The sequence below is a fragment of the Nonlabens sp. SY33080 genome (assembly GCF_011784885.1).
In the GTDB taxonomy this organism is placed as follows: domain Bacteria; phylum Bacteroidota; class Bacteroidia; order Flavobacteriales; family Flavobacteriaceae; genus Nonlabens; species Nonlabens tegetincola.
Genome location: NZ_CP050461.1, coordinates 1,557,130 through 1,614,800, shown reverse-complemented (window position 1 = coordinate 1,614,800; position 57,671 = coordinate 1,557,130). Strand labels below are relative to the sequence as shown.

The 57,671-nt window shown below is 39.3% G+C and carries 33 protein-coding genes and 5 tRNA genes (2 of these 38 only partly in view); 36 read left to right on the top strand and 2 right to left on the bottom strand.

The window, feature by feature from the left end:
* Positions 1–793: the 5' portion of a type I methionyl aminopeptidase gene (gene map / locus HCN53_RS07345; protein WP_105018111.1), read on the bottom strand. The gene continues 17 nt to the left of window position 1, outside the view; 793 of the gene's 810 nt are visible here — the first part of the coding sequence; it begins with the start codon at positions 791–793; the stop codon falls past the left edge of the window.
* A gap of 93 nt (positions 794–886) precedes the next feature.
* On the opposite strand from map, the gene HCN53_RS07340 reads away from it, so the two are divergent.
* The 36 genes from HCN53_RS07340 (at position 887) to HCN53_RS07165 (ending at position 56,802) form a co-directional block, all read left to right on the top strand.
* Positions 887–1,672, top strand: a complete 786-nt coding sequence (locus HCN53_RS07340; protein WP_167342542.1) for an SDR family oxidoreductase — start codon at positions 887–889, stop codon at positions 1,670–1,672.
* Between the two features lie 87 nt (positions 1,673–1,759).
* On the top strand, positions 1,760–2,842 hold the full coding sequence (locus HCN53_RS07335) for an amidohydrolase family protein (RefSeq protein ID WP_042279725.1): 1,083 nt from the start codon (positions 1,760–1,762) through the stop codon (positions 2,840–2,842).
* Positions 2,843–2,906: 64 nt separating this feature from the next.
* Positions 2,907–3,923, top strand: a complete 1,017-nt coding sequence (locus HCN53_RS07330) for a PLP-dependent cysteine synthase family protein (RefSeq protein ID WP_167342541.1) — start codon at positions 2,907–2,909, stop codon at positions 3,921–3,923.
* Between the two features lie 83 nt (positions 3,924–4,006).
* Positions 4,007–5,275 (top strand): DUF2851 family protein, encoded by a 1,269-nt coding sequence (locus tag HCN53_RS07325; protein WP_167342540.1) that lies wholly within the window; start codon positions 4,007–4,009, stop codon positions 5,273–5,275.
* 15 nt (positions 5,276–5,290) lie between these two features.
* Positions 5,291–5,518, top strand: a complete 228-nt coding sequence (locus HCN53_RS13090; protein WP_042279727.1) for a PspC family transcriptional regulator — start codon at positions 5,291–5,293, stop codon at positions 5,516–5,518.
* A gap of 4 nt (positions 5,519–5,522) precedes the next feature.
* The gene (locus tag HCN53_RS07315) at positions 5,523–6,524 is read left to right on the top strand and encodes a potassium channel family protein (RefSeq protein WP_167342539.1); all 1,002 of its coding nucleotides are present in this window, start codon (positions 5,523–5,525) and stop codon (positions 6,522–6,524) included.
* 75 nt (positions 6,525–6,599) lie between these two features.
* On the top strand, positions 6,600–8,684 hold the full coding sequence (locus HCN53_RS07310) for an amino acid carrier protein (RefSeq protein ID WP_060523896.1): 2,085 nt from the start codon (positions 6,600–6,602) through the stop codon (positions 8,682–8,684).
* A 9-nt stretch (positions 8,685–8,693) separates the two neighbouring features.
* Positions 8,694–9,551: a helix-hairpin-helix domain-containing protein gene (locus tag HCN53_RS07305; RefSeq protein WP_167342537.1), complete on the top strand. Its 858-nt coding sequence runs from the start codon at positions 8,694–8,696 to the stop codon at positions 9,549–9,551.
* Between the two features lie 26 nt (positions 9,552–9,577).
* Positions 9,578–10,747 (top strand): acyl-CoA dehydrogenase family protein, encoded by a 1,170-nt coding sequence (locus tag HCN53_RS07300; RefSeq protein ID WP_167342536.1) that lies wholly within the window; start codon positions 9,578–9,580, stop codon positions 10,745–10,747.
* An 88-nt stretch (positions 10,748–10,835) separates the two neighbouring features.
* Positions 10,836–11,030 carry a 30S ribosomal protein S21 gene (gene rpsU, locus HCN53_RS07295; protein ID WP_042279738.1) on the top strand — a complete coding sequence of 65 codons (195 nt, stop codon included), beginning with the start codon at positions 10,836–10,838 and terminating at the stop codon, positions 11,028–11,030.
* Positions 11,031–11,098: 68 nt separating this feature from the next.
* Positions 11,099–11,980: a tyrosine-type recombinase/integrase gene (locus tag HCN53_RS07290; RefSeq protein ID WP_167342534.1), complete on the top strand. Its 882-nt coding sequence runs from the start codon at positions 11,099–11,101 to the stop codon at positions 11,978–11,980.
* A gap of 21 nt (positions 11,981–12,001) precedes the next feature.
* Positions 12,002–12,301 (top strand): ribosome hibernation-promoting factor, HPF/YfiA family, encoded by a 300-nt coding sequence (gene hpf / locus HCN53_RS07285; protein ID WP_042279744.1) that lies wholly within the window; start codon positions 12,002–12,004, stop codon positions 12,299–12,301.
* A gap of 97 nt (positions 12,302–12,398) precedes the next feature.
* Positions 12,399–12,472 (top strand) — tRNA-Thr (locus HCN53_RS07280).
* A gap of 30 nt (positions 12,473–12,502) precedes the next feature.
* Positions 12,503–12,583 (top strand) — tRNA-Tyr (locus tag HCN53_RS07275).
* Positions 12,584–12,625: 42 nt separating this feature from the next.
* Positions 12,626–12,698 (top strand) — tRNA-Gly (locus HCN53_RS07270).
* A 93-nt stretch (positions 12,699–12,791) separates the two neighbouring features.
* A tRNA-Thr gene (locus tag HCN53_RS07265) sits at positions 12,792–12,863 on the top strand.
* 107 nt (positions 12,864–12,970) lie between these two features.
* Entirely contained in the window at positions 12,971–14,158 is a 1,188-nt protein-coding gene (gene tuf, locus HCN53_RS07260) for an elongation factor Tu (protein ID WP_042279745.1), read from the top strand.
* A gap of 82 nt (positions 14,159–14,240) precedes the next feature.
* Positions 14,241–14,313, top strand: a tRNA-Trp gene (locus HCN53_RS07255).
* Positions 14,314–14,349: 36 nt separating this feature from the next.
* Positions 14,350–14,547 (top strand): preprotein translocase subunit SecE, encoded by a 198-nt coding sequence (gene secE / locus HCN53_RS07250; RefSeq protein ID WP_042279746.1) that lies wholly within the window; start codon positions 14,350–14,352, stop codon positions 14,545–14,547.
* A 12-nt stretch (positions 14,548–14,559) separates the two neighbouring features.
* The gene (gene nusG / locus HCN53_RS07245; RefSeq protein ID WP_042279747.1) at positions 14,560–15,114 is read left to right on the top strand and encodes a transcription termination/antitermination protein NusG; all 555 of its coding nucleotides are present in this window, start codon (positions 14,560–14,562) and stop codon (positions 15,112–15,114) included.
* A gap of 67 nt (positions 15,115–15,181) precedes the next feature.
* A complete protein-coding gene (gene rplK / locus HCN53_RS07240) occupies positions 15,182–15,622 on the top strand; it encodes a 50S ribosomal protein L11 (protein WP_042279749.1) in 441 nt (146 codons plus the stop codon).
* An 11-nt stretch (positions 15,623–15,633) separates the two neighbouring features.
* Positions 15,634–16,332 (top strand): 50S ribosomal protein L1, encoded by a 699-nt coding sequence (rplA, locus tag HCN53_RS07235; protein ID WP_042279751.1) that lies wholly within the window; start codon positions 15,634–15,636, stop codon positions 16,330–16,332.
* Between the two features lie 12 nt (positions 16,333–16,344).
* A complete protein-coding gene (gene rplJ, locus HCN53_RS07230) occupies positions 16,345–16,860 on the top strand; it encodes a 50S ribosomal protein L10 (protein ID WP_042279754.1) in 516 nt (171 codons plus the stop codon).
* Positions 16,861–16,908: 48 nt separating this feature from the next.
* Positions 16,909–17,286: a 50S ribosomal protein L7/L12 gene (gene rplL, locus HCN53_RS07225; protein WP_042279757.1), complete on the top strand. Its 378-nt coding sequence runs from the start codon at positions 16,909–16,911 to the stop codon at positions 17,284–17,286.
* A 125-nt stretch (positions 17,287–17,411) separates the two neighbouring features.
* Entirely contained in the window at positions 17,412–21,221 is a 3,810-nt protein-coding gene (gene rpoB / locus HCN53_RS07220; protein WP_167342532.1) for a DNA-directed RNA polymerase subunit beta, read from the top strand.
* Between the two features lie 90 nt (positions 21,222–21,311).
* Entirely contained in the window at positions 21,312–25,619 is a 4,308-nt protein-coding gene (gene rpoC / locus HCN53_RS07215) for a DNA-directed RNA polymerase subunit beta' (RefSeq protein ID WP_042279759.1), read from the top strand.
* 5 nt (positions 25,620–25,624) lie between these two features.
* A complete protein-coding gene (locus HCN53_RS07210) occupies positions 25,625–25,936 on the top strand; it encodes a DUF3467 domain-containing protein (RefSeq protein ID WP_042279760.1) in 312 nt (103 codons plus the stop codon).
* Positions 25,937–26,417: 481 nt separating this feature from the next.
* The gene (locus HCN53_RS07205; RefSeq protein ID WP_167342530.1) at positions 26,418–37,433 is read left to right on the top strand and encodes an SdrD B-like domain-containing protein; all 11,016 of its coding nucleotides are present in this window, start codon (positions 26,418–26,420) and stop codon (positions 37,431–37,433) included.
* A gap of 5 nt (positions 37,434–37,438) precedes the next feature.
* On the top strand, positions 37,439–37,663 hold the full coding sequence (locus HCN53_RS07200; RefSeq protein ID WP_167343268.1) for a hypothetical protein: 225 nt from the start codon (positions 37,439–37,441) through the stop codon (positions 37,661–37,663).
* On the top strand, positions 37,642–38,418 hold the full coding sequence (locus HCN53_RS07195; protein ID WP_317168816.1) for an SdrD B-like domain-containing protein: 777 nt from the start codon (positions 37,642–37,644) through the stop codon (positions 38,416–38,418). The genes HCN53_RS07200 and HCN53_RS07195 overlap by 22 nt, the downstream gene beginning before the upstream one ends.
* Before the next feature lie 26 nt (positions 38,419–38,444).
* Positions 38,445–44,873, top strand: coding sequence for an SdrD B-like domain-containing protein (locus tag HCN53_RS07190; RefSeq protein ID WP_317168815.1), 6,429 nt, complete (start codon positions 38,445–38,447; stop codon positions 44,871–44,873).
* Positions 44,874–45,018: 145 nt separating this feature from the next.
* Complete coding sequence (locus HCN53_RS07185) at positions 45,019–45,600, top strand: SdrD B-like domain-containing protein (protein WP_167342526.1); 582 nt, start codon at positions 45,019–45,021, stop codon at positions 45,598–45,600.
* Complete coding sequence (locus HCN53_RS07180; RefSeq protein WP_167342524.1) at positions 45,489–47,786, top strand: beta strand repeat-containing protein; 2,298 nt, start codon at positions 45,489–45,491, stop codon at positions 47,784–47,786. Before HCN53_RS07185 ends, HCN53_RS07180 begins: the two co-directional genes overlap by 112 nt.
* Positions 47,787–47,931: 145 nt before the next feature.
* Complete coding sequence (locus tag HCN53_RS07175) at positions 47,932–53,799, top strand: SdrD B-like domain-containing protein (RefSeq protein ID WP_167342522.1); 5,868 nt, start codon at positions 47,932–47,934, stop codon at positions 53,797–53,799.
* A 54-nt stretch (positions 53,800–53,853) separates the two neighbouring features.
* Positions 53,854–54,789 carry a type IX secretion system membrane protein PorP/SprF gene (locus tag HCN53_RS07170; RefSeq protein ID WP_042280475.1) on the top strand — a complete coding sequence of 312 codons (936 nt, stop codon included), beginning with the start codon at positions 53,854–53,856 and terminating at the stop codon, positions 54,787–54,789.
* A gap of 12 nt (positions 54,790–54,801) precedes the next feature.
* The gene (locus HCN53_RS07165) at positions 54,802–56,802 is read left to right on the top strand and encodes an OmpA family protein (RefSeq protein ID WP_167342521.1); all 2,001 of its coding nucleotides are present in this window, start codon (positions 54,802–54,804) and stop codon (positions 56,800–56,802) included.
* A 69-nt stretch (positions 56,803–56,871) separates the two neighbouring features.
* Here HCN53_RS07165 and HCN53_RS07160 read toward each other — a convergent pair whose 3' ends face one another.
* Positions 56,872–57,671 carry the final stretch of a peptide chain release factor 3 gene (locus HCN53_RS07160; RefSeq protein ID WP_105019639.1) on the bottom strand. The gene runs 802 nt beyond the window's last position, so only the last 800 of its 1,602 coding nucleotides appear in the window; the start codon falls outside the window, past its right edge — the gene reads right to left on this strand; the stop codon is at positions 56,872–56,874.

Below are 57,671 nucleotides of genomic sequence, written 5' to 3'. Positions count from 1 at the left end.
AAGGATCTTCCTCGTTTGATGTAATGCCTAAAACCTCGTATATATAGTCAAAAGTACTCAGTAACCTAGGTTCTCCATTAACAATAGCTACGTCGTGCTCAAAATGCGCACTTGGTTTTTTATCCCGTGTAGTTATCGTCCATCCATCACTATGGTGCTTGATGTTTTTGGTTCCCAAATTAATCATAGGTTCGATAGCTACTGTCATTCCTTCTACAAATTTCTTGCCTCTACCTCTTTTACCATAGTTAGGCATTTGAGGATCCTCATGCATCACTTTACCTATTCCATGACCGACTAATTCTCGTACAACACCGTATCCGAAGCTTTCGCAATAATTCTGTATGGCATATCCCACGTCACCTACACGGTTTCCAGTTTTAAATTGCTCTATTCCTAGATAGAGCGAATTCTTAGTACGGTCTAATAAATCTTGAGTTTCTTGTGGGATTTCTCCAACGGCAAAGGTGTAAGCATGATCACCATAAAAACCTTCAACGATAGCACCACAATCCACAGATAGGATGTCACCTTCTTTAATTTCAACATTTTTAGGAATCCCATGAACAACTTCTTCATTTGGAGAAATAAGTAAGGTACTAGGACAATCGTACAATCCTTTAAAACCTGGAATTGCACCATGATCTCTAATAAACTGTTCAGCAAGTTCATCGAGTCTTAATGTGGTTACACCTGGTTTAATTTCACTAGCTACCATTCCTAGAGTTTTACTTACCATTAAGGCTGCTTTACGCATTATCTCTAGTTCTTCCTTTGTTTTTGTTACGATCATTAGATTGAAATATACTGCAAAAATACTCCTATTTAAGAGATTTGCATAGAACTACATAAGGGGTTTGCTGGTTAATTTCTGTAAATTCGCTACATGAAAATAGATCTTAAAGATAAAACCGCCCTAGTATGCGGTAGTAGTACTGGAATAGGAGAATCTACAGCAAGGTTAATGGCTGCAGCAGGTGCTAGAGTTGTCCTTCTCGCTCGCAATCCTAATAAACTTCAAAAAGTATTGTCTACTTTGGATACCACGCATAGAGATGATCACACCTATCTTGTTGCCGATTTTTCAAATTATAAGGAAGTGGATGAGATAGTTTCCGCTTTCGCGAAAGCGAACCCAATTCACATTTTAGTCAATAATACAGGCGGACCTGCACCTGGCTATTTAATAGATGCCGAGGTCAAGGCGCTTGAAGATGGATTCACACAGCATATAAAGTGTAATCAAGTATTAGTTAAAGCATGTGCTCCTGGGATGAAGGAAGCAGGCTACGGGCGAATCATAAATATCATATCAACAAGTGTAAAAGCGCCCATTGAATTTCTAGGAGTGTCTAATGTAATAAGAGGAGCCGTTGCAAATTGGGCAAAAACATTGAGTAATGAGTTAGGACCATATGGTATCACAGTGAATAATGTACTACCAGGTTTTACCGCTACCGAAAGATTAGACAAGATTATCGCAGGTAAAGCAAATAGAGCTGGTCATAGCGAGGAACAAGCTGCAGAAATTATGAAAAATTACGTTCCTGCTAGACGTTTTGCACAACCGGAAGAAGTAGCCAATGCTGTGTTGTTCCTATCTAGTAATCTAGCAGGATATATCAACGGTATAAATCTGCCAGTCGATGGTGGGCGAACTAAGAGTTTGTAGCAAAAGAAAGATTTTAAGAAGAATAGTTTTGTTAATATTCTAAATAAGCAATCTGTTTTACTAATTTTATAAACCATCTACAATATTATGTCCAAAAAACTACGTATAAACGGTCACTCACATTTACTTCCTTATCCAGAGGAGATACCTGATTTCATGCGTGAAAAAGGAATCTTTTGGGTAGATAAGGATCGTAAAAAAATGCTTCAAAAAGATTGGGAGAGACCCGTTACGGATTCTAGCTTTTTCTTGAAAGAGAAACTAGAGTGGATGGACAAATACAAGATTGATCATGCGGTTATTTTAAATTTAAGTCAATTGTATGGAAATGGTTTGAGGTTGGAGGAAATGAAACAAGCCTTACGATTTCAAAACGACTTTAACGCAAGAGTGCAACACGATCACCCTAATAAATTCACCTGTGGATTTGTAGTGCATCCAGGTTTTATACGTGGTGCTTTGTGGGAGATAGAACGATGTGTAAAAGTTCTAGGCATGAGATTACTGTGCTTACCTACTCATTATATGGATACTATAGGTCAATGGCGTTGTATTTTTGATGAGGAGAATGAACCTATCTTTGAACTTGCAAGTGAGCTCAATCTAGCTGTAGAAATTCATCCGTATGATGGAGAGAAGTTTATCAAACTTCAAAATACAGCATGGCGTTTTCATCTTATCTGGATGCTTGCACAATGCGCCGATGCCTATCATTTTTTAACTCTTAATGGATATGCCCAAAAGTACCCAGGTATGAGAGTTTGTTTTGCACATGGTGGTCAGCTAGCCCAAATGAACTTAGGTCGCAGGATTCAAGGTTTTGATGGTCGACCAGATTTATTTGAGGGTAAAACACATCCTCGTAAAAGTGTAGGACATCCTAATATATTCTTTGACACACTAGTCCACGATACTGGTTCTCTAGAACTTTTAGTAAAAAATCAAGGCGCTCAACAAATTCTTGTAGGTCTGGATGATCCATATCCATTAGGAGAAATGGATAGTGAAAAACAAAGTAGTTATCCTGGGAAAATTCTTGATTTGGCCATTGATCGCAAGATTATAACACAATCTGATTATGAAGGCATGTGGGATGAGCATGTGGTAAGATGGTTGTTTGGAAAAGATGAAAACGCAAAAAAAGAATTCTACCAGCGTATACTCTCTTAAAGCTTTTTAAAAAGCTGGATTACGTTATTTAAAACGGTATTTTTGCAACCTCTTAATGCAATTTATGAAATACGCAGAAAATATTTTAGGGACGATAGGTGACACTCCATTGGTTAAAATGAACAAGCTAGTTGAGGATATTCCAGCATTAGTCCTAGCTAAATACGAAACTTTTAATCCAGGAAACAGCGTTAAAGATCGTATGGGACTTAAAATGATAGAAGATGCCGAGGCTGATGGAAGACTGAAACCAGGTGGAACTATCATTGAAGGAACCAGTGGAAACACAGGTATGGGACTAGCACTCGCTGCAATCATAAAAGGTTACAAATTAGTTTGTGTATTAAGTGATAAGCAATCAAAAGAAAAAATGGATATTTTGAGAGCTGTAGGTGCTCAAGTCCATGTGTGCCCAACTGATGTGGCTCCTGATGATCCTAGATCTTATTATTCTACCAGTAAGAGATTAAGCGAGGAAACTCCTAACTCTTGGTATGTTAATCAATATGATAATCCTTCTAATTGTAAAGCGCATTATGAGTCTACTGGGCCAGAAATTTGGGAACAAACAGAAGGTAAGGTAACTCATTTCGTCGTTGGAGTAGGAACTGGTGGTACCATTTCGGGAGTAGGAACTTATTTAAAATTACAAAATCCAAATGTCAAAGTTTGGGGAATTGATACCTACGGATCAGTTTTCAAAAAATATCATGAAACAGGAATATTTGATGAAAACGAGATACATCCTTATGTAACAGAAGGTATAGGTGAAGATATTTTACCACTAAACGTAAGATTTGAAGTGATCGACGGTTTTACTAAAGTAACTGATCGAGATGCAGCGGTTTATACTAGAAGACTTGCTGCAGAAGAAGGAATGTTTTTAGGAAATAGTGCAGGTGCGGCCATTAAAGGTTTACGCCAAATTCATGAGCAAGTTGGATTCACTAAGGATGATGTGGTAGTTATTCTATTCCATGATCACGGAAGCCGTTACGTAGGTAAGTTTTTTAACGATGACTGGATGCAGGAAAAAGGATGGTTAAATGAAGATGGTAGTTATTTGCCAGATGAAAAATAATTTACTTCACCTATAGGTAGTGTGAGGTACAGTTGAAGGTTATAATTTTTGTTCTAAGTTTACAAAGATTATGACCTTTTTTTATGCAAGAAGATTTTATTCATTACCTATGGAAGTTTAAAAAGTTATCAGGTATTCCTTTAACTACTACAGATGGGGTTGATCTTGTTATTCAATCCCTAGGGTCCCATAATTTTGAAAGTGGTCCAGATTTCTTTAATGCTAGACTTAAAATAGGAAATCAACAATGGGCAGGTAATGTAGAAATGCATGTAAAAGCTAGTGATTGGTTTCTTCACGGTCACGACGATGATCCTGCTTATGATAACGTGATTTTACACGTGGTGTGGCAGCACGATGCTGAAATTTCAACTCGAGATGGAATTAAAATACCTGTTCTGGAAGTTTCAAGATTTGTTCCAGAAAATCTAGTGATGTCCTACCGCAAGCTTTTTGCACATAAAAACAATCAGTTTATAAACTGTGAGCAGGATTTACCGCACGTAAATGAATTTAAACTCAACTTATGGCTGGAAAAATTATTTATAAATAGATTGCAACAAAAATCTGCTAGGATTAAACACTATTTGAAACAATCCAATAACGACTGGGAAGCAGCTTTTTTTCAGTTATTGGCTCGCAGTTTTGGTACAAAAACAAATGCTGATGCTTTTGAACAGTTGGCACAAAGCATCGATCAGGCTACTGTGCGCAAATTGGCTCGTGATTCTTTTCAGTTAGAAAGTGCACTATTAGGTCAGTCAGGATTATTGGATGAGAAAAAGGAAGATAGGTATTACGAATTGTGTGTTAAAGAGTACGCTTTCGCGAAAGCGAAATATCAAATACAGCCATCCCTCACACCTATGAAGTTTTTTAGATTGAGACCAGCAAATTTTCCTACGGTGAGAATTTCACAGTTGGCCATGTTATACCATAGAAAACCTATGTTATTTGCTGAGGTTTTGCTTGCTGTAACTAAAGAGGATGTGTATAATTTATTTAAAGTAAAAGCATCTAAATACTGGGATGATCATCATGTTTTTGATAAGAAGACTAATGACCAGCCTAAAAGATTAACTAAGGCTTTTATAGATTTAATCATTATCAATTGTATCGTGCCTATAAAATTTTATTATGGTCAACAAATGGGTAAGGAAAATACCGAGGAATTACTGGCTCTTATGGACTCTGTTAAAGCAGAAAGTAACGCTGTTATAAATGGATTTAAAAAGTTGATTAATGTAAAATCGGCATTAACTTCACAATCATTGTTGCAATTAAAACCTAACTATTGCGATAGAAATAAGTGTTTGCAATGTGATGTAGGTGTTTCACTAGTCAGGAATTAATAGTATTTTTACTTTATGGGAATGGTAGCTAGTTTAAGAACTTATCTAGAAAAATACGGCTTTTATGTTTCTACACGGTTAGCAGATCGTTTAGGGATGAGAGCGCGCAGTGTAAGAATTACTTTTATATACTTTACGTTTGCTACGCTCGGTGCTGGATTTGCGGTATATTTAATTATTGCTTTTTGGTTAAAAATAAAAGACTTAGTATACGTAAAGCGAAGTTCTGTCTTTGATCTTTAAGCTAATGAGTAGGAAGATAAAAATTGCACTTACTTTACTTCTTAGTATTCTTTGTGCTGGTGTGATTGGATTCATGGTAACCATGGATCTAGACGTGATCGATGCTCTATATATGACGGTGATTACGATTACTACTGTAGGCTATCGAGAAATTGGAAATCCATCGCCGCAAGCTAAGTTATTCATCATAGCGCTTATCTTAGTAAGTGTAGTTGCAGTGGGATATGCAGTAAGTGTTTTTACAGAGTATTTAATTTCACGAAGTTCAGTACGAGATATTATTTTTAAAAGACAACTTAAACAAATTAAGAACATGGAGAATCATGTTATTGTTTGCGGTTATGGTCGCAACGGGCGTCAAGCGGTTGAGAAGTTACAAGATTATAATCGTGATTTTATAGTTCTTGAAAAAAATCAAGAAGTTATAGATGAAGCTAGCTTGGATAGTAAATACTTTTTAAGAGGTAATGCTAACGAGGATGAAACCTTGCTTAACGCTGGAATCGAACGTGCCAGTGTTTTAATATCAGCTCTTCCTGATGATGCAGATAATCTCTTTGTAGTTTTAAGTGCTAGGCAGTTGAATAGTAAGTTGATGATTATATCAAGAGCAAGTGAAGAGACTACTGTGCGTAAACTTAAACTCGCAGGAGCCAATAACGTTATCCTACCTGACTTAATAGGCGGGCAGCATATGGCTTCATTAATTGTAAGTCCAGACTTAATAGAGTTTTGGGATAATTTGAGTTATGGTGGTAATGATGGAGTTAATCTAGAACAAGTTTCATTTGAGCAAATGTTTGATCACCAAAAGTCTTGCAATATTCTAGATTTAAACCTAAGAAAAGAAACTGGTTGTACAATTATTGGGTATAAAAATCCTAATGGAGATTATATTGTAAATCCTGATCCCTCGATAGAATTAGTTCCTGGATCAAAAATAATAGTAGTTGGAAATACCAATCAAATACAACATTTACAAAAGGTATATCGCATAGGAGACTAAGGGTTTATCACTTTTAAATTTTTAATTAGCAATATTTTTTAAGATATTGCTGCCTTGTTTAATCAAATTTAATATATGAGGAGTATTTACATACTGGTTGCTGCCTTTCTTATAACCACGTTAGGTAACGCACAAGAGCTTATTTTAAAGGCTCAAACTACTAACCCGACATCAGAGATAAATGATGGTTCTATTACCGTTACTGTGTCAGGTGGTAAAGCACCATATACTTACAAATGGTCCAATCAATCCACTCCATTAAAATCAAATACCGCAACTTCACTTACTGAAGGGATTAATTATACAGTTGAGGTAACAGATGCCGATGGAAATAACGTGGCAGGAGTATACGAAGTTAAAGCAGAAAGTATAGTAGAGCATTTGAATGGTGCTGCCGTGCCTGCTGTAGGAGCTTTGGGGAATGTACTGTTCTGGGATTTATTTTCGGCAATTGGAATTTACGATCCAGTTGTTTATGCAGAATCAAAAAAGATTTCTATACCTAACTGGGAAGCTGGAGATACAAATAAGTATACGCTTAAACAATGGTTGAAAAACGACGGTGAAAAAGTAAAAAAAGGTGATGAGGTTGCTATTGTAGCAGTAGAAAATGGTCAAGATGTGGTTGTTTCCTCACCAGCTAGTGGTGAATTTAACCACTTACAAAGTCGTGGTAAAGACCTTAATCCTGGGGACGTTATTTATAATGGAGAAAACAGTGGCGATGTTATAGAAACAGGAGCTCATTTGTTTGCACAAGTTAAGTATGATGAAAAGGTTCCTTTACTTCATCCTAATGGTGATGTTCAACAAAAGCCTATTCCGTTTATTGTAATTTGGTTAGTGCTAGGGGCTTTATTCTTTACATTGAGAATGGGATTCATCAATTTTAGAGGATTTAAGCATTCCATAGATCTTGCAAAAGGAAAGTACGATGACCCAACAGCACCAGGTCAGGTTACTCACTTCCAGGCTTTGGCAACAGCAGTTTCAGGAACTGTAGGGTTAGGAAATATAGCGAGTGTAGCTGTAGCAATTTCTATAGGTGGAGCAGGAGCTACATTTTGGATGATAGTAGCAGGACTACTAGGTATGTCTTCAAAATTTGTGGAATGTACTCTTGGTGTAAAATATAGAGATATTTCAAGTACAGGAGCTGTTTATGGTGGTCCTATGAACTACTTGAGATATGGTCTTGAAAAACAAAATAAAAAAGGATTAGGTAAAGTATTGGCAGTTTTATTTGCAGTACTTGCAATTGGGGCTTCCTTTGGTGGTGGTAATATGTTCCAGTCTAATCAAGCTTTTGAAGGTCTAGCAACTCAATTTACTTTCCTAGAAGGACATGGATTTATATTTGGTATAATAACAGCAGTGTTAGTAGGTGTGGTAATAATTGGTGGTATTCAAAGTATCGCAAAGGTTACAGGTAAAATTGTTCCATTCATGGCTAGTGTTTATATAATAGCAGCGTTAGCGGTTATAATTATTAATATAGAGAATGTAGGACCTGCATTTTCTGCAATTATTGATGGTGCTTTTAGTCCTTCGGCATTAAAAGGTGGTGTTATAGGGGTGTTGATTATTGGATTTCAACGTGCTGCTTTTTCAAACGAAGCTGGAGTAGGGTCTGCCGCAATTGCTCACAGTGCTGCAAAAACGCATCATCCACCTTCTGAAGGTTTTGTTGCATTATTAGAGCCTTTCATCGATACTGTAGTGGTTTGTACACTTACGGCTTTAGTATTAATTTTTACAGGAATGCACGAGGTAGAAGGACTTACAGGAGCTCAACTTACTTCTGATGCCTTTGGTAGTGTTATATCTTGGTTCCCATATGTTTTAGCAGGAGCAATTTTCCTTTTTGCATTTAGTACAATGATAAGTTGGTCTTATTATGGAATGCGTGCTTGGACCTATCTTTTTGGGAAAGGTCGTATGGTAGAGATTGCTTATAAAATGATTTTCTTAATCTTTGTAGTTATAGGTTCTTCTGTATCGTTGGGTGCTGTTCTAGACTTTTCAGATATGATGATACTTGCTATGTCGTTCCCTAATATTATTGGATTGTATCTAATGTCAGGTGAAGTTAAACGTGATCTTAATGAATACTGGCGTAAGCTTAAATCAGGAGAATTAGGCTTGAAAAAAGATGCATAATACAGTTTTATGAATCAATTTAAATCCCTCTTTGCTTTTACTAAAAATCAGCTCAGAGGGATTTTTGTATTAAGCATCTTATTAATAATTGCGATAGGATTTTACGGATATACAAAATCAACTGAATCGTCTAACCAATTAAGCGTGTCTAGAATTGAAGGTTATCAAGGTCAGATAGATTCCTTAATAGCCTTACAAAAAAGAAAACGTGATACCATCTATCCATTCAATCCTAATTACATTACAGATTTTAAAGGCTATAAATTAGGGTTGACTGTTGAGGAAATAGATAGATTATTACGCTTTCGCGAAAGCGGAAAATGGATCAACTCTACTAGGCAATTTAAAGAGGTGACTGGTGTAAGTGATAAATGGTTGGATAGTATAAGCCCCTTTTTTAAATTCCCTAAATGGGTGACAGAAAATAAAAACCAAACTAGGACTTACACCAATAAACGAACCCATGTTCGCAAAAACATAAATCAAGCTACTAATAATGATTTGAGGTCGGTGTATGGCGTAGGGCCTGCTACAGCAAAGAAAATAATTAATGAAAGAGATAGATTAGGTGGCTTTGTTGATATGTTGCAAGTACAATCAGTTTATGGTTTGCCTGATTCTACTTTTATAAGGATCAAAGAAAAATTCTATTTGACAAACAACGCTTCTCATATTAAAATAGCATTGAATACCGCCACAAGAGAAGAATTGTTAAGCATTCCATATTTTAACGACTACTTGGTTGATGCTTTAATAGAGCAACGCACATTACGAGATGGATTTAAGAGCTGGGATAAAGTACTGTTAACTTCCCGTTTCCCTGAAGAGAAATTGGCCCTAATTCAGTTATATTTGACGCTCGACTAACTAGAAATATTATACGATAATTTTATATGTACTCAAAATACTTTACCGAAGAACACAACGCATTCAGACAGAGTTTTAGAGATTTTCTTCAAAAAGAAGCCGTTCCTCATATTGAACGATGGGAGGAAACCGGTCAAATTGATAGAGAGATTTTCCAAAAAATGGGAGAGATGGGCTACTTTGGTCTTTATTATCCTGAAAAATATGGTGGTCTTGACCTTGACTTTTTCTATACTGTTATTTTTTTAGAAGAAATGCAACGTATTAACTCCGGTGGGTTTGCGGCTGCGATGTGGGTACAAGCATTTCTAGGTGCACAGCATTTGCTTAAGGAAGGTGATGAAAGAATTAAGGAAGAATATCTTGTTCCTACTTTAACAGGTGAAAAAATAGGGTGTTTGGGTATAACAGAGCCGTTTGGAGGAAGTGATGTAGCTGGTATGAGAACTACCGCTGTAAAGGAAGGAGATCATTATATAATTAATGGATCAAAAACTTTCATAACAAATGGAGTCTATTCAGACTATCTGGTTGTTGCTGCAAAAACTGATCCTAATGCAAAAGGAAGAGGTATTAGCATATTTGTAATGGATCGTGAGACGCCTGGTATAAGCGCAACTAAACTAAATAAATTGGGATGGAGAGCAAGTGATACTGGTGAGATAGGTTTTGATAACGTGCGTGTACCAGTTGAAAACCTGATGGGTGAAGAAGGTAAAGGATTTGCGTACATAATGCAGCACTTTGCTCTTGAGAGATTAATAATGGGTATCAATGCTCATGCTAGAGCAGAATACGCGCTGGAATACACTGCTCAATATATGAGAGATAGACAGGCGTTTGGAAATTCATTGGACAAATTCCAGGCATTACGCCATAAAATGTCTGATATGCTAAGTGAGGTTGAAATGGCAAAATGTTTCAATTATAACATTGCCGAGGAGCTAGATAAAGGGCTTTATCCTGTTAAAGAGGCAAGTATGTCAAAGTTAGTGTCTACTAAAATAGCAGATGAGGTAATCTATCAATGCTTACAATATTTAGGTGGCTATGGATATATAGAAGAATATCCTCTTGCACGTATGTGGAGAGATAGTCGCTTAGGACCTATTGGTGGTGGTACGAGTGAAATTATGCGTGAGATAATAGCAAAAATGGAACTTGACGGTAAAGACTACAAACCTGCTGCTAAATAATTTATTTGCCAGGAAATACATCTTTTATTACTAGAATTAAAAAATAAATGTATTTTTGCACTCGCTAAAGAAAGGAGGTGATGCCACTATGTTAATAATACCAGTTAAAGAAGGAGAAAATATCGATAGAGCTCTAAAACGTTTCAAAAGAAAATTTGATCGTACAGGGAAGATGCGTGAACTAAGAAGAAGACAACAGTTTACAAAGCCGTCTGTAGCAAAAAGAGCACAAAAGATTAAAGCTGAATACATCCAGCACTTAAGAGATCAAGAGAATATCTAAGAACTCTTTAGTTTAAAATTTAACCGCTAGAAAGAAATGTTTAAATTTACTTTCTAGCGGTTTTTTTTATGTTTATTGAAAATTTCATAGAATACTTATCAGTTGAAAAGGGATACTCAGCCCATACTTTAAAGGCATATGATAGAGATTTGTGCCAGTTTAAACGGTTTTGTGAATTTGAAGGTGTAAATTTAAATGAGGTTAATTATCAGGTGATAAGATCTTATATCGCATTCTTGTTAGAAGAGGGACTGCTAGCTCAATCTGTAAATAGAAAAATAACTGCGCTTAAAACATACTTTCAATTCTTAAAGAGAATTGACGTAATCAAGGAAAACCCACTATTGCATCATAAAAGTATAAAGACTTCTAAAAGATTGACCTTGCCATTTTCCAAAGAAGAAGTGTTGAAGGTGCTTAATGAAAAAATCGATATAGAAGATTTTGAAAATTGTAGGAATAGATTAATTATTGAGTTACTTTATTTAACAGGAATTCGCCGAGAAGAGTTAATTAGTCTTAAAATCAGCTCATTTGAGCAATCTGCTAGAACAATACGCGTTGTAGGAAAAAGAAATAAGCAACGCATCCTGCCGGTAACCGATCGTTTGTATTGGTTGTTGGACAATTATTTAAGGTTGCGGGTGTTTATGGATAAACGAGATGTGGACACATTATTGATTACAGTTAAAGGTGATAAAATATACCCGTCTCTTGTTTATAGAATTATAAAATCGTATTTTAGTAAGGTGTCTAGTAAGATAAAAGTAAGTCCTCATGTATTGAGGCACACTTTTGCAACTCATTTACTAGATGAAGGAGCAGATTTAAATGCGGTTAAAGAGCTTTTAGGTCATTCTAGTTTGTCGTCAACACAAATTTATACACATACTAGTATGGCTACTTTAAAAGGAGTTTATAAAAATGCTCATCCGCGCTCAAAGAAATAGTAACCTCAAAAACGTAAGATTATGAAAGTAAACGTGCAATCAGTAAATTTTGATGCGGACATCAAGTTAATTGAGTTCATTCAAAAAAGGTTAGATAAATTAGAGCAGTATTATAATAAAATTATAAGCGCCGATGTTTATTTGAAAGTTCAAAAGACTAGTAATAAGGAAAATAAGATTACTGAGGTAAGGTTATTCGTGCCAGGAGACGATATGGTTGCTACAAAAACATGTAAAACTTTTGAGCAATGTATTGACGAATGTGCTGCTGCATTGGAGCGTCAGCTCAAGCGCCGCAAGGAAAAATTAATTTCTCATTAATTTTTTTTAATTTTTTTTTTGTGAATTAAAAAATAGGTTTACATTTGCAGTCCGTTAAAACAACGGGCTGTTTTTGTGAAGACAAAAAGAGTTTAAAGCCGATATAGCTCAGCTGGCTAGAGCAGCTGATTTGTAATCAGCAGGTCGTGGGTTCGAGTCCCTCTATCGGCTCAAGTTTTTTGAAATAAATGTGTAAGCATTGGGGAGATACTCAAGCGGTCAACGAGGACGGACTGTAACTCCGTTGGGCAACCTTCGCAGGTTCGAATCCTGCTCTCCCCACAAACACATTATTATGAAATTATGTTAAAGTAATTTCTTTAAGCGGGAGTAGCTCAGTTGGTAGAGCGTCAGCCTTCCAAGCTGAATGTCGCCGGTTCGAACCCGGTCTCCCGCTCAATTATTGCACCTTGGTGTGATGTAGCATTAACGAGATGTGATGCTTAAAATATGCCTTTGGCTATTACGCTTTCGCGAAAGCATAATAAAAGCCGGTGTAGCTCAGGGGTAGAGCGTTTCCTTGGTAAGGAAGAGGTCACGAGTTCAAATCTCGTCATTGGCTCAATTAAGATGAAAAAGGTCTCAATTAGGGGCCATTTGTGGTATAAGCCATTTTGTAAATTAAATGGTTTTTAAATTGAAACACTAATATAAACTAAGACTATAATTATGGCTAAAGAAACGTACGATCGTTCCAAACCGCACCTTAATGTAGGTACAATTGGTCACGTAGACCACGGTAAGACTACTCTTACTGCTGCTATCACAAAGGTGCTTGCTGATGCTGGTTATTCTGAAGCAAGAAGCTTTGACCAGATCGATAATGCTCCTGAAGAAAAAGAGCGTGGTATTACAATTAACTCTTCGCACGTAGAGTACCAAACTCAAAACCGTCACTATGCACACGTTGACTGTCCAGGTCACGCCGACTATGTAAAGAACATGGTAACTGGTGCTGCTCAAATGGATGGTGCTATTTTAGTGGTTGCTGCGACTGATGGTCCTATGCCACAGACTCGTGAGCACATCCTATTAGGTCGTCAGGTAGGTATTCCTCGTATTGTTGTTTTCCTTAACAAGGTTGACATGGTTGATGATGAGGAATTATTAGAGCTTGTTGAGATGGAAGTACGTGAGTTACTAAGTTTCTATGAGTATGATGGTGATAATGGACCAGTAGTTATGGGGTCTGCTTTGGGTGCACTTAACGGTGAGCAAAAGTGGGTTGATACTGTTCTTGAATTAATGAACCAAGTTGATGCATGGATCGAAGAGCCAGTACGTGATATGGATAAGCCATTCTTGATGCCTATCGAGGATGTATTCTCTATTACTGGACGTGGTACTGTTGCTACTGGTCGTATCGAGACTGGTGTAGCAAATACTGGAGATCCTGTTGAGATTATCGGTATGGGAGCTGAGAAATTGACTTCTACTATTACTGGTATTGAAATGTTCCGTCAGATCCTTGATAGAGGTGAGGCTGGTGATAATGCAGGTATCTTATTACGTGGTATTGATAAAAATCAAATCTCTCGTGGTATGGTAATTACTGCTCCTGGTTCAGTAACTCCACACAAACACTTTAAGGCTGAGGTTTATATCCTTAAGAAAGAAGAAGGTGGACGTCACACTCCATTCCATAATAACTACCGTCCACAGTTCTACGTTCGTACAACTGATGTAACTGGTAATATCAAATTACCAAGCGGTGTTGAAATGGTTATGCCTGGAGATAACTTAACTATTGAGGTTGAACTTATTCAGCCAATTGCACTTAACGTAGGTTTACGTTTTGCTATCCGTGAAGGTGGTAGAACAGTTGGTGCTGGTCAGGTAACTGAGATCCTTGATTAATTTCAAGTATTAATATTATAAGTATCCTTTCTTGAATAAAGAAAGGATACTTTTCACTTGTTAAAGGGCGACCTTTAACTATGCAGGTTTAGCTCAGTTGGTAGAGCACTGGTCTCCAAAACCAGGTGTCGGGAGTTCGAGCCTCTCAACCTGCGCACAAAAGCTGAAAGGCTTATTAAAATAGCATACTTATGGGATTAGTATCTTATGTAAAAAATTCGTTCAATGAGTTATCAGAAAATGTTTCTTGGCCTACTTGGGCTGAGGCACAAAAATCTATGGTAACTGTAGCTGTGTTTTCAGTGGTTTTTGCTTTAGTTGTGGCAGGTATTGATTATGTCTTTAATGGTGTAATCGATAGATATTTTGAATGGGTCATTAACGGATAATCATACATAGAGATGAGTGAAGAAAAGGATGTAATGAAATGGTATGTGGTAAGATCGGTTAGTGGTCAAGAAAATAAAATTAAAGACTACATCGAATCCGAGATAGCTCATCATGGGTTGTCAGATTATTTAAAGCAGATTCTGGTTCCTACTGAAAAGGTAGTTCAAATTAGGAACGGTAAAAAAATTAACAAAGAACGTGTCTTTTTTCCTGGGTATATAATGATACAAGCTAGGTTAGAAGGTGAAGTTCCACATATTATTAAATCTGTTAATGGTGTGATTGGGTTTCTTGGAGAGGTTAAAGGTGGAGATCCTGTACCATTAAGAAAGTCAGAAGTTAATAGAATGCTTGGTAAAGTTGATGAGCTTGCAGAGCAAACCGATAATGTGTCTATTCCTTACAAAGTTGGGGAAACTGTCAAAGTTGTTGATGGTCCTTTTAATGGGTTTAATGGGAATATAGAAAAAGTTAATGAAGAGAAGCGTAAGCTAGAAGTAATGGTTAAGATTTTCGGGAGAAAAACACCATTGGAATTAAGCTATATGCAAGTCGAAAAAATATAAATGTTACCTATTCAGATAACTAGTTAGGCTTCCACTTACGGTTATCAAAATTTGAAACAATTTAAAAATGGCAAAAGAAGTATCTAAGATTGTAAAGTTGCAGGTTAGAGGTGGTGCTGCAAATCCATCTCCTCCTGTAGGACCTGCTCTTGGTGCGGCTGGAGTGAACATTATGGAGTTCTGTAAGCAGTTTAACGCTAGAACTCAGGATAAGGCAGGTAAAGTGTTGCCTGTTGCTATAACTGTTTATAGTGACAAGTCCTTTGATTTTGTAATTAAAACTCCACCAGCAGCAGTACAAATTTTAGAAGCAGCAAAGTTAAAAGGTGGTAGTGGTGAACCTAATCGTAAAAAGGTAGGTACTATTACTTGGGATCAAGTTAGAGCAATAGCTGAAGACAAGATGCCAGACTTAAATGCTTTTACAATCGAAAGCGCAATGAGAATGGTCGCAGGAACTGCGAGATCAATGGGTGTTAATGTTAAAGGTGGTGAGGCACCTGCTTAAATTTAGTTACTATGGCAAAATTGACGAAAAATCAAAAGGCAGCAAACGCTAAATTCGATAAGGCACAGTCTTACTCACTAGCAGACGCTTCAAAAATCGTTAAAGACACTAGTTCGGCAAAATTTGATGAGTCAGTTGACTTAGCTGTTCGTCTTAACGTAGATCCTAGAAAAGCGAATCAAATGGTTCGTGGTGTCGTAACCTTACCTCATGGTACAGGTAAAGATGTGAAAGTACTTGCTCTTGTTACTCCAGATAAGGAAGAAGAGGCAAAAGGTGCTGGAGCAGACTTTGTTGGTCTAGATGAGTATCTTGATAAAATCAAGGGTGGTTGGACTGATGTTGACGTAATTATCACTATGCCTAGTGTTATGGGTAAGTTAGGACCTTTAGGTCGTGTATTAGGACCACGCGGTCTTATGCCTAACCCTAAAACTGGTACAGTTACTATGGATGTGGCTAAGGCTGTGTCTGACGTTAAATCCGGTAAAATCGATTTCAAGGTTGAAAAGAACGGGATTGTTCACGCTGCAATAGGAAAAGTATCTTTTGATGCTGAAAAAATTGCAGGTAACGCAAGAGAGTTAATTAATACATTAGTTAAGTTAAAACCGACAGCAGCTAAAGGAGTTTATATCAAAAGTATCCACTTGTCTAGTACAATGGGTCCTGGTGTAAATGTAGATGCTAAACGTTTTGCAGACGATTAAAAGATCTAGATCATGACAAGAGAACAAAAAGCAACTGTTATACAGGACTTGACTGCAACGTTAGGAGAAAACTCTACTATTTACCTTGCAGATATATCTGGACTTAATGCTTCTGATACATCTAATTTAAGAAGAGCATGTTTTAAAGCTAACGTAAGTATTGCGGTAGTTAAAAATACACTACTTGCAAAAGCAATGGAAGCTTCTGATAAGGATTTTGGTGAATTGCCAGAACTTCTTAAAGGTAACACTTCTATAATGTTGTCTGAAGTAGCTAATGCTCCAGCTAAAGTTATTAAGAACTTTCGTAAGAAATCGGATAAGCCTTTATTAAAAGGTGCTTATATCGAGGAAGCAATTTACGTAGGTGATGATAAGTTAGATTCATTAAGTGAAATCAAGTCTAAAGAAGAAATGATTGGAGAAATCATTGGTCTTCTACAAAGCCCTGCTAAGAATGTTGTCTCTGCTCTTCAATCGGGTGGTGGTAAACTTGCAGGAATCCTTAAAACACTATCAGAAAGATAGTAAACAATTAGTACGCAATTATTTTATATAAATTTTAAAACGATAGAAATGGCAGATTTAAAAGAATTCGCAGAACAGTTAGTTAACTTAACTGTTAAAGAAGTAAATGAATTAGCAGACATACTTAAAGACGAGTATGGTATTGAGCCTGCTGCTGCAGCTGTAGCTGTTGCAGGTGGTGCTGCTGCAGGTGGTGGAGACGCTGCTGAAGAGCAAACTGAATTTGACGTAATCCTTAAAGCAGCTGGTGCCTCTAAATTAGCTGTAGTGAAGTTAGTTAAAGAATTAACTGGTGCAGGTCTTAAGGATGCGAAAGGTCTTGTTGACAACGCTCCATCTCCTATTAAAGAAGGTGTAGCTAAAGATGAGGCAGAAGCTCTTAAAGCTCAGCTAGAAGAAGCTGGTGCTGAGGTTGAGTTAAAGTAATTTAACATTACCTATATATAAAGGTTTAGACCTGTTGAGCAAGGCTCACAGGTCTAGACCATTTTGCGTATAATGATGAGACGTCATCAACAACGCTATTTTTAACCATTTAATACCGTGCATTGATGCTAGCAACAAACACAGAGAGAATTAACTTTTCAACGGTAAAGAACAAAGCAGAATATCCTGATCTGCTCGATATCCAAATCAAATCGTTTCAGGATTTCTTTCAGTTAGAAACTAAATCTGACAAGAGAGAAAATGAAGGTCTTTATAATACCTTCATGGAAAATTTTCCAATCACAGATACTCGCAATCAATTTGTTCTCGAGTTTCTAGATTACTTTGTGGATCCACCACGTTACTCTATCCAAGAGTGTATTGAACGTGGGCTTACTTACAGTGTTCCACTTAAATCAAGATTAAAATTATATTGTACCGATCCAGAACACGAGGATTTTGAAACTATTGTTCAAGATGTTTATTTAGGTACAATCCCATACATGACTCCATCTGGTACTTTCGTTATCAACGGAGCTGAGCGTGTTGTTGTTTCCCAGTTACACCGTTCTCCTGGTGTGTTCTTTGGACAGTCATTTCACGCAAATGGTACTAAATTATATTCAGCACGTGTAATTCCATTTAAAGGATCATGGATTGAATTTGCGACAGATATTAACAGTGTAATGTATGCTTATATCGATCGTAAAAAGAAATTACCTGTAACAACTCTTTTCCGCGCAATTGGTTATGAAAGAGATAAAGATATTCTCGGAATCTTTGATCTTGCAGAAGAGGTAAAAGCTAGTAAAACAGGATTAAAAAAATACCTAGGTCGCAAATTAGCAGCTCGTGTTCTTAGAACATGGCATGAAGATTTTGTAGACGAGGATACAGGTGAAGTTGTATCGATCGAGCGTAATGAAATCGTATTAGATCGTGATACTGTCCTAGAAAAAGAGCATATCGATGAAATAATCGATTCTCAGGCAAAGACTATTCTTTTACATAAGGAAGATATGATGTCTGCAGATTATGCTATCATTCACAATACTTTACAAAAAGACCCTACCAATTCAGAAAAAGAAGCGGTAGAGCATATTTATAGACAATTACGTAACGCTGAGCCGCCAGATGAGGAAACTGCTCGTGGTATCATCGATAAGTTATTCTTCTCTGATCAGAGATATAACTTAGGTGATGTAGGGCGTTATCGTATGAATAAAAAATTAGGTCTTGATATTGACATGAGTAAGCAGGTTCTTACAAAGGAAGATATCATTACTATAATTAAATACTTAATTGAATTAATTAATTCAAAAGCAGAAATCGATGATATCGATCACTTATCAAACCGTCGTGTACGTACAGTAGGTGAGCAATTATCATCTCAGTTTGGTGTTGGTCTTGCTCGTATGGCAAGAACAATTCGTGAGCGCATGAATGTAAGGGATAATGAGGTTTTTACACCTATTGATCTTATTAATGCAAAGACGCTTTCATCTGTAATTAATTCGTTCTTTGGAACTAATCAGCTATCTCAGTTTATGGATCAAACGAATCCATTAGCAGAGATTACGCATAAAAGACGTCTGTCAGCATTAGGTCCAGGTGGTTTATCTCGTGAACGTGCAGGATTTGAGGTTCGTGATGTACACTACACACACTACGGTAGATTATGTCCTATTGAAACTCCTGAAGGACCGAATATTGGTCTTATCTCATCTTTAGCTGTTTTTGCTAAGGTGAACAACATGGGATTCATTGAGACACCATATAGAAAAGTTGAGAACGGTGTTATTAATACATCAGAAGAGCCTATTTATTTAAGTGCCGAAGAAGAAGAAGGAATGCACATTGCTCAGGCAAACTTGCCACTTGAAAATGGTAAGATTGAATCTGACAAAGTAATTGCCCGTTTAGAAGGTGATTTTCCAGTGGTTGAGCCAAATCAGGTACAATATGCCGATGTTGCGCCTAACCAAATCGCTTCGATATCAGCTTCATTAATTCCATTCTTGGAACATGATGATGCAAACCGTGCATTGATGGGATCAAACATGATGCGCCAGGCAGTTCCATTATTACGAGTTGATTCTCCTATTGTTGGAACAGGACTTGAAAGACAAGTTGCGTCTGATTCACGAGTTTTAATCAATGCCGAAGGTGATGGAGAAGTTGTATATGTTGATGCTCAAAAAATTGTAATTCGTTACGATAGAACCGAGCGTGAAAGAATGATTTCTTTTGACCCAGAAGATACATCTTACAACCTTATAAAGTTCCGTAAGACAAACCAAGGTACTTCTATAACTTTAAAACCAATTGTCCAAAAAGGCGATAGAGTTGAAAAAGGTCAAGTACTTTGTCAAGGATACGCAACTGAAAAAGGTGAGTTAGCTCTAGGTCGTAATATGAAGGTTGCCTTCATGCCTTGGAAAGGATACAATTTTGAGGATGCGATTGTAATCTCAGAAAAAGTTGTAAGAGAAGATTTGTTTACTTCTATTCACGTTGATGAGTATTCTCTTGAAGTTAGAGATACTAAATTAGGTAATGAAGAATTAACAGCCGATATTCCAAACGTAAGTGAAGAAGCAACTTCAAACTTAGATGAAAATGGAATGATAAGAATTGGAGCCGAGGTAAAACCAGGTGATATTCTTATCGGTAAGATTACTCCAAAAGGAGAATCTGATCCTACTCCAGAAGAAAAATTACTACGTGCTATTTTTGGTGATAAAGCAGGTGATGTTAAAGATGCATCTCTTAAAGCTTCACCTTCATTGCGCGGTGTTGTTATAGATAAGAAATTATTCTCTAGAGCAGTAAAGGATAAAAGAAAAAGAGCACAGGATAAAGAGGATATTGCACGATTAGAGCAAAGTTATCAGGCAAAATTTGACGGTTTACGTGATCGTTTGGTTGAAAAACTTTTTGAAATCGTTAGTGGTAAAACATCACAAGGTGTATACAATGATTTAGGTGAGGAAGTACTTCCTAAAGGTAAAAAGTATACACTTAAGATGTTGAACTCTGTAGATGATTACACTCACTTAATTTCTGGTACTTGGACAACAAGTGACGAGATTAATGAAACCGTTGCAGACTTACTACATAACTATAAGATTAAAGAGAACGATCTTCAAGGTGCATTGCGCCGTGAGAAGTTTACAATTTCTGTAGGAGATGAATTACCAGCAGGAATTATCAAACTTGCTAAAGTTTACATAGCTAAAAAGCGTAAACTTAAAGTAGGTGATAAAATGGCAGGTCGTCACGGTAACAAAGGTATCGTAGCGCGTATAGTACGTGAAGAAGATATGCCGTTCCTAGAAGACGGAACACCAGTAGATATCGTTCTTAATCCATTAGGTGTACCATCACGTATGAATATCGGTCAGATTTATGAAACTGTATTAGGTTGGGCTGGACAAAAATTAGGTAAGAAATTTGCTACACCTATTTTTGATGGTGCTACATTGGATCAAATAAATGAATTGACTGATAACGCTGGAATACCACGATTCGGTCACACCTATTTATTTGATGGAGGTACAGGTGAGCGATTTGACCAACCTGCAACAGTAGGTGTCATTTACATGCTTAAATTAGGTCACATGGTAGATGATAAGATGCACGCGCGTTCTATCGGACCATACTCACTTATTACTCAACAACCATTAGGTGGTAAAGCACAATTTGGAGGTCAGCGTTTTGGTGAGATGGAGGTTTGGGCACTTGAGGCTTATGGAGCTTCTAGTACACTGCGTGAAATTCTTACTGTAAAATCAGATGATGTAATAGGAAGAGCTAAGACTTATGAGGCGATCGTTAAAGGTGAGCCTATGCCAGAGCCAGGTCTTCCAGAATCATTTAATGTATTGATGCACGAGCTTAAAGGACTAGGTTTAGACCTTAGACTCGAGGATTAATTTATCTTTGAGAGTAGGTGGTAGTTTCGCTTTCGCGAAAGCGTAATTACCATCAATCTCTCTTACACTAATTAAAATAGTACCATAATTATGGCTAGAAATAAAGAAACCCAAACTCAGAAGAAATTTTCAAAAATTTCAATCGGTCTTGCATCTCCAGAATCTATTCTTGCAGAATCTAAAGGAGAAGTACTAAAGCCAGAAACGATTAACTATCGTACTCACAAGCCTGAGCGCGATGGACTTTTCTGTGAGCGTATTTTTGGTCCTGTAAAGGATTATGAATGTGCCTGTGGAAAATACAAACGTATACGTTATAAAGGTATCGTTTGTGATCGATGTGGAGTAGAGGTAACAGAGAAAAAAGTACGTCGTGATCGTATAGGTCACATTAACCTAGTTGTGCCTGTAGCACACATATGGTATTTCCGTAGTTTACCTAATAAAATTGGATACCTATTAGGATTACCATCAAAGAAACTGGATATGATTATTTACTACGAACGTTACGTAGTAATACAGCCAGGTATTGCAAAAAATGCCGAAGGTGAGCCAGTTCAAAAAATGGAATTTCTTACTGAAGAAGAATATTTAGATATTTTAGATAGTCTTCCTCAAGAAAATTTATATCTAGAAGATTCTGACCCTAATAAATTTATCGCAAAAATGGGTGCAGAGTGTTTAATTGAATTATTAAACAGAATCGATCTAGATGCGTTGTCTTATGACTTACGTCACAAAGCAAATAATGAGACTTCTAAACAAAGAAAAACTGAAGCTCTCAAGAGACTTCAGGTAGTTGAGGCTTTTAAGGAGTCTAACTTGCACAGAGAAAACAAGCCAGAATGGATGATCATGAAAGTGATTCCTGTGATTCCACCAGAATTACGTCCGCTTGTACCTCTTGATGGTGGTCGTTTTGCAACATCAGACTTAAATGATCTTTATCGTCGTGTAATCATACGTAACAACCGTTTGAAGCGATTGATGGAAATCAAAGCTCCAGAGGTGATATTACGTAATGAAAAGCGTATGCTACAGGAGTCTGTGGATTCTCTTTTAGATAACACTAGAAAATCTAGTGCTGTTAAGACAGATTCTAACAGACCATTAAAATCTTTATCAGATTCCCTTAAAGGTAAGCAAGGACGTTTCCGTCAAAACTTACTTGGAAAACGTGTTGACTATTCTGCTCGTTCTGTAATTGTTGTAGGACCAGAATTGAAACTTTATGAATGTGGTCTCCCTAAAGATATGGCTGCAGAGCTTTACAAGCCTTTCATTATTCGTAAGTTGATTGAAAGAGGTATTGTAAAAACAGTAAAATCTGCTAAGAAAATAATTGATAAAAAAGAGCCTGTTGTTTGGGATATACTTGAGAATGTTCTTAAAGGGCATCCAGTATTATTAAACCGTGCTCCTACACTTCACCGTCTAGGTATTCAAGCATTTCAGCCTAAGTTAATAGAAGGTAAAGCAATTCAATTACACCCGTTAGTATGTACTGCATTTAACGCCGATTTTGATGGTGATCAAATGGCGGTACACTTACCACTAGGACCAGAGGCGATTTTAGAGGCTCAACTTTTAATGTTAGCTTCTCATAACATCTTGAATCCTGCAAATGGTAGTCCTATTGCCGTTCCTTCTCAGGACATGGTATTAGGTTTATATTACATGACTAAGTTACGTAGGTCAGAACCTAATCACATTGTTAAAGGTGAAGGTTTAACGTTCTACGGTCCAGAAGAATTGGTAATCGCATTTAATGAAAAACGTGTTGATATTAACGCACCAGTAAAATGTAGAATACCACTTTTACAAGAAGATGGATCATACAAATCAGAGTTGATAGAAACTACTGCAGGACGTGTGTTATTTAACGAGAAAGTACCTAATGAGGCTGGTTATATAAATGAAGTTTTGACTAAAAAAGCTTTACGTGATATTATCGGTGATATTCTTAAGGTGACAGATGTTCCTAGAACAGCTGCCTTCCTTGATGAGATTAAAGATTTAGGTTATGGATTTGCATTCCGCGGTGGATTGTCATTCTCACTAGGAGATATCATGATTCCAGAAGAAAAGCAAGCCATGATAGACGAGGCTAATGCCAAAGTTGACGCGATACGTGGTAACTATGGAATGGGTCTTATTACTCAGAATGAACGTTACAATCAGGTGATTGATGTTTGGACTGCTACTAATGCTCAGCTTACTGAACTAGGTATGAAGAATATTAGAGAAGACCAGCAAGGATTTAACTCGGTGTATATGATGTTGGATTCTGGTGCTCGTGGATCAAAAGAGCAGATTAGACAGCTTACTGGTATGCGTGGTCTTATGGCAAAACCTAAAAAGTCGAACTCAGGTGGTGGAGAAATTATTGAAAATCCAATTCTTTCAAACTTTAAAGAAGGATTATCAATTCTTGAGTACTTCATTTCTACTCACGGTGCTCGTAAAGGTCTTGCAGATACGGCACTTAAAACTGCCGATGCTGGTTATTTAACACGTCGTTTACATGATGTTGCGCAAGATGTTATTGTTAATACAGAAGACTGTGGAACATTAAGAGGTATTGAAGTTACTGCTCTTAAAAAGAATGAAGAAGTAATGGAGAAACTAGGAGCTCGTATCCTAGGACGTGTTGCTTTACACGATGTAGTTGATCCAGCTACACAAAATGTTATGGTGGCAGCAGGTGAATTGATTACTGAAAAAATCGCTGATGCAATTGATGAAACAGTAATCGAGTCTGTGGAAGTGCGTTCGCCATTAACATGTGAAGCTAAAAAAGGAGTTTGTACAAAATGTTATGGTCGTAACCTAGCTACTAACCGTCTTGTTATGAGAGGTGAGGCTGTTGGAGTTATCGCAGCACAATCTATTGGTGAACCAGGAACACAGCTTACCTTACGTACATTCCACGTAGGTGGTGTTGCAGGTAACGTTAGTGAGGAGAACTCTGTAATTGCTAAAAATGAAGGTGTTCTTGAAATTGAAGATCTTAAAACGGTTAAGGGTGAAGATAGCGAAGGGAATGCAGTAGATATTGTAATCTCTAGAACATCTGAGGCTAAGTTGATGCACAAGGACACTGGTTTATTACTTAATACCAATAACATTCCTTATGGTGCAGAGTTATTCAAAAAACCTGGAGCTAAAATTAAGAAAGGTGAAGTAATTGCTAAATGGGATCCTTTTAATGGAGTAATTATTTCAGAGTTCTCTGGAGAAATCAAGTTTGAAAATATCATTCAAGGGACAACATTCCAAGTTGAAACTGATGAACAAACTGGTTACGAAGAAAAGGTTATTTCTGAATCTAGAGATAAGAAGTTAATTCCTACACTGCACATTGTTGATGGTAAAGGGGAAACTCAAATTTCTTATAACTTACCAGTAGGTGCACACTTAATGATTAATGATGGTGAGAAGATTAAAGAAGGAAAAATTCTAGTTAAGATCCCTCGTAAGAGTGCCAAAGCAGGTGATATTACCGGAGGTCTTCCTCGTGTGACTGAACTTTTTGAAGCTCGTAATCCTTCAAATCCAGCTGTTGTAAGTGAGATTGATGGTGTTGTTTCTTTTGGTAAAATTAAGCGTGGTAACCGTGAAATTATCGTTACTTCAAAAACAGACGAAGTAAAGAAATATTTAGTAAAATTATCTAATCAGATTCTAGTTCAAGAAAATGATTATGTGAGAGCTGGTATGCCTTTATCAGATGGTTCTATAACGCCTAAAGATATTCTAGCAATTAAAGGACCAAGTGCTGTACAGCAGTATTTAGTTAACGAGGTTCAAGAGGTTTATCGATTACAAGGTGTAAAAATCAATGATAAACACTTTGAGGTTGTTGTAAGACAAATGATGAGAAAAGTTCGTATCGTAGATCCAGGTGATGGTATTTTCCTAGAGAATCAATTGGTTCATAAAGAAGACTTCATTCAAGAGAACGACCGACTTTATGGAATGAAAGTGGTTGAAGATGCTGGTGACTCAGAGAATCTTAAAGAAGGTCAAATCGTTTCTCCACGTGATTTACGAGATGAAAACTCTATTTTAAGAAGAGAGGATAAGAATCTAGTAGTAGCAAGAGAGGTAATGCCTGCAACGGCAGAGCCTATATTACAAGGTATTACTCGTGCATCTCTTCAAACTAAATCATTTATTAGTGCCGCGTCGTTCCAGGAAACTACTAAAGTACTTAATGAGGCAGCTGTAAATGGTAAGGTTGATACTCTTGAAGGTCTTAAGGAAAATGTTATTGTAGGTCATAGAATTCCAGCAGGAACAGGTATGAGAAATTATGATGACATTATTGTAGGCTCAAAAGAGGAGTTCGAGAAGCTTATGCTTAATAAACCAGAACAAGAGGTAAATTATAATTAATAGGAATGGCAAATAATCCTAATCAAGAGAATAAGATCAACATAGAAATTGATGAAAAGATTGCTGAAGGTCAGTATAGTAATTTAGCTATCATAAATCATTCACATTCTGAATTTGTTGTTGATTTTGTTAATATCATGCCTGGTAATCCAAAGTCTAAGGTGAAGTCAAGAATAGTTCTTACTCCACAACATGCTAAACGTTTAGCTCAAGCACTTATGGATAATATTAGAAAATTTGAAAATGCGCATGGTGAAATTAAGGATTATGAGCAGCCTCCTATTCCCTTAAATTTTGGTCCAACTGGACAAGCTTAATATATTCCGCTTTCGCGAAAGCGTAGTTATCATTAAAGCCTAACTTTTATAGTTAGGCTTTATTTTTTTTATTTACAGAATAGTTTTTGATTATGAATTGTCGAAAATCCACTTATTCTAAAAGCGTTTAAAGAGATTTCATACTAAAGACACTAGACATTATTAGTCAAAATTTTTCTTTCAGGAGATGTTCTTAAAATGAGATTTAAAAAATTTAGATTTTTTAAAAACCACCGAGTATTTTTCTTCGTACATACTAGATCCTAAAGATGTCAAATTTAGTTTTTGTTTAATCTTCTGTATTTCAGAGTTTTTTTTAATGGAACTTTTTTCATAAGTGTTTTTAACGACTTTAATTGGAATTTTGTCGAAAGAGCACTATAAATACTGGGTTTTTCTTCATTGGGATGTTGTTACAAGTATTTTTGCAGCTTAGAATAGAACAAGCTATTCTGTTTTTTTGATAATTATTTCATTTACAATGAGTTTTAATTTTCCCTCTAACCTAAAATTCAATGGTAACATTATCTATGTGTTGCTATTATTATTCATTCTTAATCCTAGTTCAGTTTTTGCTGATGGAACCAAGCAGTTGATGCCTTCTGCGACAGGAGTGGAGCCAGCAAATGGTACAGCTCTCTACATAACAAGAGGTCAATTTGGTCCGTATGTTAATGCTCCTAATTCTAGTAGGTTACGTTTTACTATCGCAAATGCTGCTACTGAAAACCTTTATTTTGGGGTGTTTTCAAGGCAGAGGCTAGATGCTTCTAATCATCCAGAGCTGGGAGCTTTTACTTATTATCGTATTTACGACCAGAGTGGTACGTTGGTTGAAGGGGTAAATCCCGCTGGTGTGCAGGTAGGAACATTGTCAGGTAGATTTGATGATGGTGCAGGAGCAAACCCAATCGCGGGAGATGCAGGATTTGTATCAAATTACACAGAGGCTTTTAACGGGCCTAACGGTGTAGGTGGAGTTACAAATGGTTACAATCCTTATGTATTTAACCCTACAACTGCTGGAAATTATTATATTGAATTTTATATAAGTACCGATGGTGGTGCCACTCCATTTACTTTTGGAAATGGAGATCCGGCTATTTTCTTTTTTCCATATTTTGATTTTACTGTGGGGTCTACAGCCTCTGCAATTCCAGGAAGAATATGGTCTGATAAATGGTCGTTAATTGGTTATCAAAATCAGGATGCTGATGGTGATATAGGTACTCCAAATGTACCTAATCCTACACTAGATGCATCTGTTGAGGGTGAATTTTACGCGTATACTGATGATCAGGTAATCGTTAAAGTGGATTTTTTACCTGGATTTAGGCCATTAGCCTATGAGTTGTCTATGAATAGATTTGGTGTTGTTGATGATGATGATAATCCAGCGAATGATTTTCTTTTAACACGAAGATCTGTAAATAGACCTTCCAATACTTCTCCTAATTTAGACAATGGGTATCCCGTTTTTTTAACCGTCCCAGATCAATCTGTATTTGTACCTGCTCCACAAGCAGATCCGATATTAACTGGTGAGATTTTTGGTTGTCCTGGTAACTATTACATCCCTTATACTTTGGATGCGCCTGCAGATGTTGCTCTTTTAGTAGATTTTGACGGTAATGGGGTTTTTGATGCAAATACTCGAGATGTAGTTATTGAAGCATTTGAACAGCCAGTAGGTGATAACTTGCTTTTTTGGGACGGGTTAGATGGGTTTGGTGATATAGCCGAAGCAGGTGTAAGTATAAGCTTAAAGTTAGTGTCATTTAGAGGTAGGACCAATGTTCCTATGTATGATGCGGAATTCAATTTAAATGGTTTAACCATGGAGTCTGTGACTCCTACTCTAGCAAGTCAAAAACTTTTCTGGGACGATTCACAATTAACAGCCTTTGGAACTTGTGTTGACGCCTCAACTCAAAATACTGCAAATACAACTACAGGCTCATTTGTAAATACTAATTTATTAAATGGTAATGTGGGGCCAGGACACGCATGGAATGGTTCAAATCCGGGTAATACGGTACCTGCAACTGCTGGCGCTGGTGAAGGTACTAATACTCCGACGCTATTGTGTGATGATTATGGAAATATCAGGGTTATAAACACTTGGTTTTATGGTTCTGAGGTAGAATCCTCTGTGGTGCAATTAGTGGTTCCGTCATGTGATCAAGATGGTGATGGGGTTCATGATCTTGTTGATATTGATGATGACAATGATGGGATTCCAGATATAGTGGAACTAGAAAATGTTAATGCTAACGATCCTCTTGGAGATGACGATGGTGATGGATTGTTAAATTATTTTGATCCATCTAATGGTCCAGGAACGGATGGTCCTTCCAGTTCAAACTTTGTTGATAACAATAATGATGGTGTAAGTGATTTATATGATACTGACGGTGATGGAATTATAGACCAGTTTGATTTAGATGCTGATGGAGATGGTGTCCCTGATAATGTTGAAGCTCAAGGTACTTTAGGGTATATAGCTCAAGGTAGTTTAACAGATACTGACGGTGATGGTTTGGTGGATACTTATGATCCTGATTGTAACGGTTCGTCCACTACTAGTGCTAGTGGTAATGCTGTTTCAGGATTTACCTATGGAGGTAACCAGGATATTACTCCAGCATTAGGGACACCCGAAGCTAATGGTGTTGCTGCTACCAATCTTAATGGAGTTCGTCTTAGAAATACTGGTTCTGCAGGAGAAACTCAAGGTCCATTAACTTTAGAATTTGATAGAGGACTACCAGTAGGGACTACAATTACTTTTTCAATCGCAAATGATATTCGTGCAGGTGATAGTATGAATATCACTCTTGGTTCACAGGTGATCTCTAATTACAATACGGGTGGAGCTGCTGATTCCTATGTTCAATTTAATGTTATTACTACAAGTTCAACGTCATCTGTATTTTTCGAATTGAACTCAGGTGGGTTTAGAATAGGCGGAGTTAGCTATAGTTTCACTTCTGCTACCTGTTCAAATGGTTTTGCTGTGTTACCGGTGGATACAGATTTTGATGGGGTACCTGATTATAAGGATTTGGATTCTGATAATGATTCAATTAACGATACAACTGAAAATAACTTTGCTCTATCCGGAAACGATACAGATTTTGATGGATTAGATGATAGTATTGATGCTACTTCTGGTTATCAAGATCCTAATGGTAATGTAAATAATCCATCATCATTACCTGATAATGATGGTGATGTTAATGGTGGTGGTGATGTGAATTACCGTGATGCAACTGCTAGTGTTGATTCCGATAACGATGGAATTTTTGATGAAGTAGATTTAGATGATGATAATGATGGAATTTTAGATTCCGATGAATGTTATGTTGAACCAACGGCTACTGGCCCTTATACAAGTACAAATACCACTTTCTCCTTTTCTGGTTCTGGTGGGAATAATAATGCAAATTTGCAATCTGTTACATTAGATGGGATTACTTATAATGATTTTATTGTTCCTGATTTATATACAGAGAATTTCAACTCTACAAGTGATAATGTTGTGTATGAAGTTCTTAATGGTACAAGTGGCCAAGGTACAGGTCCTACAGGAGATAATATTTCAAATCCTAACTGGGAACAAATTATTTTACCAGCCTTTCAATCAAGAAATTTTAATTATTTCCAAGGACTTTCTGGAGCTGTTTTAGATACTGATTTCTATACACTCAGTTACAATGTTCCAATTTCTGTTTCAGGAGAATCTTTCTTATTAGTTTCTGAAAGAGATGGGAATAACACTTTTGAAATTGAAGCATTTGATGCACAAGGAAATAGCTTTGGTCAACTAAATGTAGTACTTACTGATTATATAAATACAGGTATTAATACTTCGATTGGTCAGCCAATTAATATTGCAGTTTACCCATTATCACAGCTTGCGCCCGCAGGTTCTGTAATAAAGTCTATTAACATTTCTCCAGGAGCAGATGGTGATGGAGGCGATGGAAAAGTGTTTATTCTTAATGGAGGTTCAACTTGTCCAGATACAGATGGTGACGGGATAATAGATAGTTTAGATGTTGACGCAGATAATGATGGTATTTATGATGCGGTAGAAGCTGGTCATAATGAAGTCAATACTGACGGTCGATTAACTGGTCCTGTTGGTGATGATGGTGTTCCCAATAGTGTTCAAGATCCTGGCGATGTTGATAATGGGATTGTCAACTATGAATTAGTTAACTCTGATGGTATAGATAATTTTGATTTTCAAGATACTGACTCTGATAATGATGGATGTTCCGATGCTAACGAGGCTTACAACAATAGTTCTGCTGATGGTGGAGATGGTGGTGCCTATGGTTCAGGTATCCCACCAACGAATTCTTCAAATGGTGCTGTTCTCGCAGCTAGTTATGCACAACCAGCTGATTCTAATTCGAATACTGTACCAGATTATACCGAGATAGGACCTGATACAGATGGTGATGGGATCATAGATGCATGTGATGATGTTGATGACCGTCCAGATACTGATGGCGATGGAGTGCCGAATGTTGTAGATATTGATGATGATAATGATGGTATTTTGGACGTGGTTGAATGTAAGGATGAGTCTACATTGGACTGGAGCGTAAATACTTGGGCTGCCGGCACACTTAGTAACTCTTATTCAGTTGATTCTAGAGATGTTAATATAACTGTAGTTGACCCTAACGATGCATTACTTAATTCTCCGAATCTGCCTGTTTCGGGAGCTTTTTATCAAGGTGGACAACCATCTATACCGCAAACTCTTATTTCAGGTTTCGACCTACAAACATTAGGAGCAACAGGTACTGTAACTTACACGATCGATTTTAACAGTGAGTCCTTTAACAATGTAGCGTTTACTTTATTGGATGTAGACGGAGAGTTAGGTTCAATAAGACGAAAAGAAAGATACACTATAACTGGTTTTAATGGAGCTTCTCAGGTTTTACCAAATATAGTTCCAGCAGGAACTCAAGAGGTTATAGGTAATTCTGTTCTAGGCGTTGATCCAGTTGCCCCAACTGGTGCTGCATCAGGAGCGGGAAATGTAAATATATCATTTTCTGCACCAGTAGATACTATCACAATTGTTTTTGATGTTACTGATGATTCTGTGATCAACCCAGGTTCCGAACCAGGATTTAGTATTGGGAATATTCGATTCTCTTCATGTGATTTTGATAATGACGGTATACAAGATTTATTGGATCAGGATAGTGATAATGATGGTATCCCGGATAATGTAGAAGCTCAAGATACGGCTGGCTACATACAACCATCTGGTATAGATAGTGATGGGAATGGTTTAGATGATGCTTATGAAACTACTCCAGGAAGTGGAGAAGGGCTTACGCCAGAAAATACAGATGGAGATCCAAATCCTGATTATGTTGATTTAGATAGTGACAATGATAATGTCCCAGATGCTACCGAAGGTTCTGATTTTAATAACGATGGTAGTCCTGATACTACTCCTAGTGGAAATGATATTGATAATGATGGACTCGACGATGCGTTTGACGGTGACACAACGGGATATGGAGATCCTAACGGTACTCCCGTAACAAATGATCCTGGTAATGAATTAAATAATACAGATGGTACTGATCAACCAGATTATAGAGATACCGATGACGATAACGATTCACTTTTGACATCTGGAACTGGAGAGGATACCAATAATGATAATGACCCTACAAATGATGACGAAGATTTAGATGGAGTTCCAAATTATCTTGATCAAGATGATACAGATGGTGATGGGGTTCCTGACACCGTAGATATCGATGACGACAATGATGGTATACTAGATATTAATGAAGATGCTAATTTGGACGGTGATAATAACCCATTTACTAATCCTTCAGATCAAGATGGTGACGGTATACCTAACCATTTGGATTTAGATTCTGATGGTGATGGTATTCCTGATAATAATGAGGCTCAAACTACTTTAGGTTATATTGATCCGTTAGTAAACGATGCAGATGGAGATGGAATTCCAGATGTTACAGCAAATGGTTTGCCTACTGCTTATAATCAAAATAACGATGAGCTTGGATTATTGCCAGTAAATACAGATACGGTGGACCTACCTGATTATCTGGATCTAAATTCTGACAATCAAGGTGGGAATGATACTGTTGAAGCTGGATTAACTTTATCAGGTAATGATTCCGATAATGACGGTTTGGACGATGCAGTTGATCAAACACCTACCTATGCTGATCCTAATGGTAATATAGATGATACTGCTAACTTACCAGATACCGATGGCGATTTAAATTCTGGAGGTAATGTAGACTTCAGGGATCGCAGTTTACCAAATGACGAAGATGGTGATGGAGTTGTAGATAGAGATGACTTAGATGATGATAATGACGGAATTACCGATATCACAGAAGGTTTTGAGTTTTACACAGATAATTCTACAACTTGTACTGGTCAAACTTACAATTTTAATGGAGGTACGTTAATCTCAGGTACGGCAGGTCAAGTAGGAGCTAGATACAGATTTTCTGGAGTTCGCGCAGGAATTGATGCTATTGTTGAAATTACACAAAGATCTACTGGAGCAACATTAAATTCTATTGATAATGCTTCTGGTGATGCAAATGCGTGGCAGCCTGTAATTAATTATTCTGCAGCATCCTCTGGTGATTTAACAGTTACCTTCAATGTTCAATTGGTAGATGCTGGAACTACTAATCTTACTGTTGTTAATAGAATTAGTGGATTTATTCAGGATGTTGACAGCGACGGGTCAGGTAGAATTAGAGAATTCTATAGATTAAGGAATTTAGTGGGTTATTCATTAAATAATCCTACGAATATTATTGCAACAAATCTTACTGGTGGAGTAACTCAATTTAGAGCAAACGGGACTGGTTCTGCTCCGATTGAGCCTATAGATACCGATGCGAGATATAAAGTATTCTTCCAGCGTCAAGATGTTAATCAATTTGAATATGTAATTGGTGTAACAAAAAATATTAACGCTGCTCAAAGTAGATTCTATAGTGTTCAATTCGATGAATGTGTTATAGATGACTTCGGTGGTGAACCAACTGTTGTAATTATCAATGCTCCAGATTTAGATGGAGATGGTATTCCTAATCATTTAGATCCAGATTCTGACGGTGATGGATGTTCTGATACTGTAGAAGCTGGTTTTATTGATGCTTTCGCGAAAGCGCAGGAAGATGGAATCCTTGGTAATTTAGCTCCTGAAACAGTGAACAGTAGTAATGGTCTTGTTACTAGCGGTGAATCAGGAGAAGGTTATACCGAACCAGCAGATTTAAATTCTAACGGAACACCAGATTTTCTCGAAGCTGGTTTCGCAGAAGCTTGTTCAACTCAGTTAGAAATTACTAAAACAAGTACATTTGATCCTGCAACAGGAGTTATTAGTTATACCTATATAGTTCAAAATATAGGTTCTAGTTTTGCTTTTGATGTAACGGTTTCAGAGTCTGCCGGACTATTTACAGGTGCAAACACACCTTTGCCTACTCCAGCTTATCAATCGGGAGGAACCAATGAAGATGGTGAAGGAGATGCTATCGATTTAAGACCAGGAGCCTCTGCTACCTTTACAGCGGTATATACGATTAATCAACAAGATATTAATTCAGGTCAAGTAGATAATCAGGCTATTGCCAATGCAGTTGATGATAATGGAGACCCAATTTCAGATATATCTGATGACGGTAACGATGGCGATGGTAATACAGAGGATGATATTACCGAAACTATATTAGGTTCAGGTAACCTTGAAGGAATTGTATATAATGATATTAATGGTAATGGGACTTTCGATACTGGAGATGTTCTTCTTTCTAATGTTGATGTAGTTATTACTCCTACAAATGGTGATCCAGTAACGATTCAAACGAATGCAAGTGGTCAATTCACTGCAACAGTGTTATCTGGCGATGCTACAGTAGACATAGACGATGCAGATCTACCAGTAGGATTTGTACAAACAGAAGGAACTGATCCTACGAATGTAACAGTAACGGCTGGAGCAACAACGACAGAAGAAGACAACGGATTCAATGTACCAGGCACGGTAACAGGAGTAGTTTATAATGATGTAAACGGAAACGGGACACAAGATGCAGGCGAGCCAGGCATAGAAAACGTAGAAGTTACGATTACGGACAGTGCAGGTCAAGCAGTAACCGTTCAGACGGATGCAACAGGAACTTACACGGCTCAAGTAGCAGCACCAGGCACAGCAAGCGTAGATATCAATGATGCAGATCTACCAGTAGGATTTGTACAAACAGAAGGAACTGATCCTACGGATGTAACAGTAACGGCTGGAGCAACAACGACAGAAGAAGACAACGGATTCAATGTACCAGGCACGGTAACAGGAGTAGTTTATAATGATGTAAACGGAAACGGGACACAAGATGCAGGCGAGCCAGGCATAGAAAACGTAGAAGTTACGATTACGGACAGTGCAGGTCAAGCAGTAACCGTTCAGACGGATGCAACAGGAACTTACACGGCTCAAGTAGCAGCACCAGGCACAGCAAGCGTAGATATCAATGATGCAGATCTACCAGTAGGATTTGTACAAACAGAAGGAACCGATCCAACGACAGTAACGGTAGTAGCCGGAACTACAGTAACAGAGGAGAACAACGGATTCAACGTACCAGGAACCATAGAAGGAACAGTTTATAATGATATAAACGGAAACGGTACACAAGACGCAGGTGAGCCAGGTTTACCAGGAGTAGATGTAGTGATTACCGATGAAGACGGTAACGTACAAACCGTAACTACGGATGCTAATGGAGACTATAGTGCTACCGTAGTAGCTGCAGGCGATGCTACCGTAGATATCGACGATGCTGATTTACCAGCCGGAGCGAATCAAACAGAAGGAACCGATCCAACGACAGTAACGGTAGTAGCCGGAACTACAGTAACAGAGGAGAACAACGGATACAACGTACCAGGAACCATAGAAGGAACAGTTTATAATGATATAAACGGAAACGGGACACAAGATGCAGGCGAGCCAGGTTTACCAGGAGTAGATGTAGTGATTACCGATGAAGACGGTAACGTACAAACCGTAACTACGGATGCTAATGGAGACTATAGTGCTACCGTAGTGGCTGCAGGCGATGCTACCGTAGATATCGACGATGCTGATTTACCAGCCGGAGCGAATCAAACAGAAGGAACCGATCCAACGACAGTAACGGTAGTAGCCGGAACTACAGTAACAGAGGAGAACAACGGATACAACGTACCAGGAACAGTAGAAGGAACAGTTTATAATGATATAAACGGAAACGGGACACAAGATGCAGGCGAGCCAGGTTTACCAGGAGTAGACGTAGTGATTACCGATGAAGACGGTAACGTACAAACCGTAACTACGGATGCCAATGGAGACTATAGTGCTACCGTAGTAGCTGCAGGCGATGCTACCGTAGACATCGACGATGCAGACCTACCAGTAGGTTTTGTACAAACAGAAGGAACCGATCCAACGACGGTAACGGTAGTAGCCGGAACTACAGTAACAGAGGAGAACAACGGATACAACGTACCAGGAACAGTAGAAGGAACAGTTTATAATGATATAAACGGAAACGGGACACAAGATGCAGGCGAGCCAGGTTTACCAGGAGTAGACGTAGTGATTACCGATGAAGACGGTAACGTACAAACCGTAACTACGGATGCCAATGGAGACTATAGTGCTACCGTAGTAGCTGCAGGCGATGCTACCGTAGACATCGACGATGCTGATTTACCAGCCGGAGCGAATCAAACAGAAGGAACCGATCCAACGACGGTAACGGTAGTAGCCGGAACTACAGTAACAGAGGAGAACAACGGATACAACGTACCAGGAACAGTAGAAGGAACAGTTTATAATGATATAAACGGAAACGGGACACAAGATGCAGGCGAGCCAGGTTTACCAGGAGTAGACGTAGTGATTACCGATGAAGACGGTAACGTACAAACCGTAACTACGGATGCCAATGGAGACTATAGTGCTACCGTAGTAGCTGCAGGCGATGCTACCGTAGACATCGACGATGCAGACCTACCAGTAGGTTTTGTACAAACAGAAGGAACCGATCCAACGACGGTAACGGTAGTAGCCGGAACTACAGTAACAGAGGAGAACAACGGATACAACGTACCAGGAACAGTAGAAGGAACAGTTTATAATGATATAAACGGAAACGGTACTCAAGACGCAGGCGAGCCAGGTTTACCAGGAGTAGATGTAGTGATTACTGATGAAGACGGTAACGTACAAACCGTAACTACGGATGCCAATGGAGACTATAGTGCTACCGTAGTAGCTGCAGGCGATGCTACCGTAGACATCGACGATGCTGATTTACCAGCCGGAGCGAATCAAACAGAAGGAACCGATCCAACGACGGTAACGGTAGTAGCCGGAACTACAGTAACAGAGGAGAACAACGGATACAACGTACCAGGAACAGTAGAAGGAACAGTTTATAATGATATAAACGGAAACGGGACACAAGATGCAGGTGAGCCAGGTTTACCAGGAGTAGACGTAGTGATTACCGATGAAGACGGTAACGTACAAACCGTAACTACGGATGCCAATGGAGACTATAGTGCTACCGTAGTAGCTGCAGGCGATGCTACCGTAGACATCGACGATGCAGACCTACCAGTAGGTTTTGTACAAACAGAAGGAACCGATCCAACGACGGTAACGGTAGTAGCCGGAACTACAGTAACAGAGGAGAACAACGGATACAACGTACCAGGAACAGTAGAAGGAACAGTTTATAATGATATAAACGGAAACGGTACTCAAGACGCAGGCGAGCCAGGTTTACCAGGAGTAGATGTAGTGATTACTGATGAAGACGGTAACGTACAAACCGTAACTACGGATGCCAATGGAGACTATAGTGCTACCGTAGTAGCTGCAGGCGATGCTACCGTAGACATCGACGATGCTGATTTACCAGCCGGAGCGAATCAAACAGAAGGAACCGATCCAACGACAGTAACGGTAGTAGCCGGAACTACAGTAACAGAGGAGAACAACGGATACAACGTACCAGGAACAGTAGAAGGAACAGTTTATAATGATATAAACGGAAACGGGACACAAGATGCAGGTGAGCCAGGTTTACCAGGAGTAGACGTAGTGATTACTGATGAAGACGGTAACGTACAAACCGTAACTACGGATGCCAATGGAGACTATAGTGCTACCGTAGTAGCTGCAGGCGATGCTACCGTAGACATCGACGATGCTGATTTACCAGCCGGAGCGAATCAAACAGAAGGAACCGATCCAACGACGGTAACGGTAGTAGCCGGAACTACAGTAACAGAGGAGAACAACGGATACAACGTACCAGGAACAGTAGAAGGAACAGTTTATAATGATATAAACGGAAACGGACACAAGATGCAGGTGAGCCAGGTTTACCAGGAGTAGACGTAGTGATTACCGATGAAGACGGTAACGTACAAACCGTAACTACGGATGCCAATGGAGACTATAGTGCTACCGTAGTAGCTGCAGGCGATGCTACCGTAGACATCGACGATGCTGATTTACCAGCCGGAGCGAATCAAACAGAAGGAACCGATCCAACGACAGTAACGGTAGTAGCCGGAACTACAGTAACAGAGGAGAACAACGGATACAACGTACCAGGAACATAGAAGGAACAGTTTATAATGATATAAACGGAAACGGGACACAAGATGCAGGCGAGCCAGGTTTACCAGGAGTAGACGTAGTGATTACCGATGAAGACGGTAACGTACAAACCGTAACTACGGATGCCAATGGAGACTATAGTGCTACCGTAGTAGCTGCAGGCGATGCTACCGTAGACATCGACGATGCTGATTTACCAGCCGGAGCGAATCAAACAGAAGGAACCGATCCAACGACGGTAACGGTAGTAGCCGGAACTACAGTAACAGAGGAGAACAACGGATACAACGTACCAGGAACAGTAGAAGGAACAGTTTATAATGATATAAACGGAAACGGGACACAAGATGCAGGCGAGCCAGGTTTACCAGGATTAGATGTAGTGATTACCGATGAAGACGGTAACGTACAAACCGTAACTACGGATGCCAATGGAGACTATAGTGCTACCGTAGTAGCTGCAGGCGATGCTACCGTAGACATCGACGATGCAGACCTACCAGTAGGTTTTGTACAAACAGAAGGAACCGATCCAACGACGGTAACGGTAGTAGCCGGAACTACAGTAACAGAGGAGAACAACGGATACAACGTACCAGGAACAGTAGAAGGAACAGTTTATAATGATATAAACGGAAACGGGACACAAGATGCAGGCGAGCCAGGTTTACCAGGAGTAGACGTAGTGATTACCGATGAAGACGGTAACGTACAAACCGTAACTACGGATGCAATGGAGACTATAGTGCTACCGTAGTAGCTGCAGGCGATGCTACCGTAGACATCGACGATGCAGACCTACCAGTAGGTTTTGTACAAACAGAAGGAACCGATCCAACGACGGTAACGGTAGTAGCCGGAACTACAGTAACAGAGGAGAACAACGGATACAACGTACCAGGAACAGTAGAAGGAACAGTTTATAATGATATAAACGGAAACGGGACACAAGATGCAGGTGAGCCAGGTTTACCAGGAGTAGACGTAGTGATTACCGATGAAGACGGTAACGTACAAACCGTAACTACGGATGCCAATGGAGACTATAGTGCTACCGTAGTAGCTGCAGGCGATGCTACCGTAGACATCGACGATGCAGACCTACCAGTAGGTTTTGTACAAACAGAAGGAACCGATCCAACGACGGTAACGGTAGTAGCCGGAACTACAGTAACAGAGGAGAACAACGGATACAACGTACCAGGAACAGTAGAAGGAACAGTTTATAATGATATAAACGGAAACGGTACTCAAGACGCAGGCGAGCCAGGTTTACCAGGAGTAGATGTAGTGATTACTGATGAAGACGGTAACGTACAAACCGTAACTACGGATGCCAATGGAGACTATAGTGCTACCGTAGTAGCTGCAGGCGATGCTACCGTAGACATCGACGATGCTGATTTACCAGCCGGAGCGAATCAAACAGAAGGAACCGATCCAACGACGGTAACGGTAGTAGCCGGAACTACAGTAACAGAGGAGAACAACGGATACAACGTACCAGGAACAGTAGAAGGAACAGTTTATAATGATATAAACGGAAACGGGACACAAGATGCAGGTGAGCCAGGTTTACCAGGAGTAGACGTAGTGATTACCGATGAAGACGGTAACGTACAAACCGTAACTACGGATGCCAATGGAGACTATAGTGCTACCGTAGTAGCTGCAGGCGATGCTACCGTAGACATCGACGATGCAGACCTACCAGTAGGTTTTGTACAAACAGAAGGAACCGATCCAACGACGGTAACGGTAGTAGCCGGAACTACAGTAACAGAGGAGAACAACGGATACAACGTACCAGGAACAGTAGAAGGAACAGTTTATAATGATATAAACGGAAACGGTACTCAAGACGCAGGCGAGCCAGGTTTACCAGGAGTAGATGTAGTGATTACTGATGAAGACGGTAACGTACAAACCGTAACTACGGATGCCAATGGAGACTATAGTGCTACCGTAGTAGCTGCAGGCGATGCTACCGTAGACATCGACGATGCTGATTTACCAGCCGGAGCGAATCAAACAGAAGGAACCGATCCAACGACAGTAACGGTAGTAGCCGGAACTACAGTAACAGAGGAGAACAACGGATACAACGTACCAGGAACAGTAGAAGGAACAGTTTATAATGATATAAACGGAAACGGGACACAAGATGCAGGTGAGCCAGGTTTACCAGGAGTAGACGTAGTGATTACTGATGAAGACGGTAACGTACAAACCGTAACTACGGATGCCAATGGAGACTATAGTGCTACCGTAGTAGCTGCAGGCGATGCTACCGTAGACATCGACGATGCTGATTTACCAGCCGGAGCGAATCAAACAGAAGGAACCGATCCAACGACGGTAACGGTAGTAGCCGGAACTACAGTAACAGAGGAGAACAACGGATACAACGTACCAGGAACAGTAGAAGGAACAGTTTATAATGATATAAACGGAAACGGGACACAAGATGCAGGTGAGCCAGGTTTACCAGGAGTAGACGTAGTGATTACCGATGAAGACGGTAACGTACAAACCGTAACTACGGATGCCAATGGAGACTATAGTGCTACCGTAGTAGCTGCAGGCGATGCTACCGTAGACATCGACGATGCAGACCTACCAGTAGGTTTTGTACAAACAGAAGGAACCGATCCAACGACGGTAACGGTAGTAGCCGGAACTACAGTAACAGAGGAGAACAACGGATACAACGTACCAGGAACAGTAGAAGGAACAGTTTATAATGATATAAACGGAAACGGGACACAAGATGCAGGCGAGCCAGGTTTACCAGGAGTAGACGTAGTGATTACCGATGAAGACGGTAACGTACAAACCGTAACTACGGATGCCAATGGAGACTATAGTGCTACCGTAGTAGCTGCAGGCGATGCTACCGTAGACATCGACGATGCTGATTTACCAGCCGGAGCGAATCAAACAGAAGGAACCGATCCAACGACGGTAACGGTAGTAGCCGGAACTACAGTAACAGAGGAGAACAACGGATACAACGTACCAGGAACAGTAGAAGGAACAGTTTATAATGATATAAACGGAAACGGGACACAAGATGCAGGCGAGCCAGGTTTACCAGGAGTAGACTTAGTGATTACCGATGAAGACGGTAACGTACAAACCGTAACTACGGATGCCAATGGAGACTATAGTGCTACCGTAGTAGCTGCAGGCGATGCTACCGTAGACATCGACGATGCTGATTTACCAGCCGGAGCGAATCAAACAGAAGGAACCGATCCAACGACGGTAACGGTAGTAGCCGGAACTACAGTAACAGAGGAGAACAACGGATACAACGTACCAGGAACAGTAGAAGGAACAGTTTATAATGATATAAACGGAAACGGGACACAAGATGCAGGCGAGCCAGGTTTACCAGGAGTAGACGTAGTGATTACCGATGAAGACGGTAACGTACAAACCGTAACTACGGATGCCAATGGAGACTATAGTGCTACCGTAGTAGCTGCAGGCGATGCTACCGTAGACATCGACGATGCTGATTTACCAGCCGGAGCGAATCAAACAGAAGGAACCGATCCAACGACAGTAACGGTAGTAGCCGGAACTACAGTAACAGAGGAGAACAACGGATACAACGTACCAGGAACAGTAGAAGGAACAGTTTATAATGATATAAACGGAAACGGTACTCAAGATGCAGGTGAGCCTGGTATAGGCGGTGTAGACGTAGTGATTACCGATGAAGACGGTAACGTACAAACCGTAACTACGGATGCCAATGGAGACTATAGTGCTACCGTAGTAGCTGCAGGCGATGCTACCGTAGACATCGACGATGCAGACCTACCAGTAGGTTTTGTACAAACAGAAGGAACCGATCCAACGACAGTAACGGTAGTAGCCGGAACTACAATAACAGAGGAGAACAACGGATACTTTATAGTTGATTCAAATCTTGCCCTTGAAAAAACTAGCGGAGGCGTAGTTGATACTAATGGTAATGGTATTACCGATGCTGGAGACACTATCATATATAGCTTTACCGTAATTAACAATGGTAATGTTCAAGTCGAGAACTTGGTTATTAACGATAATACAATTGGATTAATTAATGCTATTGTAACACCGTCTACGTTACTACCTGGACAAACAGGAACTATAGTAGATCAGGTTTACACCTTAACGGCTTCGGATATTGCTGCAGGTGTAGTAATCAACACCGCAGTTGTTGATGGTGATTCGATAGATCCTAATGGTGATCCAGCAGGTCCTGTTAGCGATGATAGTGATGACCCTAATAATCCAGCAAACGTTAACCCAGATGCTGACACTGATCCTGATGATCCTACCATAACTAATTTAACGGCAGGCGGTATCTTAAATGGTGTTGTATTTGATGATGAAAACGGTAATGGTGTTCAGGATGCAGGCGAACTTGGAATAGGAGGAGTTACAATCGATATAACTAACTCGGATGGTACAACACAGCAAGTTATTACTAATCCTGATGGTAGTTGGTCGGTTGTTGTTCCAGCAGGAGTTACCACTTCAAATATTGATGAGACGACCCTACCAAATGGGACAGAGGTTCAAACAGCTGGTACTGATCCTACAACAACTAATGTTGCAGCAGGTACAAGTGTAGGCGAACCTGCAGATGGTTTCCAAACACCAGAACCTAACTTAAGCTTAGATAAGGTTGCTAGCGCGGTTGCAGATGTTAATGGAAATGGATTTATTGATGCAGGTGATACAATTACATATTCCTTTACTGTTACTAATAATGGAAATGTACAAGTCCAGAATATTGTAATTGATGATGCAATTATTGGTGTGTCAGGATTAGTGATTACTCCTTCTGTGTTAAATGCAGGTGACGTTAGTAATGTTGTAACTACAAACTACACGTTAACAACAAGTGATATAATAAACGGTAGCATAATAAACACGGCAACTGCTACTGGTGAGGCTTTGGATTCAAATGGTACGAGTCTAGGAAATGTTTCAGATGACTCTGATGATCCTAACGATCTTACTGGTCAAGACATAGATAGTGACGGTGATGAAGAGGACCCTACATTCGTAGATTTGAGCTCTCCTAATCTCGCTTTCGCGAAAGCGGACTCATATACCGATAGTAATGGTAACGGTATAGCAGATGTCGGTGATATTGTTACTTATTCATTTACAGTTCAGAATACTGGAAACACTGTTGTGACAAATGCAAGTATTAATGATACAACAATTGGAGTGACTAATTTACCAGTAGTACCAGCTACCTTGAATCCAGGTGATATAGGGACTGCATCTTTTGATTATTCACTTACAGCAAGTGATATTGCCAATGGACAAATAATTAACTCGGCAACGGTTACTGCTCAAACTACAGATTCTCAAGGAAATGTATTACCTAATGTTTCTGATGTTTCAGATGATCCTGATGATCTTACAAATGTAGATACTGATTCTGACGGAGATTTTGAAGACCCAACTATTTTCAATATTCCTCAGAATGGAATCTTAAACGGATTAGTCTTTGAGGACTTAAACGGAAATGGAGTACAGGATGCAGGTGAGCCAGGCTTAGGTGTTGTAGATGTAGTAGTTACAGATTCAAACGGAGTTGTACAAGTGGTTACAACTCAGTCAGACGGAAGTTGGTCAGTGGTAGTTCCATCAGGAGATACGACAACCGATATAGACGAGTCTACATTACCAGCAGGAACAGATATTCAGACAGCCGGAACAGATCCAACGACCACAACAGTAGGATCAGGATCAAATGTAACAGAGCCAGCTGATGGATTCTTTACAGCAGAAGCAAACTTATCGTTAGAGAAAGTAAGCGGAGGAGTAGTAGATGCTAATGGGAATGGTATTACAGATGCAGGAGACACGATTACCTACAGCTTTACAGTGACCAATAATGGTAACGTATTAGTAGAGAATGCAGTAATCAGTGATGCCTTACTAGGTTTAGTAAATGAGCCAGTAGTTCCAAGTACATTAGCTCCAGGCGCAGTAGGAAGTATAGCAGATCAGGTTTACACATTAACGGCAGCAGATATAGCAAACGGAAGTGTAACCAATACAGCGGTATCAGAAGCAGACGCTATAGATCCAAATGGAGATCCATTAGGACCTGTGAGCGATGATAGTGATGATCCAAACAATGTGAATGATGTAGATCCAGACGCAGATGGCGACCCAGATGATCCAACGGTGACACCTTTAGATCAGAATGGAATCTTAAACGGATTAGTCTTTGAGGACTTAAACGGAGATGGAGTACAGAATGCAGGTGAGCCAGGTTTAGGTGGTGTAGATGTAGTAATTACAGATTCAAACGGAGTTGTACAAGTGGTTACAACTCAGCCAGACGGAAGTTGGTCAGTGGTAGTTCCATCAGGAGATACGACAACCGATATAGACGAGTCTACATTACCAACAGGAACTGATATTCAGACAGCCGGAACAGATCCAACGACTACAACAGTAGGATCAGGATCAAATGTAACCGAGCCAGCTGATGGATTCTTTACAGCAGAAGCAAACTTATCGTTAGAGAAAGTAAGCGGAGGAGTAGTAGATGCTAATGGGAATGGTATTACAGATGCAGGAGACACGATTACCTACAGCTTTACAGTGACCAATAATGGTAACGTATTAGTAGAGAATGCAGTAATCAGTGATGCCTTACTAGGTTTAGTAAATGAGCCAGTAGTTCCAAGTACATTAGCTCCAGGCGCAGTAGGAAGTATAGCAGATCAGGTTTACACATTAACGGCAGCAGATATAGCAAACGGAAGTGTAACCAATACAGCGGTATCAGAAGCAGACGCTATAGATCCAAATGGAGATCCATTAGGACCTGTGAGCGATGATAGTGATGATCCAAACAATGTGAATGATGTAGATCCAGACGCAGATGGCGACCCAGATGATCCAACGGTGACACCTTTAGATCAGAATGGAATCTTAAACGGATTAGTCTTTGAGGACTTAAACGGAGATGGAGTACAGGATGCAGGTGAGCCAGGTTTAGGCGGTGTAGATGTAGTAATTACAGATTCAAACGGAGTTGTACAAGTGGTTACAACTCAGCCAGACGGAAGTTGGTCAGTGGTAGTTCCATCAGGAGATACGACAACCGATATAGACGAGTCTACATTACCAGCAGGAACAGATATTCAGACAGCCGGAACAGATCCAACGACACAACAGTAGGATCAGGATCAAATGTAACCGAGCCAGCTGATGGATTCTTTACAGCAGAAGCAAACTTATCGTTAGAGAAAGTAAGCGGAGGAGTAGTAGATGCTAATGGGAATGGTATTACAGATGCAGGAGACACGATTACTACAGCTTTACAGTGACCAATAATGGTAACGTATTAGTAGAGAATGCAGTAATCAGTGATGCCTTACTAGGTTTAGTAAATGAGCCAGTAGTTCCAAGTACATTAGCTCCAGGCGCAGTAGGAAGTATAGCAGATCAGGTTTACACGTTAACGGCAGCAGATATAGCAAACGGAAGTGTAACCAATACAGCGGTATCAGAAGCAGACGCTATAGATCCAAATGGAGATCCATTAGGACCTGTGAGCGATGATAGTGATGATCCAAACAATGTGAATGATGTAGATCCAGACGCAGATGGCGACCCAGATGATCCAACGGTGACACCTTTAGATCAGAATGGAATCTTAAACGGATTAGTCTTTGAGGACTTAAACGGAGATGGAGTACAGGATGCAGGTGAGCCAGGTTTAGGCGGTGTAGATGTAGTAATTACAGATTCAAACGGAGTTGTACAAGTGGTTACAACTCAGCCAGACGGAAGTTGGTCAGTGGTAGTTCCATCAGGAGATACGACAACCGATATAGACGAGTCTACATTACCAGCAGGACTGATATTCAGACAGCCGGAACAGATCCAACGACTACAACAGTAGGATCAGGATCAAATGTAACAGAGCCAGCTGATGGATTCTTTACAGCAGAAGCAAACTTATCGTTAGAGAAAGTAAGCGGAGGAGTAGTAGATGCTAATGGGAATGGTATTACAGATGCAGGAGACACGATTACCTACAGCTTTACAGTGACCAATAATGGTAACGTATTAGTAGAGAATGCAGTAATCAGTGATGCCTTACTAGGTTTAGTAAATGAGCCAGTAGTTCCAAGTACATTAGCTCCAGGCGCAGTAGGAAGTATAGCAGATCAGGTTTACACGTTAACGGCAGCAGATATAGCAAACGGAAGTGTAACCAATACAGCGGTATCAGAAGCAGACGCTATAGATCCAAATGGAGATCCATTAGGACCTGTGAGCGATGATAGTGATGATCCAAACAATGTGAATGATGTAGATCCAGACGCAGATGGCGACCCAGATGATCCAACGGTGACACCTTTAGATCAGAATGGAATCTTAAACGGATTAGTCTTTGAGGACTTAAACGGAGATGGAGTACAGAATGCAGGTGAGCCAGGTTTAGGTGGTGTAGATGTAGTAATTACAGATTCAAACGGAGTTGTACAAGTAGTTACAACTCAGCCAGACGGAAGTTGGTCAGTGGTAGTTCCATCAGGAGATACGACAACCGATATAGACGAGTCTACATTACCAGCAGGAACTGATATTCAGACAGCCGGAACAGATCCAACGACTACAACAGTAGGATCAGGATCAAATGTAACCGAGCCAGCTGATGGATTCTTTACAGCAGAAGCAAACTTATCGTTAGAGAAAGTAAGCGGAGGAGTAGTAGATGCTAATGGGAATGGTATTACAGATGCAGGAGACACGATTACCTACAGCTTTACAGTGACCAATAATGGTAACGTATTAGTAGAGAATGCAGTAATCAGTGATGCCTTACTAGGTTTAGTAAATGAGCCAGTAGTTCCAAGTACATTAGCTCCAGGCGCAGTAGGAAGTATAGCAGATCAGGTTTACACATTAACGGCAGCAGATATAGCAAACGGAAGTGTAACCAATACAGCGGTATCAGAAGCAGACGCTATAGATCCAAATGGAGATCCATTAGGACCTGTGAGCGATGATAGTGATGATCCAAACAATGTGAATGATGTAGATCCAGACGCAGATGGCGACCCAGATGATCCAACGGTGACACCTTTAGATCAGAATGGAATCTTAAACGGATTAGTCTTTGAGGACTTAAACGGAGATGGAGTACAGGATGCAGGTGAGCCAGGTTTAGGCGGTGTAGATGTAGTAATTACAGATTCAAACGGAGTTGTACAAGTGGTTACAACTCAGCCAGACGGAAGTTGGTCAGTGGTAGTTCCATCAGGAGATACGACAACCGATATAGACGAGTCTACATTACCAGCAGGAACAGATATTCAGACAGCCGGAACAGATCCAACGACTACAACAGTAGGATCAGGATCAAATGTAACCGAGCCAGCTGATGGATTCTTTACAGCAGAAGCAAACTTATCGTTAGAGAAAGTAAGCGGAGGAGTAGTAGATGCTAATGGGAATGGTATTACAGATGCAGGAGACACGATTACCTACAGCTTTACAGTGACCAATAATGGTAACGTATTAGTAGAGAATGCAGTAATCAGTGATGCCTTACTAGGTTTAGTAAATGAGCCAGTAGTTCCAAGTACATTAGCTCCAGGCGCAGTAGGAAGTATAGCAGATCAGGTTTACACGTTAACGGCAGCAGATATAGCAAACGGAAATGTAACCAATACAGCGGTATCAGAAGCAGACGCTATAGATCCAAATGGAGATCCATTAGGACCTGTGAGCGATGATAGTGATGATCCAAACAATGTGAATGATGTAGATCCAGACGCAGATGGCGACCCAGATGATCCAACGGTGACACCTTTAGATCAGAATGGAATCTTAAACGGATTAGTCTTTGAGGACTTAAACGGAGATGGAGTACAGGATGCAGGTGAGCCAGGTTTAGGCGGTGTAGATGTAGTAATTACAGATTCAAACGGAGTTGTACAAGTGGTTACAACTCAGCCAGACGGAAGTTGGTCAGTGGTAGTTCCATCAGGAGATACGACAACCGATATAGACGAGTCTACATTACCAGCAGGACTGATATTCAGACAGCCGGAACAGATCCAACGACTACAACAGTAGGATCAGGATCAAATGTAACGAGCCAGCTGATGGATTCTTTACAGCAGAAGCAAACTTATCGTTAGAGAAAGTAAGCGGAGGAGTAGTAGATGCTAATGGGAATGGTATTACAGATGCAGGAGACACGATTACCTACAGCTTTACAGTGACCAATAATGGTAACGTATTAGTAGAGAATGCAGTAATCAGTGATGCTTTACTAGGTTTAGTAAATGAGCCAGTAGTTCCAAGTACATTAGCTCCAGGCGCAGTAGGAAGTATAGCAGATCAGGTTTACACGTTAACGGCAGCAGATATAGCAAACGGAAGTGTAACCAATACAGCGGTATCAGAAGCAGACGCTATAGATCCAAATGGAGATCCATTAGGACCTGTGAGCGATGATAGTGATGATCCAAACAATGTGAATGATGTAGATCCAGACGCAGATGGCGACCCAGATGATCCAACGGTGACACCTTTAGATCAGAATGGAATCTTAAACGGATTAGTCTTTGAGGACTTAAACGGAGATGGAGTACAGAATGCAGGTGAGCCAGGTTTAGGTGGTGTAGATGTAGTAATTACAGATTCAAACGGAGTTGTACAAGTAGTTACAACTCAGCCAGACGGAAGTTGGTCAGTGGTAGTTCCATCAGGAGATACGACAACCGATATAGACGAGTCTACATTACCAGCAGGGACTGATATTCAGACAGCCGGAACAGATCCAACGACCACAACAGTAGGATCAGGATCAAATGTAACCGAGCCAGCTGATGGATTCTTTACAGCAGAAGCAAACTTATCGTTAGAGAAAGTAAGCGGAGGAGTAGTAGATGCTAATGGGAATGGTATTACAGATGCAGGAGACACGATTATCTACAGCTTTACAGTGACCAATAATGGTAACGTATTAGTAGAGAATGCAGTAATCAGTGATGCCTTACTAGGTTTAGTAAATGAGCCAGTAGTTCCAAGTACATTAGCTCCAGGCGCAGTAGGAAGTATAGCAGATCAGGTTTACACGTTAACGGCAGCAGATATAGCAAACGGAAGTGTAACCAATACAGCGGTATCAGAAGCAGACGCTATAGATCCAAATGGAGATCCATTAGGACCTGTGAGCGATGATAGTGATGATCCAAACAATGTGAATGATGTAGATCCAGACGCAGATGGAGACCCAGATGATCCAACGGTGACACCTTTAGATCAGAATGGAATCTTAAACGGATTAGTCTTTGAGGACTTAAACGGAGATGGAGTACAGAATGCAGGTGAGCCAGGTTTAGGTGGTGTAGATGTAGTAATTACAGATTCAAACGGAGTTGTACAAGTAGTTACAACTCAGCCAGACGGAAGTTGGTCAGTGGTAGTTCCATCAGGAGATACGACAACCGATATAGACGAGTCTACATTACCAGCAGGAACTGATATTCAGACAGCCGGAACAGATCCAACGACTACAACAGTAGGATCAGGATCAAATGTAACCGAGCCAGCTGATGGATTCTTTACAGCAGAAGCAAACTTATCGTTAGAGAAAGTAAGCGGAGGAGTAGTAGATGCTAATGGGAATGGTATTACAGATGCAGGAGACACGATTACCTACAGCTTTACAGTGACCAATAATGGTAACGTATTAGTAGAGAATGCAGTAATCAGTGATGCCTTACTAGGTTTAGTAAATGAGCCAGTAGTTCCAAGTACATTAGCTCCAGGCGCAGTAGGAAGTATAGCAGATCAGGTTTACACGTTAACGGCAGCAGATATAGCAAACGGAAGTGTAACCAATACAGCGGTATCAGAAGCAGACGCTATAGATCCAAATGGAGATCCATTAGGACCTGTGAGCGATGATAGTGATGATCCAAACAATGTGAATGATGTAGATCCAGACGCAGATGGCGACCCAGATGATCCAACGGTGACACCTTTAGATCAGAATGGAATCTTAAACGGATTAGTCTTTGAGGACTTAAACGGAGATGGAGTACAGAATGCAGGTGAGCCAGGTTTAGGTGGTGTAGATGTAGTAATTACAGATTCAAACGGAGTTGTACAAGTAGTTACAACTCAGCCAGACGGAAGTTGGTCAGTGGTAGTTCCATCAGGAGATACGACAACCGATATAGACGAGTCTACATTACCAGCAGGAACTGATATTCAGACAGCCGGAACAGATCCAACGACTACAACAGTAGGATCAGGATCAAATGTAACCGAGCCAGCTGATGGATTCTTTACAGCAGAAGCAAACTTATCGTTAGAGAAAGTAAGCGGAGGAGTAGTAGATGCTAATGGGAATGGTATTACAGATGCAGGAGACACGATTACCTACAGCTTTACAGTGACCAATAATGGTAACGTATTAGTAGAGAATGCAGTAATCAGTGATGCCTTACTAGGTTTAGTAAATGAGCCAGTAGTTCCAAGTACATTAGCTCCAGGCGCAGTAGGAAGTATAGCAGATCAGGTTTACACATTAACGGCAGCAGATATAGCAAACGGAAGTGTAACCAATACAGCGGTATCAGAAGCAGACGCTATAGATCCAAATGGAGATCCATTAGGACCTGTGAGCGATGATAGTGATGATCCAAACAATGTGAATGATGTAGATCCAGACGCAGATGGAGACCCAGATGATCCAACGGTGACACCTTTAGATCAGAATGGAATCTTAAACGGATTAGTCTTTGAGGACTTAAACGGAGATGGAGTACAGAATGCAGGTGAGCCAGGTTTAGGTGGTGTAGATGTAGTAATTACAGATTCAAACGGAGTTGTACAAGTAGTTACAACTCAGCCAGACGGAAGTTGGTCAGTGGTAGTTCCATCAGGAGATACGACTATAGATGTTACTGATCCAACAGGTGCAGTATTAACAACAGTGGGAAGTGATCCTGAAACAGTTACTGTTGTGGCTGGTACAACTAATAATAGTACAGATGATGGATATCAAGGTCAAGGAACTGTAACAGGATTTGTGTTTGAAGACATAAATAATGATGGGTTATATGATCCAACTGTTGATAATTTATTCCCTGCCGGTACACTAGTTAATTTGACTGATATTAATGGAGTTGTAACTACAGTGACAGTAGATGCTACTGGTAACTGGACGGCTACAGTCCCTTCTGGAGATTATAATGTGGACGTAGTTGATCCATCAGGTTATATTTTATCTACCATCGGATCAGATCCAGAGAGTATAACGGTAGTGACTAATACAACTGTGACAACTACAGATGATGGATTTATACTTGAAACAGGTTCCATACAAGGGCACGTGTATAACGATTTAAATAACAACGGTGTGCAAGATCCTGGTGAACCAGATCTTGCAGGTGTAAATGTCATCGTAACTGATAGTTTAGGAAATACCCAAATTGTCGTGACTGATAGTAATGGTGATTATACAGTTACAGTAACCGGAGGACAGGATGTTACTATTGATATAGATGAAGCTACATTACCTGCCGGAGCTATTTTAAGTGAAGGTACAGATCCAACTACAGTAAATGTGATTTCTGGTACTACTGTATTTGAGGAAAATAATGGTTATTATATCCCAGGAGTAGTTACAGGTCACTTGTATGAAGATTTAAATGGTAATGGAGTACAGGATGCCGGTGAACCAGATTTAGTTGGTGTAGATGTGGTAATTACTGATAGTAATGGTAACATACAAATTGTTACTACTGATGTTAATGGAGATTATTCTGCATTGATTTTAACACCTGGTAATGTGGTTGTAGATATTGATGACAATACGCTACCATTAGGTTTTGTACAAACAGAAGGTACTGATCCTACAACCGTTGTTGTAACATCAGGTAGTACTGTTTTCGAAGAGAACAACGGTTTCAATATACCATCTGTAATTACAGGTCATCTTTATGATGACGTTAATGGTAACGGCGTGCAAGATCCAGGAGAACCAGATTTAGCAGGAGTAACTGTGATAATAACAGATTCTTTAGGTATGGTGCAGACTGTAGTTACTGATGTTAACGGTGATTATACAGTAAATGTCTCTGCTCCTGGAGCGACAATTATAGATATTGATGAAACTACTTTACCAGTAGGAGCTGTTCAAACAGAAGGAACAGATCCTACAACGGTAATAGCTGTTTCAGGAGTAACAGTATTTGAAGAAAACAATGGTTTCAATGTTCCAGGAACTGTGTCTGGTACTATCTATGATGATGTCAATGGTAATGGAGTTCAAGATCCAGGTGAGCCTGGATTATCAGGTGTCACAGTAGTCATTACAGATTCACTAGGTAATATAGTTACAGTGGTTACAGATGCAAATGGAAATTACACAGCAGTAGTTTCGGCACCTGGTAATGCTACAGTAGATATAGATGAAGCAACACTACCGGTAGGTGCCATTCAAACACAAGGAACCGATCCAACTGTTGTAACCGTAGTTTCTGGCATTGATACGTTTGAAGAAAATAATGGTTATAATACACCAGCAACCGTAACAGGTCACTTATATGAAGACCTAAATGGTAATGGAGTTCAAGATCCAGGAGAGCCAGATCTTGCAGGAGTAACTGTAGTTATAACTGATTCTGATGGAAATATTCAAACTGTAATTACAGATAATAATGGAGATTATACTGCAACAATTGTGGTGCCTGGAGATGTTGTGATTGATATTGATGAAACTACGTTACCTGCAGGTGCAACCCTTACAGAAGGAACAGATCCTACAACCGTAACAGTAACAGCAGGTGCGACAGTGTTTGAAGAAAATAATGGTTTCAATATTCCAGGGACTATTTCAGGACACGTTTATCTAGATTCAAATGGAAATGGAATTCAAGATCCTGGAGAACCTGATCTTGCAGGAGTAAGTGTAATTATAACCGATTCTGAAGGGAATACTCAAACTGTAATTACAGATGCAAATGGTGATTATGTGGCTACCGTGATAGCAGCAGGAGATGCTATTGTAGATATAGATGAAACAACATTGCCAAATAGTGCATCACAAACAGAAGGGACAGATCCTACAACTGTAACAGTAATTTCAGGTGTAGATGTGTTTGAAGAGAACAATGGTTACAACTATCCAGATAATGATGGAGATGGAATACCAGATGTTGATGATATTGATGATGACAATGATGGTATTATTGATATTCTTGAAGGTAATGGTGATAGCGATGGAGACGGAATTCCAGACTGGTTTGATTTAGACAGTGATGGAGATGGTATTCCTGATAATGTTGAAGGTCAATCAACAGCTGGGTATGTCGAGCCTTCTGGAGTTGATTCTGATGGAAATGGATTAGATGATGCGTATGAAAATACACCAGGATCTGGAGAGGGAATTATGCCAATAGATTTTGATGGTGATGGACTTCCTGATTATCTAGATGAAGATTCTGACGATGATGGAGTTCCTGATAGTACAGAAGGTTTTGATTACGATAATGATGGTCAGCCAGATGTTACGCCTTCAGGAAATGATGCAGATAATGATGGTCTTGATGATGCGTTTGATAGCACGCCTAATGGTGGTTATGACGATGCAAATGGAGCATTTGTGGACAGTGATCCTCGCAATGATCTTAATAACACAGATGGGGATGAGGAGCCAGATTATAGAGATTTAGATGATGATAACGATGATATTATTACAGGTCCAGATTTAATAAATGGAGACTTTGATAATGATGGAATCCCAGATTATCTAGATTCAGACCCAAGAAAAATTAAGATATTTAACGGTGTAACACCAGATGGTGATGGACGTAACGATTTCTTCATCATTCAAGGAATCGAGAATTTTGAAAACACGGTTAGTATTTTCAACCGTTGGGGTGTAGAGGTTTATAATACTGAGAACTATAACAATGGTAACCGTGCATTTAGAGGTATATCAGAAGGTAGAGTGACAGTAGCACAAGGCGAGAAATTACCAGAAGGAACATACTTCTACGTAATTGAGTACATCAATGATCAGAATGAGACAGTTCAATTAGCTGGCTATCTTTATATTAACAGATAAATCATTCAAGCCTTGATTTAGGTCAAGGCTTGATTTTTTTTATAACTTACAAGCATGAAAAAATTAATAGTTGTCTTTGTTTTTTTCGCTTTCGCGAAAGCGTTAACAGCTCAACAGGATCCACAGTACAGTCAGTATATGTATAATCCGATAGTTATAAATCCGGCCTATGCTGGTAATCGCGGTGTAGCGAGTATAGTTGGATTACATCGTAGTCAATGGGTTGGATTGGATGGAGCACCACGCACACAAACTTTGTCGTTTCATACTCCTATTGCCAATAGTAGAGTAGGGTTAGGTTTGAGTGTTGTGAATGACGAAATAGGACCAGCTGATGAGACCTATGTAGCGGCAGATTTTAGTTATACGATTCCCGTAGGAGACGAGGCAAGATTAAGCTTTGGACTTAAGGGAGGAATTCACGTGTTAAACGTTGATTTTAATAAGCTAAATATTTTTGATCCAGGAGATCCTAGATTGAGTGAGAATGTAGACAATAGATTGTCACCTACTGTAGGATTAGGACTGTATTATCATACGGATAGGTTTTACGTAGGATTGAGTTCGCCTAATTTATTACAGACGGATCATTTTGATGAAGATAACGACACGAGTTCAGCCACGTTTATAGCAGAGGAGCGTATACACTTATTTGGAACCGTGGGATATGTATTTGATTTAAATGATAACATTAAGTTCAAGCCAGCTGGACTAGTAAAGATGGTACAAGGAGCACCTTTACAGGTTGACCTAACGGCAAATTTCTTATTCAACGAGAAGTTCACAGTAGGAGCGGCCTATAGGTGGAGTGCTGCTGTTACTGGATTAGTAGGATTTCAAATAAGTGATCAAATGATGATAGGATTTGCCTATGATCGCGAGACTACAGAATTAGGTAATGCGATATACAACGACGGTAGTTATGAATTATTCTTGCGATTTGAATTGTTCAACAGCTACGATAGAATTATCACACCAAGATTCTTTTAATAAAATAGTATCATGAAATTAAAATATATATCTACACTTTTATTGGTGACATTTATTCTGAATTTTTCATATGCACAGAAAAAGTCAGATTTAGAGAAAGCAAATAAAAAGTATGATCAATTAGCCTTTTTTGAAGCTCAAAAGCTCTATAAAAAACTATTTGAAGATGGTTACGAATCACCAGAGATTTTATCAAAACTTGCCGATGCTTATTACTTTAATGACGAGTTAGAAAAATCCAATAAATATTATACACTACTTTTTGAAAAATACAAAGAGTCAGTAAAACCAGAGTATTATTTTAGACATGCGCAAACTTTAAAAGCCACTGGTCAGTATCAGAAAGCAGATGAATTGATGGCAACTTTTAATTCCTTCAAGGGATTTGATTCAAGAGCCAAAAAATATTCTGACGAGCCTAATTATCTGCAAATCATCGATTTTCAGTCAGGAAGATTTATTATAAAAAATGCAGAGGATGTTAATAGTTATACCAGTGATTTTGGTACGGCTTACTACTATGCCAAAGATAAAGTAGTGTTTGCCACGTCTAGAGATACTTCTTCATTGATAAATAGAAGACATACATGGAGTGGACAGGCTTTTTTAGAGCTCTATGAAGCTGACGAAACAAATGCTGGAGAATTAAGAAATGCCAAGGAATTTAAAGGGGTTCTTAATACAAGGTTCCATGAAAGTACACCTACATTTACTAAAGATGGTAACACTGTATACTTTACTCGTAATAACTACTCCGAAGGTGTTGCAAGACAAGATATTGATGGGGTTAACAGACTTAAAATATACAAGTCGGTTAAAAAGGGAAAAAGATGGTCACAACCTGTTGAACTACCTTTTAATAGCGATGAATACTCTACAGCACACCCAGCATTAAGTCCAGATGAGACTAAGTTATATTTTTCAAGTGATATGCCAGGATCAGTTGGTTATGACATGAGAGAAAAATTTGGTAAGTCTGATTTATGGGTGGTTGATATTTTAGAAGATGGTAATTACAGTGAACCTCGCAATTTGGAAAATGTCAATACAGAAGGTAGGGAAAGTTTTCCTTTTGTAAGTAGCAATAATACACTCTATTTCGCAAGTACTGGTCATCAAGGATTAGGAGGATTAGATGTATTTGCAAGTTCCATCAAACCAGATGGATCTGTATCTAATGTGGTAAATATAGGTAGTCCTATAAATACACAATATGATGATTTCTCATTTATAATAAATGACGGTAGTAAGCGAGGATATTTCAGTAGTAATAGACCAGGAGGAATCGGAGATGACGATATTTATAGTTTCATTCAAACAGAAGAGATGCGTAAAGAATGTGAGCACCTTCTTTCTGGTACAGTAACTGATAAAAATACAGGAGCTCCTATAGATGGTGCATTAGTAACCGTTGTTGATGCTAATAATAATATTGTAGGAGAAGTAATTACTAAGGCTAATGGAAAATTTGTATTTAAATTAGAGTGCGATAAACAATATTTCCTACGAGGTGAAAAACGGGAATATGGTACCGACGAGGATTTGTTTACAACACCTTCTCAAACAGATTATAGTGATATACCGCTGGAATTGTCTAAAAACAAACAAGCGCTAGCAGACTGTGATGATATAGCACCTTTATTAAACATAAAACAAATCTACTTTGATTTTGACAAGTCTAATATAAGACCAGATGCGGCTGCAGAATTGACAAAGATTAAAGCATTCATGGAACTATATCCACAGATAGCTGTTGAAATTAGGTCTCACACAGATAGTCGTGCGCCAGATGATTACAACGATGCTTTAAGTGATCGTAGAGCGCGAAGTACTCGTCAGTGGTTGATCGATAATGGTATCGATGCGTCCAGATTAACAGCCAAAGGTTATGGAGAGCGTCAATTACTTAATAAGTGCTCAAATGGAGTTGAATGTACTCCAGAGGAACATCAACTTAATCGTAGATCAGAGTTTATAATTTCTGGTCTAGGTAAGATTTCCAATTGTAATTAATAAAAAAGAGGTTCTTCAAGAACCTCTTTCTTTTTTTATAATAACGCTTTCGCGAAAGCGTAGCAAAGATTATACAGCTATGGATTCAAATTCCGATACGAAGTGAAATTTGATACTAGGGTATTTTTGTTGCGTCATTTGAAGAGAGAAAGCACTATCTGCTAGAAATACCAATTGACCTTGTTTATCTTTAGCTAAGAACTTGGACTTAACTCTTTTAAAATCTAAAAACTCTTCACTTTTCCAATCCTTGGTATCCACCCAGCAAGCTTTGTGCACGTTAAGGTTCTCATAGGAACATTTTGCTCCATATTCATGTTCCAGTCTATATTGAATTACTTCAAATTGCAGAGCGCCAACAGTACCAATAACTTTACGACCATTTAGTTCTAGAGTAAATAATTGTGCTACACCTTCATCCATTAATTGATCAATACCCTTAGCAAGCTGTTTTGCTTTCATAGGATCGGCATTATTAATGTATCTAAAATGTTCTGGTGAGAATGAAGGAATTCCCTTATAATGTAGGATCTCACCACTAGTTAAAGTGTCACCGATTTTAAAATTTCCCGTGTCGTGAAGACCTACAATATCTCCTGGGTACGATATGTCAACAATTTCTTTCTTTTCTGCAAAGAATGCATTAGGGCTGGAGAATTTTAAGTTTTTATCTAACCTAACATGTTTATAAGGTTTGTTCCGCTCAAAAGTCCCGCTTACAATTTTCACAAAAGCCAGTCTGTCTCTGTGTTTAGGGTCCATATTCGCGTGTATCTTGAAAACGAATCCACTAAAATCTTTTTCTTTAGGATTTACTAATCGTTCCTCAGCATTTTTAGGTCTAGGAGTAGGGGCTATTTTAATGAATG

Coding starts and splice junctions, on each gene's coding strand:
- HCN53_RS07340 (WP_167342542.1), top strand. CDS start 887: ATGAAAATAGATCTTAAAGATAAAACCGCCCTAGTATGCGGTAGTAGT.
- HCN53_RS07335 (WP_042279725.1), top strand. CDS start 1,760: ATGTCCAAAAAACTACGTATAAACGGTCACTCACATTTACTTCCTTAT.
- HCN53_RS07330 (WP_167342541.1), top strand. CDS start 2,907: ATGAAATACGCAGAAAATATTTTAGGGACGATAGGTGACACTCCATTG.
- HCN53_RS07325 (WP_167342540.1), top strand. CDS start 4,007: ATGCAAGAAGATTTTATTCATTACCTATGGAAGTTTAAAAAGTTATCA.
- HCN53_RS13090 (WP_042279727.1), top strand. CDS start 5,291: ATGGGAATGGTAGCTAGTTTAAGAACTTATCTAGAAAAATACGGCTTT.
- HCN53_RS07315 (WP_167342539.1), top strand. CDS start 5,523: ATGAGTAGGAAGATAAAAATTGCACTTACTTTACTTCTTAGTATTCTT.
- HCN53_RS07310 (WP_060523896.1), top strand. CDS start 6,600: ATGAGGAGTATTTACATACTGGTTGCTGCCTTTCTTATAACCACGTTA.
- HCN53_RS07305 (WP_167342537.1), top strand. CDS start 8,694: ATGAATCAATTTAAATCCCTCTTTGCTTTTACTAAAAATCAGCTCAGA.
- HCN53_RS07300 (WP_167342536.1), top strand. CDS start 9,578: ATGTACTCAAAATACTTTACCGAAGAACACAACGCATTCAGACAGAGT.
- rpsU (WP_042279738.1), top strand. CDS start 10,836: ATGTTAATAATACCAGTTAAAGAAGGAGAAAATATCGATAGAGCTCTA.
- HCN53_RS07290 (WP_167342534.1), top strand. CDS start 11,099: ATGTTTATTGAAAATTTCATAGAATACTTATCAGTTGAAAAGGGATAC.
- hpf (WP_042279744.1), top strand. CDS start 12,002: ATGAAAGTAAACGTGCAATCAGTAAATTTTGATGCGGACATCAAGTTA.
- tuf (WP_042279745.1), top strand. CDS start 12,971: ATGGCTAAAGAAACGTACGATCGTTCCAAACCGCACCTTAATGTAGGT.
- secE (WP_042279746.1), top strand. CDS start 14,350: ATGGGATTAGTATCTTATGTAAAAAATTCGTTCAATGAGTTATCAGAA.
- nusG (WP_042279747.1), top strand. CDS start 14,560: ATGAGTGAAGAAAAGGATGTAATGAAATGGTATGTGGTAAGATCGGTT.
- rplK (WP_042279749.1), top strand. CDS start 15,182: ATGGCAAAAGAAGTATCTAAGATTGTAAAGTTGCAGGTTAGAGGTGGT.
- rplA (WP_042279751.1), top strand. CDS start 15,634: ATGGCAAAATTGACGAAAAATCAAAAGGCAGCAAACGCTAAATTCGAT.
- rplJ (WP_042279754.1), top strand. CDS start 16,345: ATGACAAGAGAACAAAAAGCAACTGTTATACAGGACTTGACTGCAACG.
- rplL (WP_042279757.1), top strand. CDS start 16,909: ATGGCAGATTTAAAAGAATTCGCAGAACAGTTAGTTAACTTAACTGTT.
- rpoB (WP_167342532.1), top strand. CDS start 17,412: ATGCTAGCAACAAACACAGAGAGAATTAACTTTTCAACGGTAAAGAAC.
- rpoC (WP_042279759.1), top strand. CDS start 21,312: ATGGCTAGAAATAAAGAAACCCAAACTCAGAAGAAATTTTCAAAAATT.
- HCN53_RS07210 (WP_042279760.1), top strand. CDS start 25,625: ATGGCAAATAATCCTAATCAAGAGAATAAGATCAACATAGAAATTGAT.
- HCN53_RS07205 (WP_167342530.1), top strand. CDS start 26,418: ATGAGTTTTAATTTTCCCTCTAACCTAAAATTCAATGGTAACATTATC.
- HCN53_RS07170 (WP_042280475.1), top strand. CDS start 53,854: ATGAAAAAATTAATAGTTGTCTTTGTTTTTTTCGCTTTCGCGAAAGCG.
- HCN53_RS07165 (WP_167342521.1), top strand. CDS start 54,802: ATGAAATTAAAATATATATCTACACTTTTATTGGTGACATTTATTCTG.